Consider the following 57,671-nt stretch of genomic DNA (forward strand, 5'->3'; position numbering starts at 1 on the left):
TTAAAATAATTTCTAAAGTTAGTAGGTTTTTATAGCCCTCCTAATCTTAAAATATTTTCATAAAAAGCATCAGCATTCGGGTCTGATGGATCCATTTTTCCATAACCAATTTTGTAATGCTTTAAAGCTTTCTTATACATTTTTCCTGTTTCATAATATTTACCATGATAATAATTTCCTAAAGGAGAGGAAGGAAATAATTTTAAAATCATCATACCAAAATCAAGTAAACGATCTCCATTTTCTTTTTCAATGATAATATTTTCAATGGCATAAATATCTCTTTCTCTGATACCTAAATTGCTACCAAATAAAAACTCTATTTCTAAATATTTATTTTCTAGATAAGAAATTGCATCCAGGGGCGCTAATTCTTTAATGTTTTTTTCATATTCTTCTTTTGATATTCCTGAATAGACTTCGAAAACTTTTGTTAATGCTCGTGGTATTGCTTCACCTAATGCAGAAACTGAATTAGAGGTATTTATTACATCATTTATAACATTAAAATTTTTGATTTGTAAAAGGGATAAACCTTGTTGAACTTGATCTATTTTTTTCTGTTTAGTTGCAGGAAATGAATTGGAATTGCTGCTGTAGAAATAAAAAGTATTATCTTCTTTTCTAAATTTGAGTAGATTATAAGAAGCGAATTCTCTACCTATAAAATCAGAAAAGCTTGGGTTTATACAAATAAAAGAATTAATAAAAGCAGTGTTTTCTTGTAAAAAATGCGTAATTAAATTTGCAGAATATCCATGACCAACAAGACTTATAAACGGTGATGTTCTGAAATTACTTTCCATATAAAATAAAACTTCATCACGAACAAATTCGTAAAAATTATTTGCACTCAAAGTTAATTTTCCAGAATTAATATCAAAAGAAATATCCTTTCCTCTTGTTTCTTCCATAGAAAGGCCTACCACAATTTGTTTAGGTGCTTTGTCTTTTTTTGCAAATAAAATTGAATTACTTACATAAATATCGAATAAATCTTCTTCATCGAAAACAATGGCTAGAGGATAATTTTTAATACTATCTTTTTCATATCCTTCCGGAATAAAAATTCTGATATTTCTTGTTGCTTCTAAAATATCAGACTCTAAATTTTTTTGAATCGTTTTCTGAGAAAATCCCCAGAAACAAAAAAGAATAAATATTAATGTAAGTGATTTCTTAATCATAAGTTAGAATGTTTATTTTTGCAAGCAATTATCTTTTGTTCTGTGATAAGAACGCACAAAATACAAAAATATGATACAACCTGAATGGCAAACGGCCAAAGAATACGAAGATATTACCTATAAGAAATGCAATGGAGTTGCAAGAATAGCTTTTAATAGGCCAAATGTTAGAAATGCTTTTCGACCGAAAACTACAAAAGAATTGTATGATGCTTTTTATGACGCAGGCGAAGATATTAATATTGGCGTTGTTTTACTTTCCGCTGAAGGACCAAGTTCAAAGGATGGCGTATATTCTTTTTGTTCTGGTGGAGATCAAAAGGCACGAGGTCATCAAGGGTATGTTGGTGATGACGGATATCACCGTTTAAATATTTTGGAGGTACAACGTTTAATACGTTTTATGCCAAAAGCGGTAATCGCCGTAGTTCCTGGTTGGGCAGTTGGTGGTGGACATAGTTTGCATGTAGTTTGTGATTTAACTCTAGCAAGTAAAGAGCATGCTATTTTTAAGCAAACCGATGCAGATGTAACTTCTTTTGATGGTGGATATGGTTCTGCTTATTTGGCAAAAATGGTAGGACAGAAAAGAGCCAGAGAAATTTTCTTTTTAGGAAGAAATTATTCAGCGCAAGAGGCCTATGATATGGGAATGGTCAATGCTGTAATTCCTCATGACAAATTAGAAAGTACAGCCTATGAATGGGCGCAAGAAATTTTAGAGAAAAGTCCGACTTCTATAAAAATGTTAAAGTTCGCAATGAATTTAACGGATGATGGAATGGTTGGTCAGCAAGTTTTTGCTGGTGAAGCAACGCGTTTAGCGTATATGACAGATGAAGCAAAGGAAGGAAGGGATGCTTTTCTTGAAAAAAGAAAGCCGAATTTTCCTAAAAAATGGATACCATAGGTTTAATTCTATGCTGTTAGTATTCGTTTTGTTAGTCTAAGTGAAAATCAATAAAAAAATGAAATCACAAATAGTTACTTTTTTAATTAAATGTCCAGATCAAAAAGGATTGGTAGCAAAAATTACCAATTTTTTTTATGAAAAAGGATTCAATATTTTAAGTTGTCAGCAGTATGTAAATGCTATTGAAGATACATATTTTATGAGAGTTCGGTTGAATGCTGATGGAACCGATATATCTAAAGAAGAATTAGAAAATAGTTTCATAAAGCTAGCCGAACCTTTAAGTTTTAATTGGTCTGTAAATTATGGTGATAAAAAGCAAAATGTCGCAATTATGGTTTCTCATACGAGTCATAATTTATACGATTTGTTAGAGCGTTTTAAAGAAGGACGTTTAAATTGTAATGTAAAAATGATTATCAGTAATCATGAAAAGTTAAGAAATATTGCAGAAATGTTTAATGTTCCTTTCCATTATCTACCCATGACAAAAGAGACTAAATTACAACAAGAATCTCAAGTTATAGAATTATTAGATTCTAATGAAATTGATTTGGTAATTATGGCCAGATATATGCAGATTTTGTCATCAAATTTCATCAATCATTATCCAGAACGAATCATTAATATTCATCATTCTTTTTTACCTGCTTTTCAAGGAGCAAACCCTTACAAAAAGGCATATGATAGAGGAGTGAAATTAATTGGAGCAACCGCACATTATGCAACTGAAGATTTAGATGAAGGTCCAATTATTGAGCAAGATGTGAAGCCTGTAACACATGAAAGTACACCAACAACCTTAAAAAGAATTGGTGCAGATATAGAAAAATTAGTTTTAGCGAGGGCAGTAAAAAATCATTTAAATAATCAAATTATCGTTTCTGGCAATAGAGCTGTTGTTTTTCCGGAAGCAGGAGAATAAATAGCTGTCTTAATTTTTTCGGAGAGAAGATTACTTTAAAATGGGATCTTTTTTTGTTAAAAGAAAAGTATATGACTATAATTTGATCACAATTTAGATTTTTTAAAAGTTTAATTTAAAATAAGAGTTTTCCCTCTTTTTGGGAAATTAAAAGACGATTTTTTATGAAAATAATATGTATTGGGCGCAATTACGCAAAACATATCGAAGAATTAGCAAATGAAAGACCAGAGAATCCTGTAGTTTTTCTGAAGCCAGATTCTGCTATTTTACCTAGAAAGAATCCGTTTTTTATACCTCCTTTTTCTGATGATGTTCATTATGAAGTAGAGATTTTGATAAAAATTAATAAAGTAGGAAAGCATATCGATGCAAAATTTGCACATAAATATTATGATGAAATCGGACTTGGCATTGATTTCACGGCAAGAGATGTACAAGCAAAATGTAAAGAAAAAGGTTTGCCTTGGGAAAAAGCAAAAGCATTTGATGGAAGTGCCGTTATTGGTGAATTTTATCCGAAAGAACAATTTGATTTAGAGAATTTAAAATTTCAATTGTATAAGAATGATGAAATTGTTCAAGATGGAAATACTAGTGCGATGTTATGGAAAACTGATGAATTAATTTCTTATGTTTCTCAATATTTTACCTTGAAAAAAGGTGATGTTATTTTTACAGGAACTCCATCAGGAGTGGGTAAAGTGTTTGAGAACGATAATTTAAAAGGAGTGATAGCAGGAAAAGAGGCGTTTAAGATTAGAGTTAAATAATTCTAGGGTTTTTATTATTAATTTAATTGATATCTTTTTTTTCCTTTTTTTAGGTAAATACTTTGTTATTTAGTTGATTTCCAATTGCTTTGAAGCAGCTTGGATAAGTTTCTCATCATTGGGTTTTGCTCATTTATGGATTAAATTTTATTTGAATTAGAGAAAAAGTACGGAAAAAGAGATTAATAAAATAGAAGAATAGATGAACGCAGAAATTATAACAATTGGGGATGAGATTTTAATTGGCCAAATTGTCGATACAAATTCACAATGGATTGGTCAACAATTAAATAAAATCGGAGTTTCAGTATATCAAATAACTTCTATCCAAGATGATAAAGAACATATTCTAAATGCTTTAAAAGAAGCGCAAGAAAGAGTTGGTATTGTAATTATTACTGGAGGTTTAGGTCCAACAAAAGATGATATTACTAAAAAAACAATGGCAGAGTTCTTTAATGATGGTAAAGTTAAAGAATATCCAGAGGTTGTGGTACACATTCAAAAAATGTTTAAGAAGTATAACATACCCTATAAGAAAGTGCAGCAATATCAGGCGCAATTGCCTTCAAAAGCGACTTTATTAATGAATAATTTAGGCACGGCACCGGGTATGTGGTTTTATGAAAATAATACTGTTTTTGTATCACTTCCGGGTGTGCCTTATGAGATGAAAGGTTTGATTACGCATCAAGTTTTACCAAGAATTCAGAAAAAGTTCAAGCTACCTTTTATTATCCATAAGACAATTATGACATATGGTCAAGGAGAAAGTACGATTGCAGAAAGAATTGAAGATTTTGAAAATAATTTACCACCTGATATCAAGTTAGCATATTTACCCTCTTTTGGTAGAGTACGTTTAAGATTATCCGCCAAAGGCGAAAATAAAGAAGTTTTGGAAACAGCTCTAAATGCAAAGGTTAATGAGGTTTATCAATTAATTCCTGAAATTATAACAGGTTTAGACGATGATAGTTCTTTAGAAAAAAAAGTAGGCGAGTTGCTGAAGAAAAGTAACCAAACAATTGCTACTGCAGAAAGTTTAACGGGAGGTAAAATAGCAGCAACTTTAGTATCCGTTGCAGGGTCTTCTGCCTATTACAAAGGAAGTTTTGTAACGTATTCAGCAGAAACAAAAATTAAGCTGTTAGATGTCTCTGCAGAGACTATAAAAAAACATACAGTTGTTAGTGGGGAGGTAGCTTTAGAAATGGCAAGGGGCGTCAAAGAAAAATTACAAACAAATTACGCAATTGCCGTGACTGGTAATGCGGGTCCAACAACAGATCATAATGATAAAAGTGTAGGGTTGGTTTATATTGCTTTTGTGTCAGATGATAAAGAGATTGTGCAAGAATTTAATTTTGGTCAGCCAAGAGAAAAAGTAATCAATAGAACAGTAAGTAAAGCACTTGAAATTTTACAGAAAGAAATTCATTAAAAATTGTAAAATTATTTTGTTCAGAATTAGATTTATTTGTAGATTTGCACCTCGTTTAGAGATAACACTATAAATACTGTCGAAAAGATGTCTAGAGTTTGTGAATTAACAGGAAAAAAAGCAATGGTTGGGAACAATGTGTCTCACGCTTTAAATAGAACTAAGAGAAAGTTTGACGCTAATCTAATGACCAAGCGTTTTTACATTCCAGAAGAAGATAAATGGATTACTTTAAAAGTATCTGCATCAGCTTTAAAAAATATTAACAGAAAAGGTATTTCTGCAGTTATAAAAGAAGCGAGAGCTAACGGATTTTTAACTAAATAAGCTTAAGCGATTTAAAATTTTATACAGATGGCAAAAAAAGGAAATAGAGTTCAGGTAATTTTAGAATGTACAGAGCATAAAGCTTCAGGAGAAAGAGGTACTTCTAGATACATAACAACTAAGAATAAAAAGAACACTCCAGACAGAATGGAAATTAAAAAATTCAATTCTATCTTAAAGAAAATGACTGTTCACAAGGAAATTAAATAATTAAAATATCTAGAACTCAGAACAGAGCACATAGATTTAAAAAATATACACAATGGCAAAAAAAACAGTAGCATCGTTACAAACATCTTCAAAAAGATTAAGTAAAGCTATAAAAATGATTAAATCTCCAAAATCAGGAGCTTACACTTTTGTAGAATCAATCATGCAACCAGAAAAAGTAAATGACTTTTTAGCAAAAAAGTAATATTTACTGCATAAAATACTTAAAGCTACTTTCTAATTTAGAAAGTAGTTTTTTTTGTGCCTTATAATTCCGTATTTTTGGTTGTTACTTAGAAGGCTTGTTTCTTTATTAAACATTGTTAGGCGGAACTTGTTTTCATATTTCACCGTTTGATGCTAAAATAAGTTGAGCACAAAAAAAGTATATCGTTTCTATAGTGAACGCTGGCAGCTTTAATGACAATTTGACCAAACCAAACAAATGGCATGTTTTTTAGCATACTATTGCATAGAATAAAAATAAAAATGAGTTTTTTTAAAAAAATATTTTCAAAAGAAAAAAAAGAAACCTTAGACAAAGGATTAGAAAAGTCTAAAGAAAATTTCTTTGGTAAGTTAACAAAAGCGGTTGCAGGTAAATCTAAAGTAGATGATGATGTTTTAGATAACTTAGAAGAGATTCTTGTAGCATCTGATGTTGGTGTAGATACCACTCTTAAAATTATTAATAGAATAGAGGCAAGAGTTGCGAAAGATAAATATGTTGGTACAGATGAGCTCAATACAATTTTGCGCGAAGAAATAGCTGGGTTATTATCTAAAACAAATATTGGAAACGAAACTGAATTCACAATTCCAGAGCACAAAAAACCCTATGTGATAATGGTTGTTGGTGTAAATGGTGTTGGTAAAACAACCACTATTGGTAAGTTAGCCAGTCAGTTTAAGAAACAAGGTTTAAAAGTAGTTTTAGGAGCAGCAGATACTTTTAGAGCAGCGGCGATAGATCAATTACAAGTTTGGGCAGACAGAACAGATGTACCTATTGTACGCCAAGAAATGGGATCAGATCCAGCTTCTGTTGCTTTTGATACTTTAAAATCTGCAGTTACTCAAAATGCAGATGTTGTTATTATAGATACAGCAGGACGACTGCATAATAAAGTCAATTTAATGAACGAATTGACTAAAATTAAACGTGTAATGCAGAAAGTTGTAGAAGATGCGCCACATGAAGTTTTATTGGTTTTAGATGGTTCCACTGGTCAGAATGCTTTTGAGCAAGCAAAACAGTTTACATTAGCCACAGAGGTAACTTCTTTAGCAGTAACCAAATTAGATGGCACGGCAAAAGGTGGCGTCGTTATTGGTATTTCAGATCAATTTCAAATTCCTGTAAAATATATTGGAGTAGGAGAAGGAATGGATGATTTACAAGTGTTTAATAAATATGAGTTTGTTGATTCTTTTTTTAATTAAAAAAAAGTAGGAACAAATAATTAGGTATGTTCTTGAGTCGAATTTTTGTTAAACGTTAAGTTTAATTATTTAACTATTTTATTGTTTTATTCTGTAAATTAGACCACAAGTTAGGGTTTGGTTTTAAATATCTTGGTTTTGTTACTTCTTCCAACCATTTTTTTGTAATAAACTCACTTTCTTGAATTCGAGAGTCTACATGTTTAAATAAATCGTTATCTAGCCACATTGGCTGTATAGACCAGTTGACGTTAATGTAGGAGAATGCTTTTATTATATCTAGATTGTCGTTTAAGGTTTTAAGAAAAGGTATATACCATTCTTCCCATGCTTGTTTTGCTTGATTAGGATTTGTTAGAAAAGTATCTAAAAATTCCGGACCATCAAATAGAATAGGGGAGGCCTCTGCTATAAATACGGGTTTTTTGTGTTTTCTGGCAAATGCCAGCATTTCTTCGTCTGGGTTATTAAAATAGGAATAGCCACACCAATCAACTAAATGATCACCTGGATACCATTGTTCAAGAATTTCCTGTCCAGATTCTGTTCCTTTAGATTGCCAAACGAAAGCAACATTTTTCACTTTCATTTCTTCAAATTTAGAATGAATTCGTTTCCAAGAAGCTAAATATGCATCTTTATTATAGTCGTTCCAATCCCAACCATCAAATTCGTAACCAATTCTCAGAAAAACAGGTCTTTCTATTCCTTTAATCCATTCGCCAAGTTCTTTTATTAAATGATCATGTATTCCAATCGCTACCTTTTTTTCATGACCAACCAGAGATAATCCAATAGCAATCACACTATGCTTAAAATTGTTATCATCAATATAACTCTTTGCACAGCTATCTTCTGCGCCCCAATTGGCAATAGTTTTAATACCGTCATTACCTTTCTGTGTATATCCATAAGATTCTGTTCCTTTAGCAAAACTAGTATATAAAGTAATACCTGCAGGAACCTCAAAATGGTCACAATAGCCATCTGCGTAATTATCAAGACCTCCAATGGCCTTCATATCTTGACCAATGAAAAATAGACACTCTCCGTCTTTAGGCTCGAATTTAGCGATAACTGTTTTGTTTTTACTTGAGGTTTTTTTCATAATATTTTAACTCATGTGCAATTATAAATAAGCGCTAGGTTGCTCGAATTTTCTGTTTTTAAAAGACTTTATTACTTGTTTGATCTTATTTTATTGAATTCTGCAATCAAATAGCTAATTTAATTTTTTTAAGTCTAGAAAAAAATAAAATTTGGGCGTTAAAATAGGTAGTGTAAAAATTCATAATAAAAAATAAAATTTCAAAACCTTCAGATATGCATGATTTTTTAGAATATAGTTTTCAGTTTCATAAGGTTATTAATACTCGTTTTTCTTTTGCTCTTTTTTTAATATTTATTGGATTAGAAATTATCTACCAAATCATTATAAATTCTAATCGATAATTATTATTCAGGATTTGTTGTAATTTGGAAATACTAATATTGAACCTTTCTCAAAGTTCATAAATATTCAAGAGAGACTTCCACTGTGCGTTTCTTTTAATTCCTTCTTTTAATTGCTTTTTTTAGAAGTTGGCTATAGTTACAAGTGATTAACAAAAGTTAGAATGATGCCTAAAAACTATCAATAGAGAGAATGAGAGTATAACAAACGAGCATTTCTAGCTTCTTTTTAAATTTCATCGATTAAATTGAGTGCTCTCAACAAATGCTTAAAACTCATAGAAAATTCCTTCCTCAGGAATTAAAAATTTCTCATTTGAAATTTTATAGGTGCCCAATGCTATTTTTAGATCTTTCCCAGCTTCGCCTTGTCCTTCATCAGCCAAAGCAAATGTGCCAAAATGTGTGGCTACAGATTGTTTTGTCTTTAAGTCTATATGTATTTTTACGGCCTCATTCGGATTTGTATGAATTAGGGACATAAACCAATTGGGTTTATAAGCGCCAATTGGAATAATAGACAAGTCTAAACTCGGATTTTCATTTCCTATTTTCTTAAAAATATTTTCATCATACCCCGTATCCCCAGCAAAATAAATATTTTTAGATCCTTTAATTAAATACCCACACCAGAGTGTTTTATTTTGATCAAAAGCGCCTCTGCTAGAAAAATGCACTGCGGGTGTGCCTTTTATTTTTAGAGATTTAAATTCAATTTCTTCATCCCAATCAATTTCAATAACATTCTGAATGCCCAATCGTTTAAAAAAATGAGAGACTCCAAGCGGCACAATAAACTGAGGTGTATGTTCTTTTTGAAGGGCTAGAATGGTGTTTTTATCCAAATGATCATAATGATTATGGCTAATTAGCACAACATCTATGTTTGGTAAACTATTAAAAGTTACGCCAGGCGGTCTGTTTCTTTTAGGACCGGCCCATTGCACCGGACTGCATCTTTCAGACCAAATGGGGTCTGTTAGAATGTTTAGTGTATCTAACTGAATAAGAAAGGTACTGTGATTTATAAAAATTAATTTAATACTATCTGTATAATTATTCTCTATAGGGATGTCTCTAGAATACGTTTCGTATTCTTTAATCCATTTTGTAGGATTTCTAGTGCGCATAAATTTAAACAACTCTTTTGCACCATTTACTTGCCCTCCATTGATGTTTACAAACTTCTTGCCATTAAAATGATCTGAAACATCACCAGAATACCTCTTTTTAAAGATTCCGCAACTAACTAAAAGAACAATTATACTCAAGAAAAAAAGAAACCTGAACATACTTGAAATCGTTTTTTTTAATTTTTTTATTTTCATTCCTGTTTTTTAAGCGACAAACATCCAAGTTGATTTACAAATTTACAATAAAAAGTATTTTGTAAATTATTTTGCAGTCGCAATTTATTACTTTTATCTATTCATTGGATTAAAATCTGTCCTGCACTGCTAATAGTAATTTAGGAACCAGCGATTTTCGCTAAAAGTTAAAGTCTTTATTGTTAATGGATTCTTTATTTTCTCTTTATAATCATAGAAAAGCTTCATTATATTTTTCTTTATCAAAAAAAATCTCAAAACAAAATCCTATTATCAGTGCTAAAAAAACTAAAACAGCATCTCTTTCAGCGTCTTTCGATAAAATTTTATGGGTTATTCTATACACAAGCTTTTTTTTTAAGAAGTTGTATTTATTATCTTTTATAATATTTAAATTTATAATATTTTAATGAGATCTAAAAACCCCTTAAAAGTACTAATCTTAAGTATTTGCCATTTTTAAATAAATGTCGAAATTTTTACAATTGACTAAAAACAATCAATAGAAAGAATACCAATCATTTTAAAAGCACTATTTTTGCAACCATTTTAATAATTTATATTATTCGAATAATAATTTATAAAAATATACTGCCAAAAGCGATTTAGTGAAAGGCAAAAAGCTAAAATATGCGTACAAAAACCATCAAGAAAAATAAGATCAATGTTGTTACCTTAGGTTGCTCTAAAAATATTTACGATAGTGAAGTGTTAATGGGCCAGTTAAAAGCAAATGGTAAAAACGTTGTGCATGAAGATCCTGAAGATGATGGGAATATTGTAGTTATAAATACTTGTGGTTTTATAGGGAAAGCAAAAGAGGAATCTATTGATACTATTTTGCACTACGCAAACAGAAAGGAAGCAGGAGAAATTGATAAAGTTTTTGTTTCTGGATGTTTAAGTGAACGTTATAAACCAGATTTAGAAGACCAAATACCTAATGTAGATCAGTATTTCGGAACACATGATTTGCCAAATCTATTAAAAGTTTTAGAAGCAGATTATAAACACGAATTAATTGGAGAACGTTTAACAACAACCCCGAAACATTACGCATATTTAAAAATTGCAGAAGGTTGCGATAGACCTTGTTCGTTTTGTGCAATTCCTTTAATGAGAGGAAAACATGTATCTACGCCAATTGAAGATATTATTACTGAAGCAACAAAACTAGCAGAAAAAGGAATTAAAGAGGTAATGTTAATCGCACAAGATTTAACATATTATGGTTTAGATATTTACAAAAAAAGAGCATTAGCCCAATTATTAGAAGCTTTAGCAAAAGTAGACGGAATTGAGTGGATCCGTATGCATTATGCCTTTCCAACAGGGTTTCCTATGGATGTTTTAGACGTGATGAAACGTGAGCCAAAAGTTTGTAATTATTTAGATATTCCTCTACAGCACATTAATACAGAGTTGCTAAAATCTATGAAACGTGGAACAACGCACGAAAAAACAACTGCATTGATTCATAAATTTAGAGAAGCTGTGCCAGAAATGGCAATCAGAACTACTTTAATTGTTGGTTACCCTGGGGAAACAGAAGAAATGTTTCAAGAATTGAAAGACTGGGTTGAAGAAATGCGATTTGAACGTTTAGGTGCTTTTGAATATTCACATGAAGAAAATACGGGAGCATATGTTTTAGAAGATGATGTGCCTGCTGAAGTAAAGTTTAAAAGAGTAAATGAAATTATGGAAGTTCAATCTCAAATTTCTTGGGAATTGAATCAAGCTAAAATAGGAAAGACTTTTAAATGTTTGTTTGATAGAAAAGATGGCGAATATTTTTACGGAAGAACAGAATCTGATTCACCAGATGTAGATAATGATGTTTTGGTTGATGCTAAAGAGCATTACATAAAAATAGGGGAGTTTATAGATGTAAAAATTCATGAAGCTGGAGATTACGATTTGTATGGCACTCCGATGAAATAATAATAAGTTTTATAATTATAAAACACTTATTCTACAAAGAGAAACGAAATGTGAGTTGCTCATTCTTATCAATCATAATGATTTACCATTTCCGAGGTTAATCCTAAATAGTTATCAATTAATTGAATCAACTCTTTTGAGAGTTCTAATGTTTCATCTATAACTGCAACATTATTCATTAAAATTGAAATTTGTGTTCTAATAGCATTCATAAGAAGTAATTTAGATGCAGGTTTCTCTAGTAAATTATTGATGTATTTTGTGATATCTGAATCTTCTTCTAATATATATTGATTAGTAGTATTCATGTTTTTTTCATATGGTACTGCTTGAGAAAATTGATTATAAACATGATAAATTTCTGGGTAGAATACATTTATAATAGCAGTTTTTGTATTAGTATGATTTTCTTCAATATAAATGAAGTAATCAATAATATTTAGGCTTAATTCTTTTTCCTGAATTAAGTCAAATTTACCAGAAGAAACAAGCTCAGAATACGTGTTGTTTATATTTGGAAACGTAAAGGACCTCATTAAAAAATTTAGCTTTTTGTCTAAACTATCTACTTCTAAAAAAGTTTTGTTCGTTTTATATGCCTTCATAATTGATTGTCCAATTTCTATAGATTTAAGGCAATTATTTTTAATATATTTTATGCTACTTTTTTGATATTCTATATCCTCAACAATATTAATTAAGTACCAATTTTCTTTTTTCGTATTTTCTTTCTCTTGATTCCAATTATTAAATTGTAGTGCAAGCAAAATACCAACCATTACTAAAATAATTTCTCCAAAAGCATACATTAAATATTTTCTTAATCTATTCTTCGTAATGTGTTCTTGTCTAATTTTTCTGAATAAATGTATCATTAGTTCAATCTTAATTTTAAAGATACTAAAAAAACATAACGCATTAAAAACGAAAAGGATTTTGTGTTAGAAAAACACTATTAGGATATTAATCAATTAAAATCAAATGAAAAAAATTATATTTGTTGTGAAAAATAATGACAATGACATTAATAAAATCAATATCAGGAATTAGAGGAACAATTGGTGGTAAAACTGCGGATAATTTAACTCCTATAGATACTGTAAAATTTGCTTCAGCTTATGGAGCTTTTATAAAAAATAGAAATCCAAACAAAGAAAAAATCACTGTAGTAATTGGCAGAGATGCTCGTATTTCTGGTAAAATGGTTTCTAGTTTGGTGGCAAATACATTGGTAGGTATGGGCATTAACGTTATTGATTTAGGCTTATCTACAACACCAACAGTAGAGGTTGCCGTGCCTTTAGAAAAAGCAGATGGAGGTATTATTTTAACAGCTTCTCACAATCCAAAAGAATGGAATGCCTTAAAATTATTGAATGAGAAAGGTGAGTTTTTAAATGGTGCTGAAGGTGAAAAAATTTTAGAATTGGCAGAAAGTGAGGCCTTTACTTTTGCACAAGTTGATGACTTAGGAAATTATAAAAAAAATAAAAAATATTTAAAAAAGCATATTAAAGAAGTTTTAAAACTTGATTTAGTTGATGTAAAAGCTATTAAAAAAGCAAAATTTAAAGTTGTTGTTGATGGTGTGAATTCATCAGGAGGAATTTTTATACCCGCATTGCTAAAAAAATTAGGTGTAAAATGTGTTGAGTTATATTGTACACCAAACGGACAATTCCCTCACAATCCAGAACCTTTAAAAGAACATTTAACAGATATTTCGGAATTAGTAGTTAAAGAAAAAGCAGATTTCGGAATTGTCGTAGATCCAGATGTAGATAGATTAGCTTTGGTTTCTGAGGATGGTTCGATGTTTGGTGAAGAATATACTTTAGTTGCTTGTGCAGATTATGTTTTAGGACGTTTAGGTGGAGGAAATACAGTGTCCAATTTATCCTCTTCCAGAGCTTTAAGAGATGTTACTCAAAAACATGGAGGAACTTATACAGCAAGTGCTGTAGGTGAAGTAAATGTTGTTATTAAAATGAAGGAGACCAATACTGTAATTGGTGGCGAAGGAAATGGAGGGATCATTTATCCTGCTTCGCATTATGGACGTGATTCTTTAGTGGGAGTAGCTTTATTTTTATCACACTTAGCACATAAAAAAATATCTTGTAAAGAATTAAGAGATTCGTATCCTAGTTATTTTATGAGTAAAAATAAAATTCAATTAACACCAGAAATTAATGTTGATGAAATTTTAGAGACAATGGCTTCAACTTATAAAAACGAGGATGTTAATACCATTGATGGGGTAAAAATCGATTTTTCAGACGAATGGATTCATTTAAGAAAATCGAATACAGAGCCAATCATTAGAATTTATACAGAGGCAAAATCTCAAGATTCGGCAGATGCTTTAGCGGTTAGATTTATCAATGAAATTGAAGAAATTATTTAAAAATTAATTTTAAGTTTTGAAAACATATATTATAACTTTAGCAGTTCTTTTTTTAAGTATTTCTTCTTTATTAGGACAGCAAAATGATATAACACCTAAAAAAAAGAAAGTACTTAACAAAGGAAAGTTTTTTGTTTATTGGGGGTGGAATTGGGCAAGTTTTTCAAAGTCAGACATTCGATTTAAAGGCAATAATTATGATTTTACGTTACAAAGTGTGAAAGCGCACGATACACCATCAGCATTTACTTTCAAAAAGTATTTTGGAATATCAAACCTCACTAAACCACAAACAAACGCGAGAATAGGTTATTTTTTTAAAGAGAATTATACGATTTCAATAGGTGTAGATCATATGAAATATGTTGTTGATAATGATCAATTTGTCGATATAGATGGGAACATAAATATTGGAAATGTTAAATATGATGGAGTTTATACTGGTCAACAAATTCAATTAACAGAAGATTTTTTGAGATTAGAACATACAGATGGTTTAAATTATATTAACATGCAGTTATATCGTTTTGATGATATAAGTAGTTGGTTTGGTTTAGATTCTGACAGCTTTCAAATAAATGCAACGGAGGGTTTAGGTTTTGGTTTATTATTTCCAAAAACAGATACAACATTATTAGATATGGAAAGACATGATGATTATCATATTTCTGGATATGGATTGTCTGTAGGATTTGGATTAAATATAACCTTTTTGAAACACTTTTTTATTCAAGCAGATTTAAAAGGTGGATATATAAATATGTCAAATGTTAAAATTAGCACCAATCCTGCAGATAGCGCTTCTCAAGATTTTTTCTTCTTACAGAACAATATTTTAGTTGGTGGAAAATTTAGAATTTAATGAAAAATTTAGAGCAATATTTCGATCAATATCGTAAGAATATTATTGGTGTAAACCAAACATTTATGTCTCCATATGGATTGCAAAATCTTATCTATGCAGATTGGACTGCGAGTGGAAGATTGTATAGACCAATTGAGGAAAAAATATGTAATGAATTTGGACCTTTTGTAGCCAACACGCATACAGAAACTTCAACTTCTGGTGCAGCAATGACGCTCGCTTATCATGAAGCCAGAAATATTATAAAACGTCATGTAAATGCGAACTCTAATGATGTTTTGATAACAACCGGTTCTGGAATGACTGGTGTTGTGAATAAATTTCAACGAATATTAGGTTTAAAAGTTTCTGAAAGTTTAAAAGATTATACAACTGTACCAGAAGATTTAAAACCTATTGTTTTTATATCACATATGGAGCATCATTCTAATCAAACTTCTTGGTTAGAAACGATTGCAGATGTAGAAGTGGTTCCTTGTAATGAGGAAGGTTTACTGTGTCTAGATAGCTTTGAAAAATGCATCCAAACACATGAACATAGAAAAATTAAAATTGCTTCAATTACTTCCTGTTCTAATGTAACGGGTATAAAAACTCCCTTCCATAAAGTTGCTAAATTAATTCATCAATATAACGGATTGTGTTTTGTTGATTTTGCTTGCTGTGCGCCTTATGTAGGTATTAATATGCATCCAGAAATGGAGGATGAGCATTTAGATGCTATTTTCTTTTCACCTCATAAATTTTTAGGAGGCCCAGGAAGTGCTGGGGTATTAGTTTTTAATAAGAAATTATATAAAAATACAGTGCCAGATAATCCAGGAGGTGGCACTGTAAGTTATACAAATCCTTGGGGGCAACATGACTATTTTGACGATGTAGAAACAAGAGAGGATGGCGGAACACCAGCATTTTTGCAAACAATTAAGATTGCACTTTCAATTCAGTTGAAAGATAAAATGGGTGTTGAAAATATTCGAAGAAGAGAAGATGAAATTAATGAAACGATGTTTCATACTTTAGAAAGTTTATCTGGGGTGAAAATATTAGCTCCGAATCATAAAAAACGATTAAGTATTTTTTCATTCTATTTTGAAAAGTATCACTTTAACTTAGTCGTAAAATTATTGAATGATCGTTTTGGAATTCAGACTAGAGGTGGTTGTTCTTGTGCAGGAACGTATGGACATTTCTTATTAAATGTAGATCAAGTCACTTCAAATAGAATAAAGGATGAAATTTCACATGGTTGCAATACACAAAAACCAGGTTGGGTGCGTTTGTCTTTGCATCCAACAATAACAAATTCTGAACTAACTTTTATTTGTAAATCTCTGCAAGAATTATCATTAAATATAAAAGATTGGGCGAAGGATTATAGCTATGATTCTTTGAAGAATGATTATGTTCATAAATTTACAAAGCCCATAGAAAAAGAGTTAGTTACTTCTTGGTTTTCTGTTTAGAGGCTCTCATTTTTTGCCATTCATCAAAGCTGTTTCTGTGTTTAAACCTCTTATGAGACCATAAATAAAGTTCAGGTTGTTGTATGATGTTTCTTTCCGTTAAGCGCAAATATTTATCAGTTATTTGGTAATTATCAAACTCTTTCGGAGTCTCGGTTATTAATTGAAATTCGGTTTCATAATATCCTCTTTTTACTTTTCTAGTTACATAATTTATAACGACCAAATCAAACTTTTTAGCAAGCATTTCAGCTCCTGTATGGATAGGTACCTTGACACCAAAAAATGTGCTCCAATAAAACGTTTTATGAACTTGTGGAGATTGATCACTCAACAAAATATATAACCCCTGCGTTTTTTCTGCAAAATTCCGTTGCATTCCTTTTACGGTTTCACTTGTTTTATAACCTGATACACCAAATTTTTCTCTAGAGCTTCTTACTGCTTTTTCAAAGTAAGTATTACCCAATTTTGTGTATGCACCATTAACTTTTCCTTCTAAAACTAATGGTAAACTTATTGACCATTCCCAATTTGCTTGATGAGCAGCAACTAATGCAATACTTTTTCCTTGTTTTGTAAAGTCGTTTACCAATTCAGGATTTTTATAGGTATAACGTTTTAAAATTTCTTTTTCTGATATTGAGAAAGCTTTTACACTTTCCATAAATAAATCAGTAAAATGTTTAAAGAAATTTCTAGATATTTTTTTTCTTTCGGCTTCTGATTTCTCAGGAAAAGCTAATCTTAAGTTTTCTAAAACTACATTTTTCCGATACCTAAAAACGTAATAAATCAAAAAGAAAAAAATATCAGATTTTATATATAATATGCGCATTGGCAATCTCGAGAATAGCCAAATAAAAGGGTAAGTAAGTGCAAAAACTAGAAATTGCATAAGGTTAATTTTTATTGCAAATATCAGTATTTATATTTAATTAGAAATAGTTAAAACAAACAGATTTTATTATGTTTGTAGGATGTTACAAGGTTCGAACCCCATAGTTTTATTAATCATTATCGTCAACGTTTTATTTTCAATGAAAGGTTTTGATGATAATTCATTCTTAAATAAATATAAATTTCAAGTTGGTAGAGTTTTGGGGAATGAAAAAATTAGAATGTTAACTTCTGGATTTTTGCATGTAGATTGGATGCATCTTGGTTTTAACATGTATGCACTCTATGTTTTTGGGGGTTTTGTAGCAACTAATTCTGGGATAACTAGTTTTTTAATTATCTATTTTGGAAGTTTAATTGCTGGAAATTTATATACATTACAATACCATAAATATGAACATTATTATAGTGCCGTTGGTGCTTCTGGTGCTGTTTCAGGGATTGTATATTCATCTATATTAGTGTTTCCGGATATGCAATTATTATTGTTTTTTGCAATTCCTATTCCTGGATATATTTTTGGAGTTGGTTATTTGTTATATTCCATTTATGGAATGAAAAAACAGGTAGGAAATATTGGACATGCTGCTCATCTCGGAGGTGCTATGGGTGGTTTTATTTTAACTTTAATTCTGAAACCAGAACTGTTCTTTACAAATACGGTTTTTGTTATTTTCTTAGCAATTCCAATTATTTTATTATTACTATTTGGCGATAAGTTAAAGAGTTTGTAAAACAGAAAAACATTATATCCGATAATGTCTTTCCTATCAGCTAAATAGTAGGTTTATTTAGTTTGTGTTTGATACTGTTTATCAGCTCTTTTATTTCAAATATTAATAAATTTAGAGCAAAAAAAAACTCTATTATTTCTAATAAAGTCTTTTTGAGCGAAAGACCAGGTTCGAACTGGCGACATTCAGCTTGGAAGGCTGACGCTCTACCAACTGAGCTACTTTCGCGTGGTAAAGAGCTGCAAATATAAAATCATTTTTGAGTTCTACAATGTTTTTTTTGCAAATTATTAATAAAACTTTTTTATCTTTTCTACTCACTTTTAAAAAGTGAATTCCTTCTGTATCGTAACCTTAATCATATTAGAAGTTTATATAATTAATCAGAGATTAGCGCAAACTTATAAGAGTCATAAATTTTTAAATTTGCAACATTTTTAATATTACACCCTATTGGAAAGCCGGAAGTTATAGTATCTAGTAAGGTTTTTTATTAAAGTATTCTAGAAGGCACTATAAATTGACAGAAAAATAAAAGATTTCTGTAAAATAAAAAAGGACCCTCAAATATCGAGGGTCCCTGTTCTTTGTAAATGTGAAAAAGTTATTTTACATTCATTAATTCTACATCAAAAATTAAGGTTGCGTCTGGAGGAATTACTCCACCTGCACCTGCAGATCCATATGCTAAGTCAGAAGGGATTACAAAGCGAGCTTTATCACCAACTTGTAATAATTGAATTCCTTCATCCCAGCCAGCTATTACTTGTCCTACACCAACATTAAAATCAATTGGTTGTTTTCTTTTGTAAGAAGAATCGAAAACGGTACCGTCTAATAATTGACCTTTATAATGTACAGAAACTCCAGCTCCTTTGGTTGCTTGTTTTCCATCACCTTTTTGTAAAATTTGATAACGTAAACCACTTGCAGTTTCTGCGTAACCTTTAGCAACAGAATCTAATAATTCTTTTTGTTTTGCTTTTTCTTCTGCTTCTCTTTTCTCTCTAGAACCCTCAAAAGTTCTAAATGCTTCAACAGCATTGAAGTTTTCTGCTTCTGCACCAACTCTAATAATTTCGAGAGACATTACATCGCCTTGTTTTACTAAATCAACAACATCTTGTCCTTCGATTACAGAACCAAAAACTGTATGTTTATTGTCTAGCCAAGGAGTAGGAACGTGTGTAATATAAAATTGGCTTCCGTTTGTGCCAGGACCAGAATTGGCCATTGCAAGTTTTCCAGGAGCATCATGTTTTAAATCTGGATGGAATTCATCATCAAATTTATAACCAGGGTTTCCTGTTCCTGTTCCTTGAGGGCATCCTCCTTGAATCATAAAATCAGGAATTACTCTATGGAATTTTAATCCATCATAGTAGGGAGTTCCTTGTGGCGTGATAGTATTTTCTAAATTACCCTCGGCCAAAGCAACAAAGTTACCTACTGTTCCTGACGCTTTTTCATGTTCTAATTGTACTAAAATTTCACCTTTTGGAGTAGTGAATTTTGCATAGATTCCGTTGTTCATTCTTTCTTATTTAATCGATTTTATATTTTTAATATTCTGAAACAAGTTCAGACTAAATTATTTTTTTGCGTTTAACAATGATAAGCCATATGTTAAACCGATATTAATGTTTTTTGAATTAACATTACCAAAAGGAGCGAAAACTTGTCCTCCTGAAAAATGAAATGATAAATTATCATTCAGGTGATAGTTTATTCCTGTGGAAGGTTTAATAATTATTCCTTCACCTGTATCTACACCAGCCCCTCCTGCAACACCAGCTAAAGCTTCTGCAAAAAAAGAAAATCTATTATTTAAAAATTTATTAGATTTAATTCCGAAGCCAAATATGCCATGAGCATAACCACCAGATTTACCTTCATATGCAAAAGATGCTTCACCTAAAAAATAAATTATTTTGTTAATGTCATAAATTAATTTTATAGCAATTAGTTGGAGATTTATGGCTGGAGAATCTGTTTTAGCCATATTAAAATATGTTTGATTTTCAGCTTGAACTTTTATTCCTTGTGTTTTGATTACCTTAACTTTTTCATTAGAATAAGGGTCAGTAACACCACCACTTAATCCATAATGTTTAAAACTAAAACCAACTGTGTATGCTTCAAAAGTACCGCCAACAGCCCTATGATAACCACCGTGAAAACTAATTCCAAATTTTTTAGAAAATTTAATATCGAAACCAGCACTAGGATAAATTGTTAATCCATTTTCAGGATAAATTCTTCCACCTGCAGCTCCTATTCCCATTTTTGCAAAAAAGTTAATATATTTGGATTCCACAAAATTTTTACCTGCTCCAAAAAACACATCCATAAAACCAGCTCTTAATCCGCCATACATAGCATCTGCATGAGCATATAGAAAGGTGTTTTTATTGATGTATTTTTGATATTCGAAACCTAAAACGCTTAGGGTTTGTCTTAAAGGAATTGCTTCATTAAAATTATCAATTCCATCATTTCTCGACATTCCGATTGGAAAAAAATAATCAAAGGTTATTTGTTGGACATTTTTGACACCAGGATGTTGCCAAAATTTATCTTCATTCTCTTTGTTAACTGTATAGGTTTGCTGAGCACTTGCATATGAACTTGTTCTTACTGTGGTAGGAATCTCTATAAAGAAGGAAACATTATCTCCTTTTTGGATTCCTGTAAAAAAGTTTACATAACCATACTGAACTCCAAATGAAACACTTTTTGCATTGTATTTTAAACCGGCATTTGGGTACAAAAGCCCCCCTCCGTTTACTAAACTTCTAAATCCTCCACCACCACCAAAATGGAGATTTGCATCAAAATATAAATTTTTAAATATTGAAAAATTAATACCCAAATTAACACCTAATGTGAAGAGACCACCCTGATCTCCGTAGGCTGCTCCATGAAAGCCAGCGCCTGTGTATAGCCAGTCATTTAAAGGAAAATAATAATTTAATCCCCAAAATCCCATATTGGGGTCTAATGTGTAACCATTGCCATAAGTTATATTAGGTTGGTCTATTAAAATATAATTTAGTCTAATTCTATTATGAAGTTCTTTGCCTTTTAAATCATCTAATGTATAATCTTGTCCAAAACTAATTAGAGCCACAAAAACTAAAATTAAAAAAAGAATATTTTTCATGAACTTAATTTTTGAACTCGCTTGTAAAATGAAGTTTTACTGAAGGATATTTACTTTGCGTCATTTGAATTGTAAAAGCGGAATCAGCTAAAAAGACTAATTGACCTTGTTTATCCTTTGCTAAATAACGCTGTTTTACTCGTTTAAATTCTTTAAATTCTTCACTTTTTATATTTTCAGGTTCTACCCAACAAGCTTTGTGAACATTTAAATTTTCATAGGTACATTTTGCACCATATTCATGCTCTAATCGATATTGAATAACTTCATATTGCAAAGCACCAACTGTCCCAATTACTTTTCGTCCGTTCATTTCTAAAGTAAATAATTGAGCCACACCTTCGTCCATTAACTGATCTAAACCTTTATAAAGTTGTTTCGATTTCATTGGATCTGCGTTGTTTACATATCTAAAATGTTCTGGAGAAAAACTCGGAATTCCTTTAAAATTTAATTGTTCACCTTCTGTTAGAGTATCACCAATTTTAAAGTTTCCAGTATCGTGTATACCTACAATATCGCCAGGAAAAGATTCTTCTACAATTTCTTTTTTCTCAGCAAAAAATGCATTGGGACTAGAAAATTTTACTTTTTTACCATTCCTAACATGTAAATAAGGAGCATTTCTCTTAAAGGTGCCCGACACAATTTTTATAAAAGCTAATCTGTCTCTGTGTTTAGGGTCCATATTTGCATGTATTTTAAACACAAAACCAGTCATTTTTTCTTCTTTAGAATCTACTAAGCGTTCTTCCGCTTTTTTAGGCTGCGGAGAAGGTGCAATTTCAATAAATGCATCTAGTAATTCTTTCACCCCAAAGTTATTTAAAGCTGACCCAAAAAATACGGGTTGTAATTTTCCTTCTAAATATTCTTGCTGATTAAATGATGGATACACTTCATCGATTAATTCAATTTCTTCGCGTAAAGTTTCAGCTGCAGTTTCACCAACTATTTGATCTAATTCTGGGTTCGATAAATCATCAAATTGAACACCATCAGAAATAGTAGTTTTGTTATCACCAGAAAAAAGATTTAATTTCTTTTCCCAAATATTATAAATTCCTTTAAAATCATATCCCATTCCAATAGGAAAACTCATTGGAGTTACGCGTAAACCAAGTTTTTGTTCCACTTCGTCTAATAAATCAAAAGCATCTTTTCCTTCTCTATCTAGTTTATTTATAAAAACCAACATTGGTATGCTACGCATTCTACAAACTTCTACTAATTTTTCTGTTTGTGGCTCAACACCTTTTGCAACATCTATTACTACAATTACACTATCTACAGCGGTTAAGGTTCTAAAGGTGTCTTCAGCAAAATCTTTGTGCCCAGGAGTATCTAGTATGTTTATTTTTTTATCCTTATAAATAAATGCAAGTACAGAAGTAGCTACAGAAATTCCTCTCTGACGCTCAATCTCCATAAAATCGGAAGTTGCTCCTTTTTTTATTTTATTATTCTTTACTGCACCAGCTTCTTGTATAGCACCACCAAATAATAATAATTTTTCTGTTAAAGTAGTTTTACCAGCATCTGGGTGAGATATAATACCAAATGTTCTTCTACGTGCTATTTCTTTTAAAAAACTCATTTACAAAAATTGAGGTGCAAATATAGGTTTTATTCTATAATTTTTTTAGCTTATTACTTGATAATGAGAATAAGATTCATAAAAAAATGATCTATTAATTTATCTAATTTAGTCAAATACTTCAAGTAATATTTTTTAAAAAGTTTAAAATTTCACTAAAATAGAATTTTAGAAAATAGAATTTTAGATCGATTTTTTTGTGATAATCAGTTAATTACTTGTTCTTTTAGAATATATTAATTTAAAATTTCTATCCTCATATTTATATCTTCAATGGGCCATTCATCGACACCAACTTTTACTTTAGAGATTCTATCCATAACATCAAAACCAGAAATAACTTCGCCAAAAACAGTATGCTCATTGTCTAAATGATGAGCACCACTTCTTTTATGAACTATATAAAATTCAAAAGGGCTTGATAGCTTATTTGGGTTGTTTTCCCACTGTCTAGCAGCGGCTAATGCGCCATATTTGTGTTTTCTATGATTTCTGAATTCGGGTTGCATTAAATAATTCCCATATTTTCTTCGCTGTTTTTGAGTATACATATTATCAGAATTTCCACCCTGAATAACAAAATTTTTTGCTACCCTGTAAATAACCGTAGTGTTAAAATATTTAATTTTTGTAAGAAAAATGAAATTAGCTCTATGTATTGGAACATCTTTGTATAATAATAGTTTTATATTTCCGAATTTTGTTTTTATAAGTACTTTAGTTTCTTGATTTTGTTTTCCATATTCTAATAAAAAAGCTTCAGTATTGAATCTATTTAAACTATCCCAAGGTTTCGTAATTATATTTTCTTGTTTCTTTTTAAGGTCTTTTATCTGTTTAACTTCAAGAGTTTTTTCTTTTTTATTTTTCTCTTGATTGCATTGATAAAAGGGAATAATGATTAAGAAGAATACTATTTTATAGAAACTTTTCACTTTTGATATTGATTATTATAAAAATCAAATATAAATCATCAAAATAAAACAATAGATAAATCTGATGGTTTTATTACATTTTTAAGTTTTAAAACTATTTGATTGCATTATATTTGTAATCATGGAGGAACAAGTGATTTTAGTTGATAAAAACGACAATCAATTAGGTTTAATGCCTAAAATGGAAGCGCATGAAAAAGCTGTTTTGCATAGAGCTTTTTCAGTATTTATTTTTAATAAGAAAGGAGAATTAATGCTGCAACAAAGAGCTGCGCATAAATATCATTCACCGTTATTATGGACAAATACATGTTGCTCACATCAACGAAATGGTGAAACCAATTTAGAAGCAGGTAAAAGAAGATTACAAGAAGAAATGGGTTTTGTAACAAGTTTAAGTGAAGTTTTTTCATTTATATACAAAGCTCCTTTTGATAACGGTTTAACGGAGCATGAATTAGATCATGTGTTAATCGGTTATTTCGATAATAGACCAATAATCAATAAGGATGAAGCAGAAGATTACAAATGGATGTTGTTAGAGGATGTGAAATCTGACATAGAAAAAAAACCTTCAATTTATACTGAGTGGTTTAAAATAATTTTTAAAGAATCTTTTTCGAAGATTTCAAGTTATAACCTTGGAGATACTAGTTTTTAATTTAAAACAAAAAAATATATGCCTAAAGTAACTGTTCATAGAAAAGCACATTTTAATGCAGCGCACAGATTGTATAGAAAAGATTGGTCGGATGCTAAAAACTTTGAAATTTTTAACAAGTGCAGTAATCCTAACTTTCATGGTCATAATTATGAGCTCATAGTTTCTTTAACAGGAGAGATTGATAAAGAAACAGGATATGTGTATGATTTAGGAATTCTTAAAAATTTAATAAAGTCTGAGATAGAGGAGTGTTTTGATCATAAAAATTTAAATGTTGAAGTTGAAGAATTTCAAGATTTGAATCCTACAGCAGAAAATATTTGCGTAGTTACCTATCAGAAATTAAGAAAACACCTCCCTAATAATTTAGATTTAAAAATTACTTTATATGAAACGCCTAGAAACTTTGTTAGTTATACTGGAGAATAATTTAGGCTTATTTTTATGATTTTTGAATCGTTCTAATGAATATTGAAAGTAACTATAGTTATAGTAAGTAAACCCTTGGAAATTTAATTTATCTTTTAAATTTATTCCTTCTTTTTGTAAATCTTTAAAGAAAATTTCTTCAGCCGTTTGGAATTATTGTGTACTAAACCATTTTCCCAAAAATTTCATTTCCGAAGAATATAAAATAGAAACTTTAATTTTAGAATCAATACCTGCTAATAAGTTTAGTCTATTTTTTACATAATGAAAACTTTCTTGAGGTGTTCTCACATAGGCATGTATTAATAACCTATCGACATGATTACTTATATTTTGTACTTCTTTTTCTGTGAATTTCCCAATATAAGCCTCTATTTGTATTGGGTGATCGATTTCATTTGCGAGTTTTCTCATTATTTTTAAAGACTCAATATAGAATCTAAAAGAATTTTCACGATTACATTTTTGATAGCTATCTTTTAGATAACTTTTACAATAATAACCTTTGTTTGAAGAAGACTCCTCGTCCCAGTATTCATATTCTAAATTATAAATATCAATTTTTTCTTTAGAATTTTTCCTTGAGATATTATAGGGGTGAATAACATTAGTAAAAAAATCGCCACTTTCACCAGATGCACTTATTTTTTGAATTCCATATTCAACTTTTGCTTTAACAATAAAACTAGCTAGAACTCCATTTTTTGTCTCATCCCCTAATGGAAATCTTTTATTTATTTTATGTAAATCATAAAGAATTAAGGTATTGATTTCGTGATTTTTTACAAATTCTAATAATTCAGTTTCTAAATGATAAGATCCTAAAATATTATTAAAATTGTTGACATATAGTTCTCTTTCGGTGCTTAATGTGTAGGAAATGTTTAGCAAACAAATTGCTATTAGAACATATTTAATAAGTTTCATAATGTGGGGGGATATATATGTAGGGATATATATCTTCTCAAAGGTAATAGAGTACTTTATATAAAAACATGATATATATCATGTTTTTATATAAAGTACTCTATTACTAGGGTTTTATGATTTAAGAGTTCTTAAAAATTTAATAAATTCTGAGATAGAGGAGTGTTTTTATTATAAAAATTTAAATATTAAAGACTAAGAATTTAGAGGTTTGAATTCTACTGCAGAAAATATTTGTGTAGTTATCTATCAGAAATTAAGAAAACACTTCTCTAATAATTTAGATTTAAAAATAACTTTGAGTGAAACTCTGAAAACTTTATGAGCTACTGTGGAGAATAGTTTATTTTAGGCCTATTTCTCTGGTTTTTAAATCGCTTTAAAGAATATTGAAAGTAACTATAGTTATAGTAAGTAAACCCCTTAAAGTTTAATTTCTGCTCTAATTCTATTTCTTCTTTTTCTAATTCTTTAAAGAAAATTTCTTCAGCTGTTTTAAATGATTGTGTTTTAAACCATTTCCCCATAAAGTTCATTTCCGAAGAATATAAAATAGAAACTTTAATTTTAGAATCAATACCTGCTAATAAGTCTAGTCTATTTTTTACGTAATGAAAACTTTCTTGAGGTGTTTTAACATAGGCATGTATTAATAATCTATCTACATGGTCACTAACATTTTGCACTTCTTTTTCTGTGAATTTACCAATATAAGCCTCTACTTTCACTGGGTGGGCAATTTCATCGGCAAGTCTTCTCATAGTTATTAAGGATTCCACATAGAATTTAAAAGAATTTTCACGATTACATTTTTCATAGCTATCTTTTAAATAATTTTTACAATAATAACCATTGTTTGAAGAAGACTCCTCATCCCAGTATTCATATTCTAAATTGTAAATATCAAATTTTTCACTAGTTTTTGTTCTGGAAGTATTGTACGCGTGAATAGCATTTATAAAAAAATCGCTACTCTCGCCAGATGCACTTATTTTTTGAATTCCATACTCAACTTTTGCTTTAACAATAAAACTAGCTAGAACTCCATTTTTTGTTTCATCGCCTAATGGAAATCTTTTATTAATTTTATGCAAATCATAAAGAATTAAGGTATTGATTTCATGATTTTTTGCAAATTCTAATAATTCAGTTTCTAAATGATAGGTTCCTAAAATATTACTAAAATTGTCTACATATAATTCTCTTTCAGTGCTGAATGTGAAATAAATATTTAACAAACAGATTAAGATTATAAATTTCTTTAAAGTTTTCATAAATTTTGTGGAGGTTAAAAAAAGTGCTTAAATATACTCAATAATTATTAATTTATTTACAAATATGATAAAGTATCAAAATATCTTAAGTCTTAATGCTTAGTTTTATAGTAAAATTTAATCCTTTAGTTGTTCTAATGAATTTCGCTAAATTTTTTTTTAGTGTCTAGGCGAGAGGAGAACTTTTAATTTTTATTTTAATAGTAATAACTCATAAATCTTTGTCAATCTGTTTAGGTATGATAGCAAAACTATCTAAAATTGTGTTTGTAAAAAAGGAAGAAAATTGACTAGAAAGATCAATTCCGTTCATCATAAACTTGTTTCTAGCTTTTGAAATAAATTTAGCTAAAATGATTTTTTTTGAGAAAAGTGGAATGAAATAGGTAATTATCTATTTAACTAGAAGTACTTTTAATGTAAATCATTAAATTTGTCGGTAAAATAAATAACCGTGAAAATTAATCAACTCATAAAATTTCAACCCATATTAAAAGATAAAATTTGGGGAGGAGAAAAATTAGCAACTTTATTAAATAAGCAGTCAACAAGAGCAGATATTGGTGAGAGTTGGGAAATATCTGATGTGGAAGGAGATACTTCAATAGTTGTGAATGGTGAACTAAAAGGTCAAGATTTAAAACAGTTAATTTCTAAATTTAAAGCAGACTTAGTTGGAGGGAGAATTTATGATCATTTTGGAGAAAAATTCCCGCTTTTAATTAAGTTTATAGATGCAAAAGAAGCTTTAAGTATTCAATTACATCCTCACGACGATTTGGCAAAAAAACGTCACAACTCTTTTGGAAAAACAGAAATGTGGTATGTGATGCAAGCAGATGAAAAAGCTAATTTAATTGTAGGTTTTCAAAAAGAAGTTACTTCAAAAGAATATTTAGAACATTTAGAAAATAAAAAGTTACTTCATATTTTAAATGTTGATGAAGTTGAAAATGGTGATGTTTATTTTATTCCAACTGGAAGAGTGCATGCTATTGGTGCAGGAGTTTTGCTTGCAGAAATTCAGCAGACATCTGATATAACGTATAGAATTTATGACTGGGACAGACCCAACTCGGATGGGACTTTTAGAGATTTGCATACGGAAGAGGCTATAGATGCTATTGATTATTCTGCTCAAGATTCTTATAAAACAGTTTATTCTAAAGAACAAAATATATCTTCTGAAATTGTTTCGTGCCCTTATTTTACGACTAATGTTTTGCCAATAAACGGAGAAGTTTTTATCAACCACGAAGAAAAAGATAGCTTTGTAATTTATATGTGTGTAGCAGGCAGTGTTGAATTTAAGTATGAAGATCAGATAGAGAATTTAGAAATGGGAGAAACTATTTTAATTCCTAATTGTGTTAAAAATATTGTAATTTCATCCGAAGAAAAATCAGAACTTTTAGAAGTTTATATCAAATAGATTTATGAAAATTATTGCAATGATTCCTGCACGTTATAGCGCGTCTCGTTTTCCAGGAAAGTTAATGAAAGACTTAGGTGGAAAGCCAGTTATTTTAAGAACTTACGAAGCAGCGTTAAATACAAATTTATTTACTGATGTTTTTATAGTAACAGATTCTGATATTATTTTTGAAACCATAGAGAATGTGGGTGGAAAAGCAATTATGAGTAAAACTGTGCATGAATGTGGTTCTGATAGAATTGCAGAGGCTGTAGAAAATATTGAAGCAGATATTGTAATTAATGTTCAAGGAGACGAACCTTTTATCGATGCAATTTCTTTATCAAAATTGATTGCTGTTTTTAAACAAGACACTAAAAAAGAAATAGATTTAGCATCTTTAAAAGTCCAAATAACAAAAAAAGAAGATATAGAAAACCCTAATAATGTTAAGGTAATTACAGATATAAATAATTTAGCAATTTATTTTTCTCGAAGTATAATTCCTTACCATAGGGATAAAGACATATCAGTAAAATATTATAAGCATAAAGGAGTGTATGCTTTTAGAAAGCAAGCGTTAATCGACTTTTACAATACACCCATGACTCCTTTGGAAGCAGCTGAGAAAATTGAGGCTATTAGGTATCAGGAGATCGGTAAAAAAATTAAAATGGTGGAAACGGATGTTGAAGCTGTCGGTATAGATACTCCAGACGATTTAGAGAAGGCAATTGAATTTTTGAAATCAAAAAAATGAGGAAAATAAGTAACAAAATAAAGGTAATAGCTTTTGACGCAGATGATACTTTATGGGTAAATGAAACTTATTTTAGAGATGCAGAACACCAGTTTGCAAAGTTATTGTCAAAGTATGAAACCGAAAATAAAATTGACCAGGAGCTTTTTAGAATAGAAATAAAGAATCTAGGGCAGTATGGTTACGGTATTAAAGGTTTTATTTTATCGATGGTAGAATGCGCCTTAGAACTTTCTAATTATCAAGTTAAACAGAAAACAATTGAAGCTATTTTAACCATTGGGAAAGAAATGTTGGCAAAGCCTATAGAATTATTAGACGGAGTAGAAGAGGTGTTACACTCTTTACAAGGCAAATACAAGCTAATAGTTGCCACAAAGGGAGATTTGTTAGATCAAGAACGAAAGCTAGAAAAATCAAATTTATTAAAATATTTTCATCATATAGAGGTAATGAGTGATAAAAAAGAGAAAGATTATCAAAAATTAATTCAACATTTAGATATTCATGCATCAGAATTATTAATGATTGGGAATTCTTTGAAATCTGATGTGTTGCCGCTTGTAGCAATAGGTGCATCGGCATTTCATATTCCATTTCATACAACTTGGGCACACGAAGAGGTGTCTAAAGTTAGCCAATCTAAATTTAAATATGAAACAGTTTCAAATATTAAACAAGTATTGTCTTATTTGTAATAAATACACTACTTTTGCAACTTTAAAATAAATAAATTATGTCAAGTATAAAAAACTTAAAAAAAGATATTAATTACGTTTTAGGTGATGTTATAGAATATGCAATAGATGTTGCAGCTTTAAAAAACGAGCAGAAAAAAGGTGATGAAATTATTGATGAAGCTATTGGAACTTTCGATGCTTTAATTGCAGAGGTGAATGCAAAAAAAATTGAAAACAAAAAAGCTCATTTTAAATCTATAAATGCAGATTTAGAAGCAAAAGCAAAAGGTTTAGTTGAAAAGATTAATAGTTTATAATCTTAACAGTTTTAAACAAGATTTTATATCCAACATCAGTCAATGATGTTGGTTTTTTTATTTATATTCAAATTGCATACTAAAATTGATTATTTTACGTTCTTATTGTTAGATAATTTAATTTTTCTTAAAAATATGGCTAGAGCAATGTTTGAGTATACCAAAATAGTATTGCAAAAAGTGAGCTTTAATTCTGAATTGTTCTGCATAGAGTTAGAAAAGGCTTTAAAAAGGTTATTGCCTTTCGAAGTAGAAGAGTTAACAATTTGGATAAAACAGTACACTGCTAACAAACCAGAACTATATGTTTGTTTGAACTTAATAGAATAAAAAAGGGAGCTAATAAGCTCCCTTTTTTATTCTATTAAGTTTTTTTAATTTCCTTTTTTATGTCTATATCTATTCAGTAATTTTCTTCCAAACTCCATTTCAGCAAGTTCTAGCTGAATTATTTTTTTATAGGAAAGAATCTTTTTTATTTTAGTTATAAAATTTTCATGAAGTTCATAGATTTTCTTTTCAGTAGTCAATTTTAATGAAATTAGTCTTTCTGCATCATTTTCAGAAACGGCATTTATATTCTCATTTTCTTTGATAGCCTTTTTTATTTCTGACCGAAGTTTAAATTTTAATTCATGCTTCTTTTTATCATGAATATTGTAAACGGGCCAAAATTTTTGAGCTTCATCAGGAGTTAATTTTAACCGGTCTGTTAAATATGAAATTTTAAGCATCTTAATTTTATCTCTACTTCCTTTTCTAATTTGGGCAGAAAGAGAAAGAATACAAAAAAGGCTAATACATATAAAAGTGATTATATTTTTCATAAGCTATGTTTTTAATCTGAATAATGTTTAATTAATTTCATTTAATAAATCTTTATAATCAATGGAATTATTTAAGTAATCTTCAATAGTTTCATCTTTAATTGTTAAAAAGTAAAAATCATTTTCGTCTAAAAGATCATCTTCTAAAACTAAAGCAACCTCGCTGGTAGTGATAGTGTTAGAATCAAGCCAAAATTCAAAATCATCATTAGAAAGAGAATCTAAAGTAAGTGCTTTGTTTGTTTTAAAAACAAAAGAATTCAATCCAATAAATAAAATAATTGATGCTGCTGCTGCTATTGAACTAATTCTTAAAATTCGTTCTTTAAAAGAAATAACTTTTGTTTCTTTTTTTTCAGGTGAAACACTGGCTAAAATGGTATCTTCTAAATTATTGAAATAAGTTGCGGGTACCTCAAAATTATGTTCTTTTGAAAAGTTTTTTTCTAATAATTTTATAGCAATAGTTTCTTCTAAATTATTGAAATAGTCTGAAGGAACGGAGAATCCAGTTTTCTTTCCGTTTTTTTTAAGGATATATTCAACACTATTTTTAATTTCTTTACTCATTGTTATTTAGACCTTTAATTTAAAAAAAGGTTTAATTAGCTCTTGTTTGTATATATTTTTCAATTTTTTTTACTGCATGGAAGTAAGAGGCTTTTAAGGCCCCAACAGAAGTTTCTAAAATTTCTGATATTTCAGTATATTTTAATTCATCAAAATATTTCATATTGAAAACTAACTTTTGTTTTTCAGGCAAAGTTGCTATCGCTTTTTGTAGAATAAGTTGAATTTCATCACCAGTAAAAAGGTTATCATTCGTTAAAGTAGAGACTAATTCTTGTTGATAATCAGAAATATCTTCTTTACGTTCTTTTGCTCTTTTATTGATAAAAGTAATAGATTCGTTCGTTGCAATTCTGTATATCCAAGAATACAATTTACTTTGTTGGTTAAAAGTATCAATATTTCTGAAAATCTTAATAAAAGTGTTTTGTAAAACATCATCAGCGTCATCATGAGAAATCACAATTTTACGGATATGCCAATAAAGGCGTTTTTTGTAGAGGTAAATTAATTCTCTGAACGCTTTTTCTTTAGTTTTAACATTTTTTAATTCCGCTATTAAAAGAGTTTCTTTTGTCAACTAGATCGTTTGAAACTATAAGACCTTCAAATTTTAAAAAGGTTTAATTCTTATTTTTTTATTCGAGATCTCGAATATCCAAAAAGCCTTTTCTGCTTTATGGTTTCTGCAATTCCTTCAGGTAACATTTCTTCCCAACCATTTTCTCCGTTAATTATCATTTTTAAAACAGTTCGTGAAAAAATATCTAAAATGGTTTTATCAAAATCATCAATATTTACAAGTTTACCATTGTTTTTAAAGAATTTATATAATTCTTTCATTCTTGGATGAACTTTTAAGCTTTCACTGTTTATGTAATCTCCTGAAACAGTATCATGATAAGGATACATATATACTTTTAAATCTCTATTAAACAATTTTCCAAAAGCTTCTAGGATTCCTCCACTCAAATTTCTATAGTATTTTTCATCAAAAATTTGAATAAGATTCTGAGTTCCCATGGTTAAACCCATTCTTTCTTTAGTAAATTCGCTAAAATATTCTACTAATTTAAAATATTGTTGAAAGCTAGTTATCATAACATTTTGTCCCAAAGAGCATAATAATTCAGCTCTATCTAAAAAATCACGCTCGTTAATTTTACCTTCCGAGGTTAGGTTACTTAATGTAATTTCAAAAATAACTTGGGTTTTGCTTTCATCAACTTTTTTTTCTGCTAAAAATAGTTTTTTAGATTTTTCATACATATCCATGTTAACCTTTGTAACAGGTCTAAAACTACCACGTAAAGCCAAAATATTTTTCTTATATAGCACTTGAGCAGGTAATAAGTTGTTTCCATCTGGCCCAAACATTACCGCATTAGTCATGCCATTTTTAAGCAACTGTAAACTCATTAAACGGTTGTCTACATACATAAATCGTGGTCCAGAGAAATTAATCATATCAATTTCTAACTGATCATTACTCAAATTATCATAAAAAGACTTTACTAAATCTTTAGGGTTATCATTTAAATAAAAAGCACCAAAAATTAGGTTTACACCTAAGGCTCCTAATGTTTCTTGTTGCAATCTTGCATCAGTTTCTTTAAAACGCAAGTGTAAAATAATTTCATTATAGCCCTCTAAAGGGTCTAATTGAAAACGAATACCAACCCAACCATGACCTTTAAATTTTTTAGCAAAATCTATTGTAGTTACTGTATTTGCATAACTAAAAAATAATTTATCAGGATGTTTTTGTCGACTTAAACGGTCTTCCATTAAATCAATTTCATGACCTAGCATTCTTTCCAAACGGGGTTGCGTTACATATCGTTTGTCTTCTTCCATACCGTAAATAGCATCAGAAAAATCTTTATCATATGCACTCATGGCTTTCGCAATAGTTCCTGAAGCAGCACCAGATCTAAAGAAATTACGAGCAGTTTCTTGACCTGCTCCAATTTCTGCAAAAGTTCCGTAGATATCTGTGTTTAAGTTTATTCTTAAAGCTTTACTTTTAATAGTTGGTACACTGCTAATTTCTTGATCACCTCTTAAAGATATTGCCATAAATGGATGTTTTTAGTCTTAACAAATGTAATAAATAAGAGCACTATCAAACAATTTTTATCTTACTTTTGTTTTAATGGAAAATGATAAAAAACTCTTAAAGATAACTTTTTTAGGAACTGGAACATCACAAGGAATTCCAATGATAGCCAGTAATCATCCTGTTTGTTTGTCAGAAGATCCAAAAGATACTCGTTTGCGTTCTTCAATTTTAATTTCTTGGGATAAATTTTCTTATGTAATTGATTGTGGCCCAGATTTTAGGCAACAAATGTTACGTGAAAAAATACAATTAATTCATGGTGTATTTTTTACTCATGAACATGCAGACCATACGGCAGGCTTGGATGATTTGCGTCCTTTTTGTTATAAAATAGGAGATATGCCTATTTATTTAGATGAAAGAACATTGGAAAGTCTAGAGTTGCGTTTCCAATATATTTTTAGCAAAGAAAACAGATACCCAGGAGCCCCAAGTGTAACCTCTAATATAGTTGCGAATGCGCCTTTTTTTGTTGACGATTTAAAGATAACACCAATTGAGGTAATGCATGGTACTTTGCCTGTAACCGCCTACAGGTTTTTAGATTTTGCATACTTAACAGATATGAAATCAATAACAAAACAGGAAAAGGAAAAATTAAAAAATTTAGATGTTTTAGTGATAAATGCTCTAAGAATCGAGGAACATCCAACGCATCTTAATTTACAAGAAGCTTTCGAATTTATTAATGAAATTCAACCGAAAAGGACATATTTTACGCACATCAGTCATAAGCTAGGTTTTCATTCTGAGGTTTCCAAGAATTTACCGAAAAATGTTTTTTTGGCTTATGATGGCTTAAAAATTAGTGTATAGATTTTTCTAAGATATTTTTTAATGTATATTTTTTTGATATCAAAGGTTTAGAAGCTTTCGTTTCAAAAAAAAAAAAATAGTAATTAAGTATTCAATTCTAAAATTTATGGAAAAAAATATTGAACAAGTCAACGGGGTAGAAGTTAAGAAAGAACAACAGCAAAAAGTTGATAATAGAATTGCAGCAGTTAGAGATCTTATATTCGGTGAAAACATTCAACAATATGATACTGAGTTTGCAGATGTTTACGACAAGTTAAAAGCACTAGAGGATAAAGCTAATAAGAATTTAGCAGCATCAGTAACCATTCTTGAAAATAAATTAGCAGATTTTGAAAGCTTAGTGGATCATAAATTTCAGGATTTGAATGATGATTTAGACAAAAAAATCGCAGATTTAGAGGATGAAAAAGCGGACAGAAGAAAATTAGGACGAGCTCTAGGGAAAATCGCACAGATGCTTCAAGAATAGATGAAAAAAACGACTATAGATAATATAGACAATCGTTTTGAGTTGCTTAAGGAACTTCTTCTAGCTGATGATAGAAAAGACTTTAATGTTTTAAAAGAAGAATTTGTTGAACGTGAAAAGTTTAGAGTCAAAGTAGATCCTGTAATTGATGAAAAAATAGAAGATTTAAAAGAAAATTTTCCTGAATATTTTGGAGAAACTATTACAGAAACTATTAAAGTTCAAATTAAAGAATCTCAAGATGAAGTTGTAGAGGCGTTGTATCCGATTAGGGGTAAATTGGTCAAGAAATTTATTATTGCAGAGATTGCAAAACTTTCGGAAAGTATAAACGATACAATTAATAATAAGTTTTCGGTTAAACAAATTATAAAACGCCTATTCAAGGGGAATACAACCGATGCAGAAGATGTTTTGCAACAGGTTTTTGAACCAATTATAGAAGAAGTTTTTATTATTGAAAAAGATTCTGGTCTGCTCGTAGGAAACTATTCTAGAGGAAACATAGCAGATAAAGATATGGTTTCTGGCATGCTTACAGCCATTAAATCTTTTGTTGAAGATGCCTTTTCTAAAGAAGGACAAGATTTAGAGGATATTAAATTTGAAACCTTTCAATTATCCATTCAAAACTTTAAATCAATCTATATAGCTACTGCAACATCAGGAGTTATAAATAATGAGTTTAAAAATGAGTTATTGGATACTATTAATAATTTTGCTGAAATTATTTTACGAGACAGAAGTTATCTGTCCAATGAAGAGAAACTTAATAAAATAATCAAAAAAACATTTATCAAATCACTATGATTTGATACGTCTTCTATAAATGATTGCAAAAAAAGTATTGTTGGTTGGTAATTTTGGAGTTGGAAAAACTTCATTAATTAGAAGATACGTGCTCAACGAATTTTCTGAGGATTATATTAGTACAATTGGTGCTCGCGTTAGTACCAAAATTGTAAAAGTTAACAATCAAGAAATCAAGTTTTTAATTTGGGATGTTGCTGGGGTAAATGATAATGATATAATACCAAAAGCCTATTTTTTAGGCTCAAGCGCGGCTATGTATGTCTTTGATTTATCTCGATTAGAAACCTATAGTAATATAAAGAATCAAGTAGAAACTGTAAAACAACTTTCTGGCTTGAAAAACATAACAGTTGTTGGAAATAAAAAAGATTTGTTAGCATCTGGGGAAATTGAAAAGATAAAAAAAACAATTTCAATTTCTATAGATTTAATTACAAGTGCAAAAGATGATGAAAACGTAGAAGATGCATTTATAAAACTTGCAGAACAATCCCTAAATTAAATAATTTGATATCCTCAAAAATTGATTTTTTTTTTATCGAACTGACAGTAGATTCTAAAGGAGTTGTTCGTGCTTTAGTTGCAGGAAAGTTTGCACATTCAGAGTTTGTATTAAATCAATCTATATTTACAGCTTGCCCTTTTTTAGAGGGCACATTAGAAGGACTTGTAATTGATGAGCCATGCGTAATGGAAGGAATGGTAATCGTTTCTAATGGGGAAGAGTATAATGTGGATGTAGAGCTTTTTAATTTAGGTAGTGAGGTTTCTATTTTGATACATGATAGAACGAATGTATACAAATATGTAGAAAAACTTAATCAAAATAGAAACGATCTTTTTTTCTTAAAAAGACAACTTAATGAAAAAAATATTGAGCTAGAAAGATTAAGGAAAATTTCCGATCAAGCAAATGAAGAAAAATCACGTTTTTTAGCCATGATGAGTCATGAAATTAAAAATCCTTTAAACGTAATTCTTGGTTATACAGAGTTAGTAAATAAAGAAAACATCTCTAAAACGGTAAAAAAATATTTAAAGTATTTAACGATCTCTGGGAAAAACTTAAAAGTTATAGTGGATGATATTTTGGATTTATCAAGATTTGAAGCTGGTAAATTACAATTAAGTAAATCAGCCGTTAATTTAAATCATGTTGTAAATCAACTTATTAATGATTACGAGTATAGTCATGGAGATATAGATGTTAAATTGTTTTTTTTATGTTCTCCAAAGCTACCAAAATTTGTGATTGGAGATGATGTTAGGATATATCAAATTCTAACAAATTTAATTAACAACTCCATAAAATTCACTCAAAAAGGTTCTATTTCATTAAATGTAGATTTAACTTCTTTAGATGAAAATGATGTGATAATTTCCTTCAAAGTAACTGATACAGGAAGAGGAATGTCTGAAAAACAAATAACGACGGTTTTTGAAGAATATCAGTAAAATGAATTAGATGATAATCGAATTCATAAAGGAGTAGGTTTAGGATTAGCAATAGTAAAACGTTTGGTTTCTGCAATGAATGGAACCATTAGGGTAACTAGTAAAATTAATGTAGGAACAACTTTTTACATAGATATTCCTTTTCATATTGATGCATCGGTTATTGTTGAAGAGAATTCTAACGAACAGATTGTTGAAAATAATTATCTAAAAAACAGTAAAATTTTAGTTGCTGATGATAATTTTTTAAATAGAGAGATTGTAACTCATATCTTAACAAAATAGAAAGCTAATTTTACGATAGTGAAAGATGGGTTAGAAGCACTTAATTTAATGCAAAAAGAAACTTTTGATATGGTTCTTTTAGATATTAACATGCCAAATCTCTCTGGAGAAAGTTTGATGAGACAGAAAGAAGCATATAGAAAATCGAATTTAGAAACACCTATTTTAGCGCTAACAGCAAACCATACTGAAGAAGAAGTAGAAGGTTATTTAAAAATAGGATTCATAGATGTGATTCCTAAACCATTTACCAGTAAACAATTTGTCCAGATGTTGAATAAAAATCTTAAAGTCAAGTTTGGGTAACTAATTTTTTATAGAACCGGTTATATAAAGATCAGTCTTTCATTATAGAAATTTATTCAAAACGAGTCTAGTTTCTTGGGAGCTATTGCTGATATTTATTCCTAATCATTTAATCGATAGCCTCTCTTTTTAGCTCTACAATAATTTCATTTTTACGGTTAAAAATTTCATAAGGAGGATTGTATCCTAAAAAGAAAAATCGGTTTGTATAAGGTATTTCTTTGGCCTCCAGGGCTGATTTTAATTTTTGTTTATACTTTTCTATTTTTTCATCATTAGCCCAACCGCTAAAAGCAATGGCAGCGACCGTTTTTTTGGGCTCTTCCTGAAATTTTATCTCTGATTGGTCAGGTTTGGGAAGCGTTTCTTTTTTAAATTTCTTAGGAACCATAAACATCATAGTCATGGAGTCTTCCAAGGACATGGCAACCGGAGAAGTCATGGCTATTTTTTCGTTTTTTTCGTTACCCCCAAAAATATACCCTGCTAAAATGGAGAACCCTTTACTCGATTCGTCTCTGTATTTATTACCTGAAAGTTTTACGTAAGTAAATAAGCTTGCTTCATAGTTTCGTATTTCGAAGGCATCATATTTTTTAGTAACGTCATAAGAATAGGTTTCAATATTTTTTTGTCCATTAATAGCAAAGAGTTGGACGATGATAAATATGAGTAAAATTACTCCGAATATGGTTAGTAATATTTTCATTGTATAAAATTATATATAACTCTATTTTAGTTCTTAATGAACTGTAAATTTAGAGTAGGTTAATATTCTTCTTAAAGGCTTATCTCATTCCTTGTTTGGTCAAATTCAGAGTCTCAAGCTAATTTCTTGTTTTTAAATGTAAAAGTATCAATGAATACCTGTTTTTTATAAACGCTCTTCAATCCAAGATTTAAAGCTATAAAAGTTTTGTGGCGCAACTCCATGACCAACAGGGTATTCAGAATAGATGTTTTTTAAGCCTAAATTGTCTAAAAAAGGTTTGCTTTTTCTTGCCCAATCAACAGGTAAAACTTGATCTACAGTTCCGTGAGAGCAATAATAATTAGTTTTTATTTCTTTCGAAATAGAGGATGGCAATAACTCCATATTTACATAACCACTTAAAGCGATAATGTTTTGTACTTTATTTGGATAGAAAAAACTTAAGGAATAGCTTAAAATTGCTCCTTGACTAAAACCTAATAAGAAAGTTTTATCCGTATTCGTTTTGTATTTTTGTTTTATTTCGTCTATCAGAACAGCAATTTTATCTAAAGAAGTTTTGGCTTGTTTTAAATCAGAAAATTTACCATTTACATCATCAAAATTAATGGCATACCAAGCATAACTTCCCGCACCTAAATTATAAGGTGCTCGCACACTCACAATTAATAATTCATCAGGTAATTCTTCAGCAAAAGAAAATAAATCTTGCTCGTTGCTTCCATAACCATGCAATAAAATTAACAAAGGAGGATTTTGAATTTCAGTTTTTGGCTCTCTGACTATATATTGTAAGCTCATAAATAATAAATAATTTTATGTAAAAAGTTTAAATGTTTTTAAACCAGTTTTGAAATTGTTCTCCAATTACAGGCACCATTTTTTCTTCACCTTTAATGGCTCCAATTAGACCAATTACCCATAAAATAAAAAGAATAAAGCCAACAAAGGCTCCTGCAGTTGCTCCTAAAAATTCATAAATTACCCACCCATTTAAAACAGAGGCAATACTTAAACCAATCATTTGTCTGATATGAAAGCTAGTAAAAGAATTCTTTTTACTGGTATTCATAATAAAAGCAATAATTAGTCCTACAACCCAAAAATAACTTATAATTGCGGCTGTTTTTCCTTCGTTTACTATATGATTTTCCATGCCTATTTAATTTATAATAAGTTGATTGTTTGAGAAGATTCCATAAACTTTTCCTTTTAGCTTTTTATTGATAAAAGCACTATTCTTTGAATTTGATAAAATATCTGCTTTAGTAAAAATAGTTTCTACTTCAGGATTGAAAATTGAGATGTCTGCTATATTTCCTTCTTGGATAGAATGATTTCTAATGCCGAATATCTTTTTAGGTTTTGTTGTAAAGCAGCTTATAAAATCTTCTAATTCTAAAACTGAATTTACTGCTCCAAATGCAGATTCTAGTCCAATTAGACCATCTTTAGCCTCACTAAATTCTACTTTTTTATGCTCAATATCTATCGGGTTATGATCTGAAGTTATTATATCAATATCGCCAGATTTAACACCTTTTTGTAGTGATTTAATATCTTCTTTGGTTCTTAATGGTGGGTTTGTTTTAAAGTTGCTGTCAAAGCCATGTAATTCATTATCTGTTAGCACTAAATGATGAGCCGCAACGCTACAGGTTACTTGCAGGCCTTCCTTTTTTGCTTTCTTAATCAAGGCAACAGATTTAGCCGTTGAAATTGTTGGAATATGTAATTTTCCTCCTGTATATTCCAATAAAAATAAATCTCTCGCAATTTGAAGATGTTCTGCTAAAGCAGGAATTCCTTTTAGCCCTAATTTTGTACTATTAATACCTTCATTCGCTATTCCGTCTCCAGCAATCGCATTGTTTTTTGGAAAACTCAACACCAATCCATCAAAATTTTGCACATATAATAGTGCAATTTTCATGAGATTATCATTTTCAATGGGTTTGTTGTAATCTCCAAAAGCGATAGCTCCAGATTGTTGCATGTCATATAATTCAGCTATTTCTATACCTTTGCTTTCTTTTGTTAAAGCACCAATTGGATATAAGTTTGTAGCGGTATTAAAAGCCTTATGAATTAAATATTCAACATCAGACTTAGAGTCAATAACAGGGTTTGTATTCGCATTTAAAGCAATTGAAGTAAATCCACTTTTGGCGGCAACTTGCAAACCATTTTTTATAGTTTCTCTTTCTTCGAAACCAGGTTCTCCAAAAGAAACACTGGTATCAAACCAGCCACAAGATATATGTAAATTTTCTAACGCTAAAACCGTATAATGGTCTTTTTTTGGAATAGAATCTGCAATTTTTTCAAGCTTTCCTTCACTGATTAAAATATCCTTTTTTTGATTATGGTAAGGACTGTTAGCATCTATAATAGTTGCATTTTTAATAAGTGTAATCATGGTTTATAGAATTTTAAAATCAAAATTTCTAAAAGCAAAGATACAATTGCCAAGGCTAAAAACCATTTCCAAAGCCAATGAACTTCATTTTTTTCATTTAAATCTTTAAAAACATTAGCAATAGAAGCAGAAATATGAATGTTCCTGTTTTTTTCTTTTAATGAATTTAAATCCATAAAATTGAGTATACTTTCTTCTTTTGGTGTATTATAAGCTAAAATTTGTAAAGTATCTTTTTTCCTTTGAATATAATAAAAGCCTGCATTATTAGGTTGCTCTTTTGTTGTTATATTTACTTTGTTTTGAAATGTTTGTTGTTCTGGAATAAATGATGATTTTGAATTTGAGATATTTAAAACCTCATCTTTTTTTAATGATATTTCTATGTCCAAATAATTTTTATCTCCTAAATAATAATATAATTTTGAATGTTGAAAGCTTAATTTTCCAAAATTGTAAAAAACAGGTACAATTAAAGGTGAATTAAGGAAGTTACTATTATTTTTGTTCAGTGCACTTGAAAACAAGTAAATTCTGCTGTTAGCGTCTTTAATTTGACTTATAAAGGTTGAGTTGTTCTCGAAGGAAACAATTTTACTGCTATTTTTTGATGAAATAGGGTAATGGCTTTGTGTGGTTGGATATTGAAAATTACGAACTTTTTTAGAAAATACGTTTTTAAATAAAGGATGATTGAAATTAATATTTGTAATTTTTAACGTGTCAGAAATTTTAGGATTAATTTTTGAGCTAGCAATTTTTCCTAAAAAAATATTATAAGATTTAATTTCTGATTTAATATTTGGAATAATGATAAGATTGCCTCCTTTATTACAATAGTCTATAATGCTTTTTGATAAAATGTCTGAAATTTTTTCTAACTCATATAAAATGATTAATTGCTGTTTTTGAATGGAGTTATAATTAATATTTTGTAATGAAGATTGAGTGAAGTTAAATTCGTCTTTTGCGTAAATTTTTTTTAAAAAATTAGCTTCGTTACCAATGCTTAAAATGTTTATTTTGTTAGTGGAATTTAAATTGAAATAAAAGGTGTTGTCAAAAGTGAAAGTATCGTTAAAAGTGGTCTCAATTTTTCCCGAAAAATTAGATTGGTTTTGAATTGTAAAAGAGATGATTTTTGTATCATTTTTTTTAATAGAGTAGGACTGTTTGCTAATTAATATGTTGCTATTAAAAATAGCAATTGGAATATTTTTTTTAGCTTCTCCTTGATTTTTAACAACCACATTTACAATGAAATTATTTTTGTTGGTACTGTCGATAAAGACACTGTCTATAGAAACATTGTTTTTCTGAGCGCTTTGTAATTTTATAGCCGAAAATGATGGCGTTACATTTGTAAACTTTTTTTTGTAATTAGTCTGAAAATCAGATATTAATATATTTTTATATAAAGTGTTGGTTTTATTTTTTTGAATACTCTTTATTTTTAAGAAAATACTCACGAAATCTAATTTTGTTGATACATTTTTTACTTTAAGTAGTTCTTTTTTTAATGTTGAATACGTAATATCTTTGTATAAACGGTCATTAGTTTGTAAAGAATAGGTGTCTTTTTTTGAAGCATTTTCGATAATTTCTTGAGCTGATATTTGTAATAAATTACCTTTATCTCCTATTGAATTAGTGCTTAACGAGTTGTCTAAATAAATAAAAGTATGTTGATTTTTATTTACATGTTTGTTACTAAAATAGGGTTGTGAAAATGCAAAAAGTATCGCTGTAAATAATAGCATTCTAACACATAAAATTAGCCATTTTTTTAAGCGAGAACTTTTACGCGTTTCTCGAACTAATTTTTGTAAAAAAGCAACGTTTGTAAATGGTGTTTTTACAAACTTTTGCAACTGAAAAAGATGTACTAAAATGGGGATAATTAGTAGTGCTAAAAAGTAAAGAATTTCTGGATTTTTAAATTGCATCAAAAAATAAATTAATATTTAGCGGGTCCAATATTTCTTGAACTTTTTTTAATAAAAATACGTAAATCTTCGTTCGATTTTTCTAAATCTTCTTTCCGCAAATACATCATATGTCCACTTCTGTATCCTTTAAAACTCATTCTATTTTTCATTTTTCCACTAGGATCAATTTTTCCCATGGTATATTTTGCAACAGAGTATGTAGTTGCACCGTCATAATACCCAGATTGAACTAAAACTTGTAAGTATGGATTTTGAGCCATGGCTTTCCGTAAGTTTTCACGAGCATTTTCATTTTCAAAATCCCAGGGACGAACAGGGCCGAACATATTATATTTTACATCTGTTTTAAATTTTAAAATATTTTGTGTATAGTAGTTTATTGCAGGTGTAAAAGAATGCAACCAGGACGTTAATTCTGGACTATAATCAGGACTTGTTCCAATTTCTTGTCTATCAACTCCCAGATATCTGCTATCTAATCTTCCAATAGTTTTTCCATTCTTATCGCGTAAAAGTTCTTTCCAGAAGAAGCTCGGTATCATTTCTAAATTCTGCTGTAAAAGCACCTCTTTTTTAATTCCTGTAAATCGAGCCATTTTCTCAGCAACACGATTTCTTTCTGCGTTAGAAATGTTCCCTCCTTTTGATATTGCTGGAAGAAGTTCATTATAAGAAAAAAGTTCTGCCATTGGTAAAATTTCTTCTAAATCTTTTTGCTGTAGATCTTCAGGTAGCATTTTATGATACCAAGCAGTTGCTGTAAAGTATGGTAAATTCATAGAAATATCTTCTGAGGCACCAGATCTAATGATTTTATAATCCGCAGGAGAAACCATGATTACTCCGTTTAAATACATCCATTGTCTGCTCTGTAATTCGTTTGCTAGCTGCATAACACGAGTTCCTCCATAGCTTTCTCCAATAATATATTTAGGTGATAACCAACGATTATTTCGTGTCATGAAGGTTGTTAACCAATCTGCTAAATATTTTGCATCAGCATTCACACCAAAAAAGTATTTTTTATCTATTTTTTCTCCTTTTGCAATCACAGGTCGTGAATAACCGGTATTAACAGGGTTTATAAATACAATATCTGCTTCGTCTAAAACAGAATATGGGTTGTCCTTTATCCCATAAGGCTGTATTGGATTTCCTTCATCATCAATTTTTAAAATTTTAGGACCAGTATATGCAATATGCATCCAAACGGATGCAGATCCTGGACCTCCATTAAAAGACATTATAATCGGCCTTTTAGATTTATCTTTAATGTCAGTTCTTGAATAATAAGTATAATATAGAGAAGCAACAATTTTTCCATTACTATTCCAAACTGGTTGCATGCCTGTTATAGCTTTATAGGGAACTTTTTTACCTTTAATTGTAACTGAATTTAAAGTAACAATTGTTGTATCTAACGGAATTCTGTTATCTTGAGCATTGAAAGAAAAGCTAAGAAAAAAAAGAATAAAATAGGTATATATTTTCATTTTGTAAAAATTTTAGATAGACCAATTTATTACAAATAAAGCAATATTTAAAACAGTTGTTAATTTCTTATTAAAACTTTTCAAAAACCCCCAATCCAAATAAAGCAAAATCATACTTCACTGGATCATACTTGTCTAATTTTCGTAAGTTTTTGTCAAGTTCAGATAGTGCTTTCCAATCATTTTGTTTTCTTAAAAGCAGCTTTAATTTTCTTGCAACATTGCCAGAATGGACATCTAAAGGACAAGATAAATTCGCTGGTTTGTGCGTCTTCCAAATACCAAAATCTACACCTGCCTTATCCTCTCTAACCATCCATCTTAAAAACATGTTTATACGTTTTGCTGCAGAGTTTTTTAAAGGATCAGAAACATGTTTCTGTGTTCTTTGTTGATGGTCAATTTCAAAAAATACCCTTTTAAACTGATTGATTGCTGTTTGATAATTTGTTGATTTATCTTTAATCAAAAGTACGTTTTCCAATCCATCATGATTTTTGTAAATATGTTGCAGTGATTTTATGAATTGTTGAAAATCAATATAGTTAAATGTTCTGTGAACAAAGTTATGGAGTCTATCTAAATCTTTTTCTTGATGATTTAAAACAAAATCATAAGGAGAGTTGCCTAATAATTCCATCATTTTAAAGGCGTTTTTAATAATCATCTTTCTGTTTCCCCACGAAATGGTAGCTGTTAAAAAAGCAGCAATTTCAATATCTTCTTTTTTAGAAAATTGATGTGGAATTTGTATCGGGTCAGACTCAATAAATTTTGGGTTATTGTACAGAATAACTTTTTCATCTAAAAATTCTTTGAGTTCTTTTAGTGTCATCAAAAATTAAACAATTTTACCGTCTATCATGGTTAGTTTTCTATCTGTCATTTCTGCAAGTTCTTCATTATGAGTTACTAAAATGAAGGTTTGTCCAAATTTATCACGAAGTTTAAAAAATAGTTCATGCAAATTTTTAGCGGATTCACTATCTAAATTTCCACTAGGTTCATCAGCTAATATAACCGATGGATTGTTAATGAGTGCCCTTGCAACGGCAACTCTTTGTTGCTCACCTCCAGAAAGTTCATTTGGTTTATGATCAATTCTATGAGAAAGGCCTAAAAATTCTAACAATTCTTTTGCTCTTATTTCCGTTTCTTTTTTATTCTTTTTACCAATATAGGCAGGAATACAAACATTTTCTAAAGCGGTAAATTCTGGTAACAATTGATGAAATTGAAAAATAAAACCAATATGATTGTTTCTGAATTCTGATAATTCTTTATCCGAAATATTTTTTAGTGAAATATTATTTATAGATAATTCATAATCTTTTTCTTTTAAAGGTTTGTCTAACGTACCCAATATTTGCAATAAAGTTGTTTTTCCTGCTCCAGACGGACCAACAATAGCAACTATTTCTCCTCTTTTAATATGTAAATCAAGGCCTTTTAAAACTTGAATATCTCCAAAGTATTTATGGATGTTTTTACCTACAATCATAATTTTTATATCGAAATACGAATGTATAAAAAAACGGATATACTTTGCGAAGTAGATCCATTTTTATTGAAGATAGTGGACACTTATGAGTTAAAATACAGCTTTTAGTTTGTTATAATCTATAAAATAAACAAATCTTATAAAAACCGTGTGTCTTTGCAATTGTTCAAACAAATTGCCGAGGTTTTCAAAGAAATCTAAATTAGAATCTATATCGGAATTAAAAATTAAATCTAAATCTGATAAATTTTTGTGAGGGCTGTAACGTTCTCCAGCCTCCACTTCCATAAGTGGTTTGTTGATTATTACTTAATAGAATTTCGAAATCGTTTGGATTATGATTTAAAGTTTTACAGCTATTAACTGGTAATTAAATCTCGGAATAAATTTGAGTTTTCAAAACGGAAGTATTAGAAAATAATTAAAAAAATAGACGAAGACAACTGCGAGAAAAATGTAGTAATCTGTATATTATTTACATCAGATAATTTTATCAAAAAATTTGTAAACTTTCTTTTTTGAATTTGTATTTTTGTGCTCAGTTTAAACAAGAAACAAATGAACCTACACGAATATCAAGGAAAAGAAATATTAAATAGTTTTGGAGTTAGAATTCAAAGAGGAATTGTTGCTAGCACTCCTGCTGAAGCAGTTGCTGCAGCAAAAAAACTGACAGAAGACACAGGAACTGGTTGGCATGTTATAAAAGCTCAGGTTCATGCTGGTGGTAGAGGAAAAGGTGGTGGAGTAAAGTTGGCAAAAAACTTAGACCAAGTACTAAGTATTTCTGATGATATTTTGGGAATGATGTTGATTACCCCTCAAACTTCAGCTGAAGGAAAGTTGGTAAATCAAGTTTTAATTTGTGAAGACGTGTACTACCCTGGAGATGCAGAGCCAGATGAATATTATATGTCTGTACTTTTAAACAGAGCTACTGGTAAAAATATGATTATGTATTCTACAGAAGGTGGAATGGATATAGAAACTGTTGCAGAAGAAACGCCACATTTAATTTTTACAGAAGAAATAGATCCTTTATTAGGAATTATGCCATTTCAAGCACGTAAAGTTGCTTTTAATTTAGGACTTTCTGGAATGGCTTTTAAGGAAATGACAAAATTTGTGACAGCTTTATACACAGCGTATATTAAGTCTGACTCAGCTATGTTTGAAATAAACCCTGTTTTAAAAACTTCAGATTCTAAAATAATGGCTGTAGATGCTAAAGTTTCTTTGGATGAAAATGCATTATACCGTCATAAAGATTATGCAGCGATGCGTGATTTACGCGAGGAAAACCCAATTGAAGTAGAAGCAAAAGCTGCTGGTTTAAACTATGTAGATTTAGATGGAAATGTAGGTTGTATGGTAAATGGAGCTGGTTTGGCAATGGGAACCATGGATTTAATTAAGGAATCTGGTGGTGAACCTGCTAACTTTTTAGATGTTGGTGGTACTGCTGATGCGCAAAGAGTTGAAACTGCTTTTGGTATTATTTTAAAAGACCCTGCTGTAAAAGCAATTTTAGTAAATATATTTGGTGGAATTGTTCGTTGTGATAGAGTTGCACAAGGTGTTGTAGATGCATACAAAAGTATGGGAGACAAAATTAATGTGCCAATCATTTGCAGATTACAAGGTACAAATGCTAAAGAGGCAAAAGAATTAATTGACAATTCTGGAATGGAAATTATTTCGGCTACAGAATTTCAAGAAGCTGCAGACAAAGTGCAAGAAGTTTTAGAAGCTTCATAAAAGTTTCTTTTTATAATATATTTAAAGCTTCACAATTTTGTGAGGCTTTTTATTTTTAAATTGATTGAAGGTAAAAAGTTTAATATTGATATTTTTGATTTATATTGTGAAGCTCAAATAATGCATAAATCATGAAAAAAATTTTATTTTTATTGCTGTTTCCATTACAATTAATCGCGCAGGAAGTACCAAATTCAGTATTATTTTGGAATACTTTACAAGAACATTGTGGCAAGGCATATGAAGGAAAAATACTTGCAGGAGCTAAAGAAGGAGATGGTTTTACAGGAGAAAAATTAGTGATGCATGTTCGTTCTTGTCAAGAAAGAACTATCAGAATTCCTTTTTTTGTTGGTGATGATAAATCTAGAACCTGGGTTTTTACAATTAGTGAGGATAACTTAATTACTTTAAAACACGATCATAGACATAAAGATGGTTCTGAAGATAAGATAACACAATATGGTGGTTCTAATCCAAATACTGGTTTAGCAGATATTCAATTTTTTCCAGCAGATCAGGAAACATCTAGCTTAATTTCTTATGCTTCTAATAATGTTTGGTGGGTTACTCTAGATGAAACAAGTTTTACTTATAATTTAAGAAGAATAGGAACGGATAGGTTCTTTTCTGTAAAATTCGATTTAACAAAAGAAATTGAAACGCCCAGTGCTCCTTGGGGTGAAAAAAAGTACTAGTTATGTAGTACTTTTCTTCTATTATGAAAAAGCTAAATATGATGTTTTGCATTATTTCTGAATAAACTCTTTTTTATATTTCATATTTCAATAGCCGCAAAGCATTTATAACAACAAATAGGGTAGAACCTTCATGACCAACCACGGCCGGTCCGATTGCTATTGTTCCCATGATTGTCAAAGGAACTAAAAGAGCGACCATGCTTAAACTGATAATTAAGTTTTGCTTTATGATTAGTTTTGCTTTTCTACTAAGACCAATAGCAAATGGAAGATTATCTAGCTTATCGGCCATCAAAGCAATATCTGCTGTTTCTAAAGCAACATCTGAACCTGCAGCTCCCATAGCAATACCTACTGTACTTTTTGCCATGGCTGGAGCATCATTAACTCCATCTCCCACCATTGCGACACTACCTTCTCGCTTTTTTAGTTGTTCTATTGCTTTAACTTTATCTTCTGGGAGTAGATCACCCATTGGGTCGGTTATTCCTATATTTTTAGCGATTGCATCCGCTACTTTTTGATTATCTCCTGTGAGCATAATCATTCGTTTAATTCCCATTTTTTTTAAAGTGGATAGGGTTGTAATGGCTTCAGGACGCGCAATATCCATTACTGAAATAATGCCTAGGTAGGTGTCATCTTGATGAATAATCATAGAGGTATGTCCACCTGATTCGAGTTCCGACATTTTTAGGTTCATCTCTTGAGGGATTTTTTTCCCAGTTAACTCTTCAAAAAGTCTTCGATTCCCAATATGCACCAAACAGCCATTCCAATTTGCCTGAATGCCTCTTGCAATTAATGCTTTTAAATTTTCTGCCGCAGGAATATCGATATTTCCTAATTCTTTTTTTCCTCCCTCAACGATAGCCGTAGCCAAAGGATGGTCACTTAATGTCTCCACTGCAATGGCGACTTTTAATAAATGTGTTTTACTAATAGTTCCAAATGGAATCGCATGTGTTAGGGTAGGCCTGCCTTCTGTTAGCGTTCCAGTTTTGTCAAAAGCAATTGCACTTAATCTTCCTAACTCTTCTAGAGGTCTACCACCTTTAATTAATACCCCATGATGAGCAGCTTTTGCAATTCCTGCCAATACAGCACTTGGAGTCGAAATGGCTAATGCGCAAGGGGAAGCAGCAATTAATACAGACATGGCTCTGTAAAAACTCTGTTGAAAGGTTTCATCAATAACTAGGAAAGTGAATAATAAAAATATTACTAAAACTAAAACGGAAGGAACATAGTATTTTTCAAACTTATCGGTGAGGTGTTGTGTTGGTGACTTTTGTGTTTCGGCTTCTTTTACTAAAGTAATTAATCGAGAAAGGGTGCTATCCTTTGCTTGCTTCAAGACTTTAATTTCTAGTGCTCCGCTGCCATTCATTGTACCTGCAAAAACTCTGTGTTCTGGTAGTATTTTTTTTATATCTTCTTCATTTTTCCAATTGAGACAAGAGTATTTATCGACTGGCATACTTTCACCTGTTATAGATGCCTGATTGACGGGGCTTGATCCTTCTGCAACAACACCGTCCGCTCCGATTTTAGAATTAGGTTTGACAACAATAACATCGCCTATATTCAGATGCTCAACAGGCACTTCAATCAATCTACCATTGTATTTGACTAAAGCGACATTAGGAACTAAATCAGAAAGTGCTGTAATAGATTTTCTCGCTCGTTTCATGGCATAATGCTCCAAGGCATGGCCCAAACTAAATAAAAAAAGTAATAAAGCACTTTCACCCCACTTACCTAAAATTGAAGCCCCTATTGCCGCGAAAACCATTAGAAAATCTATTTGAAACTTTCTTCTCAGTAAACCTTTACCCGCAGTAATAAAGGTAAAAAAACCTCCGAAGACAGCTCCAATAATAAAAAGGGTGGTAGCCATATTATCAGAGATAGAGGTAAAAGAAAAAATAACCCCTAGAACCCAGCAGATTCCGCTTATAATTGAGAAATAAAGTTCCGTATTTTCTCCTAGAATATGGAGATAAGTGTTTGCACTATCTTTTTTGTACGGTTGCTCATTATCAGTTTTGACACTGACAATATTTAAACCTAGTTTTTTAACTGATTTAATAATGTCAGATTGACTTGTTTGATGAGCATTCCACTCCACTTGTATCACTCCTAAAGCTGAAATAGAAACATTATAAATTCCTCTTTTTTTTCTTAAAACTTGCTCAATACTGCTATATTCTTGTGCATGCTGATTTTTCTCTACTTCAATATTGAGTTTATACATGTTTAATTTATAGGTACTTTGAATATTTTCGAATTCCTTTTTTGGGCACAGGAGAAAGTTATCACTTATATAGCAGTATTTCAATGACTTTTATCAGTCGTTACTGAAATAAGTTCAATAGATCTAATAAAGCAATATTTTTGATCTTTTAGAAATAAAAAAAAATAGTTATAATTGCTCTCTCAAAACGGCAATTTCATCACGCAATTTTGCAGCCACAATAAAGTCTAATTCTTTCGCTGCAGCTTCCATATGCTTGCGTTTCTGTCTAATACGTTTCTCTATTTCTTCTTTTGGTAAGTACTGTAAATCTTGTTCAGCAGCAACTTGTTTTGCATTATCATAATGATAACTAGAAACTGCAGATTTAGATAAGGTGTCATCAATTTTTTTGTTAATCTGAGTAGGAGTGATGTTGTGTTTAGAATTATATGCTATTTGCTTTTCTCTTCTCCTGTCTGTTTCATCGATAGTTTTTTGCATGCTATTGGTCATTTTATCAGCATATAAAATTGCTAAACCATTGATGTTTCTCGCTGCTCTACCCACTGTTTGTGTTATAGATCTATGACTTCTTAGAAAACCTTCTTTATCAGCATCTAAAATAGCAACCAAAGATACTTCTGGTAAGTCTAAACCTTCTCTTAAAAGATTTACGCCAATTAAAACATCAAATAAACCTTTACGTAAATCTTGCATGATTTCCACACGCTCTAAAGTATCTACATCAGAATGAATGTATCTACATCGAATATCAACTCTAGCAAGATATTTTGTTAGTTCTTCTGCCATTCTTTTAGTTAAGGTTGTAACCAAAGTCCGTTCGTCTTTCTCAACACGAATCTGAATTTCTTCAATTAAATCATCGATTTGATTTAAACTTGGGCGAATTTCTATAATTGGATCTAATAAACCCGTTGGTCTAATTATTTGTTCTACAAATACGCCCTCTGTTTTCTGCAGTTCGTAATCTGCAGGAGTTGCGCTTACAAAAATGGTTTGATTTTGTATCGCTTCAAATTCATCAAATTTCAAAGGACGATTGTCCATAGCTGCAGGTAATCTAAATCCATATTCGACCAAGTTTTCTTTTCTACTTCTATCGCCTCCATACATGGCATGAGTTTGTGGAATAGTTACATGGCTTTCATCAATTACCATTAAGTAATCATCAGGAAAATAGTCTAACAAACAGAAAGGTCTTGTTCCAGGTTTACGACCATCTAAATAACGTGAGTAGTTTTCAATTCCTGAACAATATCCAAGTTCACGAATCATTTCAAGATCAAATTCTGTGCGTTCTTTTAGACGTTTTGCTTCTAAATGTTTGCCTATTTCCTTAAAATAATCAACTTGTTTCATCATATCTTCTTGGATTTGATGAATGGCATTTTGTAAAACATCAGGAGAAGTTACAAAGAGGTTTGCAGGATAAATAGTGAGTTCTTGAAAGCTTTCAATTATTGCGTTGCTCTCTAAATCAAAAGATTCTATTTCTTCAATTTCATCTCCAAAAAAGTGTATCCTATATCCATTATCACCATAAGAAGGATATATAGTTACCACATCACCTTTAACTTTAAAAGTTCCACTTTTAATGTCTACTTCTGTTCTAGAATATAAACTTTGAACAAGTTGGTGTAAAAATTTTGTACGTTCTATTTGCTGACCAACTTCAACAGGAATTACGTTTTTCTTAAATTCTGTAGGATTTCCAATTCCGTATAAACAAGAAACTGAGGCCACAACTAAAACATCTCGTCTACCAGAAAGTAGGGAAGAGGTGGTGCTTAAACGCAAACGCTCTATATCCTCATTAATAGATAAATCTTTTTCAATGTAGGTTCCTGTTACAGGAATGTATGCCTCTGGCTGATAATAGTCGTAATAAGAAACAAAATATTCTACAGCATTTTCAGGAAAAAATTGTTTAAACTCCGAATATAATTGAGCTGCTAATGTTTTATTATGAGCTAAAACTAACGTTGGTTTTTTGACTTCCTTTACAACATTAGCCACGGTAAAAGTTTTACCTGAACCAGTTACTCCTAATAAGGTTTGAAATTTTTCACCTCCAAGTATATTTTGTGCAAGTTCTTTAATCGCTTGGGGTTGATCTCCTGTTGGAGAAAATTCTGATATCAATTTAAATTCCATATGGTAAAAATACGGATACTTTGTAAAAAAGTATCCGTATTTATTTAAGATTTAAAAAGCAATATTTATTTTCTAATCAATGAAAAATTTCCTTTTTTGTTGATAGTTGGTTTTGTTTTATCTGCAGGGATTAAGGTAACGCTAAACCAATAATCATCAGAAGAAAGTGTTTTTCCGTTATATGTGCCGTCCCAACCTTGTTCATCAATTTGCAGTTGTGCAACTAGTTTTCCATACCTATTAAAAATATTAATACTACTATTAGGATAAAAAGTTTTATTAGCCCCTTTAACCAACCAATAATCGTTCTCTCCGTCAGAATTTGGTGTAAAGAATTTAGGAAATTGAATTACGGAAACTAATAACTTTGTGTCTGGAGAACAACCGTTTTTGTCATTGACAATAATTTCATAAATACCCCCTTCTAAGTTTTGGAAAATCGGTTCCTCTTGATATCCAGCAAAAGGAGTTCTCATATTGTCATCAGTATTTAGAATTGCAAACTGATAATCTCCCGGACCTAAATTGTTATTGATGGTGTCAATAGAGATTGATAAATTATTTTGACTACCAATATTATTAGATTCATCAACAATAGTAACAAAATTCATTTCTAAGGTTGCGATACTAGATTCGCTTATTGTAATAGTTTCCTCTCTTGTGCACAATGTTCCATTGGTTGAGGTTGCTGCTACTGTATAAGTTCCGCCAACTGTAACATTAACATTATCAGCTGTGCTTATTGTATCTCCATCTATATTTTTCCAAACATATGAATAGACATTCATTGCATTTTCTACCGCAATATTTAAAGGTAAATTATTTAAGCATAAAATTTGTGGAGTTGTTGCGGTGAAATCTGGTAAAGGATTAATAATAACATCAAAAGATGCATCATCATTTATGCACAAGGTTGCTTTATTTTGGATACGTACAAAAATCGTTTCTGTTGCATTTAAGTTCGTGTAAGGAGAATCTATAGCGCTATTGCCAGTTGAAGCGTCTGCAGGGTTGGCATGGAAGGTAACGATAAAATCATCCGGATCTTGAGAAGTTCCTAATATCTCTGTAATTTTCCCATCTAAATCAATAGTTTGAATAATTCCATTTGCATCATCACCATCCTCATTATTATCACATTCAGAAAGGTTAGAAATAATTTCACTGATTGGCTCTGGGTTTACAACGACAGTAAGTGTTGATTGATCAAAAACACATCCAGTATTATTGTTTACAATTCTGATTAATAAACTTTCCTCACTAATTTTTGAAGTTGCATTAATTGTTACTCTTGTAGGGTCAGAATCATAGCTATTTTTGTCTATTCCTGTTGACGATAAATCTTCTAAATCAGTCTGGTTTTTATGATAGGTGATTGTAAAATCATTAGGATTTTTAGTTCCTAAAATATCGACATCTCTGATTGAGATATTAATATTTTGGGCTAGACCATTTCTAACATCACCATCTTTTATTCCAAGATCACAGACGGCTAAAACAGGAATTGGATTAGTGATTATTGGTAAAGGATTGATAATGATGTCAAAACTAGTATGAGGATTTGCACAGCCTGATACTATATTTTGCATGTTTATAAAAATTGTTTGAGTCACAATATCACTCTCAGAGAACCCAGTAGGAACATCATTTGTAAATTGGGTAGGAGTATCTATGTAATCAGTACTATTTGTATCTCCAGAAAAAGCAGCAAGTGCAGTTTTATAAAAAGTTACCTCAAAGTCATTTTTATTTTGACCAGTTCCAAGAAAAAGTTCGTCAATTTTTTGATTTAAATCAATATTTCGGTTGCTTCCATTTGTATAATTTCCATCAATTTCACCAGTGTCACATTCTAAGATTGGGGAAAGAGTGCTATTACTTGCAATTGGAGTTGTATTTATTTGTAAATAAAATTCGCCTAAACCTTCACAATTATTGTTTATGGTACTTAATATTTTATAATAAATAGGAAACTGAATACCGCTAGCAATAGTAGTGATGTCAATTTTAGTGATATCATTTCTGTAATTAGTGATATCGATTTCATTTAAAGTGTTATTTCTATCATCAGCATTTTCATAGAAAAAAACTTCTGTGTTTATGGGAGGATCAATTCCAGTAATAATGGCATTTCTATCCAAATAAAAGTTCGTTATTTTGTCTGTATCAGAATTAGCAGCAGAATCATTTCCATCAGCATCTAAAAAATCGTCGCAGACAGAAGGTTGAATTTCATTGTAAGGATTATCTGGAGTTTTCCCCACATTTATTTTTAACTCTACGAGATTTCTAGGACAACCAAATTGTGACGTAACTCTGACAAAAACAGATTGTAAAGTATTTACTTGAACGGGGTATGAAGTTGTATTTGTAATTTGAGAAGTTGCAGTAGCATCTTCAAAATATTCAAAAGTAGCATTTGTCGTTTCAGAAATATTTATTTCAGCGTTGGTTAAATTCACTGTTGGATTATTGTCATTAGCACTTATACATTGCTCTAATTCAGGGTTGTTTTTTAAAACCGGCAAAGGATCTACAATTAAATCTAAAGTTTTGTTGGCATCGTAACAAGCTGTATTATCTTTGTTTTCAACTCGAATAAAAATTTGTTGAGAGTCGGTTACAGAATAAAAATTATTTTTATCGATTATAGTAGCAATATCATTTGTTTCTGCACCATTTTGAGTTGAATGATAACTAACAGGATATTGAATTCCATCTAAAGTTCCAAGAATTTCTGAATCTTTAGTGTTTAAAATAAATGTATTTATGATTCCATCTGTATCAAGACCACTTTCTAAGTTATCACAGATTCTATAAGGTTCTGGTTGAATAGCAACAGGTAAATCGGTAATGGCTAACGTAAATTCTGTAATAGCAAAACAAGCTTTAGGTGCATTTTTGTTTTGCACTCTGGCATAAATTATTTGTGAACTAAATGCCGTTGTGTTTGTGTATGGATTTGGTAAAGCATTATCTCCAGAATTTGCATCATCACTGTCTGAAAAATATAAAACATCAAATTTAGAGCTCTCTAATCCTGTTAAGATTTTATCTTTTAATTCACCGGCACTATCATCTTGTAAATCAAAAGAATTAAACCCATCTCTATCTGTGTCACAAAAAATAATATCATTTGGTTTTGTTGCAGTTGCTGCTTCAAAAACATCTACGGTAAAAGTCCCATTATATTCAGTATTGTTTCCACAATCGTCTTCTAAAGTTATTTTTAAGGCATAAACTCCTTTATCATTTTCAGTAATATTAGACAGTATTAATTTGTAATCTGGTCCAGAAGAAGGGATTTCTATAGTACTAGTTCCATTATCAAAAGTCCAAGTATATTTTATATTTTGTCCTGTAACATCAGCTGGAACTATGGTTTTATTCTGCCCTTCACAAAATTGTAAATCTTGATTATTTATGACATTATTTGTATCCTCATCTTTTATTTCAATGGGTAATAATAAAGAAGATATAAATGGAGGTAGACCTTGGGTAGAAAATTTACCTTTTAGGTCTATTGCATTTTTTTTAAATATAATATCAGCAGCATTGGCTGTAGGGTTTTCTATGACATCGAGAAAAGGAGCAAAACCATTGAAGTAAGCTTCAGGGATGGTGGCATAAATTTTTCCATCAGGGCCGAGTTGTAATGCCCCTCTAAAGCCACCCTCTGGATATTCAGCACTACCGCCAATTTGTTGATGAATTATTGCTTTAGAATTAGGAATGTTTGTTTCAGTTAAATCAAATTGAAAAAGTTTGTATGTTACAGCTGGTCTAAATAAAGTTCCTCTAAAACTAGATACTGTAGAAATATATAGTTTTTTAGAATCTATAGAAAATTCTATGCCATAGGCTTCACCATCATTGATTCCATTAATGACAAAAGTTTCATTATTAGTTACTTCTCCGGTTTGGTTATTGAAATCATATAAAATAGCAGAGTTTTGCCCATCGTCAGATTGATTGGCGATGGCTAATTTAGTGCCATCTGGTGATAACTTTAAATAACCCCTTCTTTGGGATGAGGTAGTAACGGAAGATATTACTGGGGTTGTTTGTAATCCACTTGCATCAATGAAGTAAGAATAAAATTGATTATTAACAACGGATACTACCCAATAAGTGCTGCAATCCTGTCCTTTTACGGCAGCAACTTTTTCTTCCCAATCATTAAATTTTCCGTCAGATAAATCTGTAGGTCCTTCTGTTATTTCTCCTATACCATTAGATAGATCTATGGTATAGACATTTAAACCTTTTCCATCTTCGGTAATATTTCCTACATTACTTGGACCGTCGTCTACTGTAAATAAATAATAAATTGATGTTGATTCTGGTTTTGGGATGATCATACCAGACTGTGTACTAGAAGGGTCTCCCTTTAAATCATTGGCTAAAGAACCGTCGGTATATTTCATTACCTCGTGGTTTTTATCGTAGACTGTTATTCCATCAGAATAAAATAATAAATTACCTTCTTTATCAGAAAATGTAGAGCAGCCTTCAAGCGTATTAATTTTCCCATCAGTAAGGGCTGTTGGAGGATTTGTACTAAAATCTAGACCTGCATT

Annotated in this window: 54 protein-coding genes, 1 tRNA gene and 1 pseudogene (1 of these 56 cut by a window edge); 28 read left to right on the plus strand and 28 right to left on the minus strand. The window is 30.3% G+C overall.

Annotation, left to right across the window (positions count from 1 at the left end; genetic code table 11):
* Nucleotides 1–29: 29 nt before the first annotated feature.
* Nucleotides 30–1,187: an alpha/beta hydrolase-fold protein gene (locus BLT88_RS06020; RefSeq protein ID WP_091953654.1), complete on the minus strand. Its 1,158-nt coding sequence runs from the start codon at nt 1,185–1,187 to the stop codon at nt 30–32.
* Nucleotides 1,188–1,257: 70 nt separating this feature from the next.
* On the opposite strand from BLT88_RS06020, the gene BLT88_RS06025 reads away from it, so the two are divergent.
* The 8 genes from BLT88_RS06025 to ftsY all read left to right on the plus strand — a co-directional run bounded on the left by BLT88_RS06025 (nt 1,258) and on the right by ftsY (nt 7,222).
* Nucleotides 1,258–2,097 carry a 1,4-dihydroxy-2-naphthoyl-CoA synthase gene (locus BLT88_RS06025; protein ID WP_091953656.1) on the plus strand — a complete coding sequence of 280 codons (840 nt, stop codon included), beginning with the start codon at nt 1,258–1,260 and terminating at the stop codon, nt 2,095–2,097.
* Between the two features lie 58 nt (nt 2,098–2,155).
* Complete coding sequence (purU, locus tag BLT88_RS06030) at nt 2,156–3,025, plus strand: formyltetrahydrofolate deformylase (protein ID WP_091953657.1); 870 nt, start codon at nt 2,156–2,158, stop codon at nt 3,023–3,025.
* A gap of 164 nt (nt 3,026–3,189) precedes the next feature.
* Nucleotides 3,190–3,798, plus strand: coding sequence for a fumarylacetoacetate hydrolase family protein (locus BLT88_RS06035; protein WP_091953659.1), 609 nt, complete (start codon nt 3,190–3,192; stop codon nt 3,796–3,798).
* 202 nt (nt 3,799–4,000) lie between these two features.
* Nucleotides 4,001–5,242: a competence/damage-inducible protein A gene (locus BLT88_RS06040; RefSeq protein ID WP_091953660.1), complete on the plus strand. Its 1,242-nt coding sequence runs from the start codon at nt 4,001–4,003 to the stop codon at nt 5,240–5,242.
* An 87-nt stretch (nt 5,243–5,329) separates the two neighbouring features.
* Entirely contained in the window at nt 5,330–5,569 is a 240-nt protein-coding gene (gene rpmB, locus BLT88_RS06045) for a 50S ribosomal protein L28 (RefSeq protein ID WP_036785598.1), read from the plus strand.
* A 27-nt stretch (nt 5,570–5,596) separates the two neighbouring features.
* The gene (rpmG, locus tag BLT88_RS06050) at nt 5,597–5,779 is read left to right on the plus strand and encodes a 50S ribosomal protein L33 (RefSeq protein ID WP_036785601.1); all 183 of its coding nucleotides are present in this window, start codon (nt 5,597–5,599) and stop codon (nt 5,777–5,779) included.
* A 52-nt stretch (nt 5,780–5,831) separates the two neighbouring features.
* The gene (locus tag BLT88_RS06055; RefSeq protein WP_081958155.1) at nt 5,832–5,984 is read left to right on the plus strand and encodes a DUF4295 domain-containing protein; all 153 of its coding nucleotides are present in this window, start codon (nt 5,832–5,834) and stop codon (nt 5,982–5,984) included.
* A gap of 284 nt (nt 5,985–6,268) precedes the next feature.
* Entirely contained in the window at nt 6,269–7,222 is a 954-nt protein-coding gene (gene ftsY / locus BLT88_RS06060; protein ID WP_091953662.1) for a signal recognition particle-docking protein FtsY, read from the plus strand.
* Between the two features lie 73 nt (nt 7,223–7,295).
* On the opposite strand, the gene BLT88_RS06065 is transcribed toward ftsY, so the two are convergent.
* Complete coding sequence (locus BLT88_RS06065; RefSeq protein ID WP_091953663.1) at nt 7,296–8,330, minus strand: glycosyl hydrolase; 1,035 nt, start codon at nt 8,328–8,330, stop codon at nt 7,296–7,298.
* Between the two features lie 613 nt (nt 8,331–8,943).
* On the minus strand, nt 8,944–10,002 hold the full coding sequence (locus BLT88_RS06070) for an MBL fold metallo-hydrolase (RefSeq protein ID WP_197675656.1): 1,059 nt from the start codon (nt 10,000–10,002) through the stop codon (nt 8,944–8,946).
* A gap of 630 nt (nt 10,003–10,632) precedes the next feature.
* On the opposite strand from BLT88_RS06070, the gene rimO reads away from it, so the two are divergent.
* A complete protein-coding gene (gene rimO / locus BLT88_RS06080; protein WP_036785610.1) occupies nt 10,633–11,946 on the plus strand; it encodes a 30S ribosomal protein S12 methylthiotransferase RimO in 1,314 nt (437 codons plus the stop codon).
* A 68-nt stretch (nt 11,947–12,014) separates the two neighbouring features.
* On the opposite strand, the gene BLT88_RS06085 is transcribed toward rimO, so the two are convergent.
* Entirely contained in the window at nt 12,015–12,821 is an 807-nt protein-coding gene (locus BLT88_RS06085) for a DUF6090 family protein (protein WP_091953666.1), read from the minus strand.
* 143 nt (nt 12,822–12,964) lie between these two features.
* Here BLT88_RS06085 and glmM point away from each other — a divergent pair, with 143 nt between their 5' ends.
* From glmM to BLT88_RS06100, 3 genes are read left to right on the plus strand one after another with little or no spacing between them, the layout of a single operon-like run.
* A complete protein-coding gene (glmM, locus tag BLT88_RS06090) occupies nt 12,965–14,353 on the plus strand; it encodes a phosphoglucosamine mutase (protein WP_091953668.1) in 1,389 nt (462 codons plus the stop codon).
* A 16-nt stretch (nt 14,354–14,369) separates the two neighbouring features.
* Nucleotides 14,370–15,215: a hypothetical protein gene (locus BLT88_RS06095; protein WP_231960102.1), complete on the plus strand. Its 846-nt coding sequence runs from the start codon at nt 14,370–14,372 to the stop codon at nt 15,213–15,215.
* Entirely contained in the window at nt 15,215–16,684 is a 1,470-nt protein-coding gene (locus BLT88_RS06100) for an aminotransferase class V-fold PLP-dependent enzyme (RefSeq protein ID WP_091953669.1), read from the plus strand. Before BLT88_RS06095 ends, BLT88_RS06100 begins: the two co-directional genes overlap by 1 nt.
* On the opposite strand, the gene BLT88_RS06105 is transcribed toward BLT88_RS06100, so the two are convergent.
* On the minus strand, nt 16,662–17,582 hold the full coding sequence (locus BLT88_RS06105; RefSeq protein WP_091953671.1) for a lysophospholipid acyltransferase family protein: 921 nt from the start codon (nt 17,580–17,582) through the stop codon (nt 16,662–16,664). The two genes, BLT88_RS06100 and BLT88_RS06105, sit on opposite strands and share 23 nt — an antisense overlap.
* Before the next feature lie 142 nt (nt 17,583–17,724).
* Between BLT88_RS06105 and BLT88_RS06110 the strand changes: the two genes are divergently transcribed.
* The gene (locus BLT88_RS06110) at nt 17,725–18,318 is read left to right on the plus strand and encodes a rhomboid family intramembrane serine protease (protein WP_231960103.1); all 594 of its coding nucleotides are present in this window, start codon (nt 17,725–17,727) and stop codon (nt 18,316–18,318) included.
* Nucleotides 18,319–18,473: 155 nt separating this feature from the next.
* On the opposite strand, the gene BLT88_RS06115 is transcribed toward BLT88_RS06110, so the two are convergent.
* From BLT88_RS06115 to BLT88_RS06135, 5 genes are all read right to left on the minus strand, one after another.
* Nucleotides 18,474–18,546, minus strand: a tRNA-Gly gene (locus BLT88_RS06115).
* Nucleotides 18,547–18,922: 376 nt separating this feature from the next.
* Nucleotides 18,923–19,852, minus strand: a complete 930-nt coding sequence (locus tag BLT88_RS06120; RefSeq protein WP_091953674.1) for a peptidylprolyl isomerase — start codon at nt 19,850–19,852, stop codon at nt 18,923–18,925.
* A gap of 57 nt (nt 19,853–19,909) precedes the next feature.
* A complete protein-coding gene (locus BLT88_RS06125; RefSeq protein WP_091953675.1) occupies nt 19,910–21,481 on the minus strand; it encodes a hypothetical protein in 1,572 nt (523 codons plus the stop codon).
* A gap of 4 nt (nt 21,482–21,485) precedes the next feature.
* Nucleotides 21,486–23,078 (minus strand): peptide chain release factor 3, encoded by a 1,593-nt coding sequence (locus tag BLT88_RS06130; protein ID WP_091953677.1) that lies wholly within the window; start codon nt 23,076–23,078, stop codon nt 21,486–21,488.
* 236 nt (nt 23,079–23,314) lie between these two features.
* Nucleotides 23,315–24,013 (minus strand): peptidylprolyl isomerase, encoded by a 699-nt coding sequence (locus BLT88_RS06135; protein WP_172824264.1) that lies wholly within the window; start codon nt 24,011–24,013, stop codon nt 23,315–23,317.
* Nucleotides 24,014–24,134: 121 nt separating this feature from the next.
* Here BLT88_RS06135 and idi point away from each other — a divergent pair, with 121 nt between their 5' ends.
* Complete coding sequence (idi, locus tag BLT88_RS06140) at nt 24,135–24,674, plus strand: isopentenyl-diphosphate Delta-isomerase (RefSeq protein ID WP_091953680.1); 540 nt, start codon at nt 24,135–24,137, stop codon at nt 24,672–24,674.
* Nucleotides 24,675–24,692: 18 nt separating this feature from the next.
* The gene (locus tag BLT88_RS06145; protein ID WP_036785641.1) at nt 24,693–25,106 is read left to right on the plus strand and encodes a 6-carboxytetrahydropterin synthase; all 414 of its coding nucleotides are present in this window, start codon (nt 24,693–24,695) and stop codon (nt 25,104–25,106) included.
* Between the two features lie 153 nt (nt 25,107–25,259).
* On the opposite strand, the gene BLT88_RS06150 is transcribed toward BLT88_RS06145, so the two are convergent.
* Nucleotides 25,260–26,033, minus strand: coding sequence for a hypothetical protein (locus BLT88_RS06150; protein WP_157691149.1), 774 nt, complete (start codon nt 26,031–26,033; stop codon nt 25,260–25,262).
* Between the two features lie 326 nt (nt 26,034–26,359).
* Entirely contained in the window at nt 26,360–27,307 is a 948-nt protein-coding gene (locus BLT88_RS06155) for a hypothetical protein (protein ID WP_091953684.1), read from the minus strand.
* A gap of 454 nt (nt 27,308–27,761) precedes the next feature.
* Between BLT88_RS06155 and BLT88_RS06160 the strand changes: the two genes are divergently transcribed.
* The 5 genes from BLT88_RS06160 to BLT88_RS06180 all read left to right on the plus strand — a co-directional run bounded on the left by BLT88_RS06160 (nt 27,762) and on the right by BLT88_RS06180 (nt 30,808).
* On the plus strand, nt 27,762–28,739 hold the full coding sequence (locus BLT88_RS06160) for a type I phosphomannose isomerase catalytic subunit (protein ID WP_091953685.1): 978 nt from the start codon (nt 27,762–27,764) through the stop codon (nt 28,737–28,739).
* A 4-nt stretch (nt 28,740–28,743) separates the two neighbouring features.
* A complete protein-coding gene (kdsB, locus tag BLT88_RS06165) occupies nt 28,744–29,481 on the plus strand; it encodes a 3-deoxy-manno-octulosonate cytidylyltransferase (RefSeq protein ID WP_091953687.1) in 738 nt (245 codons plus the stop codon).
* On the plus strand, nt 29,478–30,179 hold the full coding sequence (locus BLT88_RS06170) for an HAD family hydrolase (protein ID WP_091953688.1): 702 nt from the start codon (nt 29,478–29,480) through the stop codon (nt 30,177–30,179). The genes kdsB and BLT88_RS06170 overlap by 4 nt, the downstream gene beginning before the upstream one ends.
* A gap of 38 nt (nt 30,180–30,217) precedes the next feature.
* Complete coding sequence (locus tag BLT88_RS06175; RefSeq protein ID WP_036785660.1) at nt 30,218–30,478, plus strand: hypothetical protein; 261 nt, start codon at nt 30,218–30,220, stop codon at nt 30,476–30,478.
* Nucleotides 30,479–30,613: 135 nt separating this feature from the next.
* A complete protein-coding gene (locus tag BLT88_RS06180; RefSeq protein WP_036788142.1) occupies nt 30,614–30,808 on the plus strand; it encodes a hypothetical protein in 195 nt (64 codons plus the stop codon).
* Between the two features lie 44 nt (nt 30,809–30,852).
* Here the strand turns inward: BLT88_RS06180 and BLT88_RS06185 are convergent, their stop codons facing one another.
* Genes BLT88_RS06185 through BLT88_RS06200 form a run of 4 tightly spaced genes read right to left on the minus strand, consistent with a single transcriptional unit; the run spans nt 30,853 to nt 33,954 of the window.
* Entirely contained in the window at nt 30,853–31,305 is a 453-nt protein-coding gene (locus BLT88_RS06185; RefSeq protein WP_091953690.1) for a hypothetical protein, read from the minus strand.
* Between the two features lie 27 nt (nt 31,306–31,332).
* The gene (locus BLT88_RS06190; RefSeq protein WP_091953692.1) at nt 31,333–31,875 is read right to left on the minus strand and encodes a hypothetical protein; all 543 of its coding nucleotides are present in this window, start codon (nt 31,873–31,875) and stop codon (nt 31,333–31,335) included.
* A 31-nt stretch (nt 31,876–31,906) separates the two neighbouring features.
* Nucleotides 31,907–32,455, minus strand: a complete 549-nt coding sequence (locus BLT88_RS06195; RefSeq protein ID WP_091953693.1) for an RNA polymerase sigma factor — start codon at nt 32,453–32,455, stop codon at nt 31,907–31,909.
* A gap of 50 nt (nt 32,456–32,505) precedes the next feature.
* Nucleotides 32,506–33,954, minus strand: coding sequence for a nicotinate-nucleotide adenylyltransferase (locus BLT88_RS06200; RefSeq protein ID WP_091953694.1), 1,449 nt, complete (start codon nt 33,952–33,954; stop codon nt 32,506–32,508).
* Nucleotides 33,955–34,030: 76 nt separating this feature from the next.
* Between BLT88_RS06200 and BLT88_RS06205 the strand changes: the two genes are divergently transcribed.
* From BLT88_RS06205 to BLT88_RS06235, 6 genes and pseudogenes are all read left to right on the plus strand, one after another.
* The gene (locus BLT88_RS06205; RefSeq protein ID WP_091953696.1) at nt 34,031–34,813 is read left to right on the plus strand and encodes an MBL fold metallo-hydrolase; all 783 of its coding nucleotides are present in this window, start codon (nt 34,031–34,033) and stop codon (nt 34,811–34,813) included.
* A 106-nt stretch (nt 34,814–34,919) separates the two neighbouring features.
* Nucleotides 34,920–35,285 carry a hypothetical protein gene (locus BLT88_RS06210; RefSeq protein WP_091953698.1) on the plus strand — a complete coding sequence of 122 codons (366 nt, stop codon included), beginning with the start codon at nt 34,920–34,922 and terminating at the stop codon, nt 35,283–35,285.
* Nucleotides 35,286–36,095: a hypothetical protein gene (locus BLT88_RS06215; protein ID WP_091953700.1), complete on the plus strand. Its 810-nt coding sequence runs from the start codon at nt 35,286–35,288 to the stop codon at nt 36,093–36,095.
* 19 nt (nt 36,096–36,114) lie between these two features.
* A complete protein-coding gene (locus BLT88_RS06220; RefSeq protein ID WP_091953701.1) occupies nt 36,115–36,600 on the plus strand; it encodes a Rab family GTPase in 486 nt (161 codons plus the stop codon).
* 197 nt (nt 36,601–36,797) lie between these two features.
* Nucleotides 36,798–37,838: pseudogene (locus BLT88_RS14345) on the plus strand (sensor histidine kinase).
* A gap of 18 nt (nt 37,839–37,856) precedes the next feature.
* A complete protein-coding gene (locus BLT88_RS06235; protein ID WP_091953706.1) occupies nt 37,857–38,144 on the plus strand; it encodes a response regulator in 288 nt (95 codons plus the stop codon).
* Between the two features lie 109 nt (nt 38,145–38,253).
* Here BLT88_RS06235 and BLT88_RS06240 read toward each other — a convergent pair whose 3' ends face one another.
* From BLT88_RS06240 to BLT88_RS14350, 9 genes are all read right to left on the minus strand, one after another.
* Entirely contained in the window at nt 38,254–38,853 is a 600-nt protein-coding gene (locus BLT88_RS06240) for a heme-binding protein (RefSeq protein WP_091953707.1), read from the minus strand.
* 165 nt (nt 38,854–39,018) lie between these two features.
* Complete coding sequence (locus tag BLT88_RS06245) at nt 39,019–39,657, minus strand: alpha/beta hydrolase (protein WP_091953709.1); 639 nt, start codon at nt 39,655–39,657, stop codon at nt 39,019–39,021.
* Nucleotides 39,658–39,685: 28 nt separating this feature from the next.
* Nucleotides 39,686–40,012 (minus strand): DUF4870 domain-containing protein, encoded by a 327-nt coding sequence (locus tag BLT88_RS06250; RefSeq protein ID WP_091953710.1) that lies wholly within the window; start codon nt 40,010–40,012, stop codon nt 39,686–39,688.
* Nucleotides 40,013–40,018: 6 nt separating this feature from the next.
* Nucleotides 40,019–41,275 carry a dihydroorotase family protein gene (locus BLT88_RS06255; protein ID WP_091953712.1) on the minus strand — a complete coding sequence of 419 codons (1,257 nt, stop codon included), beginning with the start codon at nt 41,273–41,275 and terminating at the stop codon, nt 40,019–40,021.
* On the minus strand, nt 41,272–43,221 hold the full coding sequence (locus tag BLT88_RS06260) for a BatA domain-containing protein (protein WP_091953714.1): 1,950 nt from the start codon (nt 43,219–43,221) through the stop codon (nt 41,272–41,274). The genes BLT88_RS06255 and BLT88_RS06260 overlap by 4 nt, the downstream gene beginning before the upstream one ends.
* 11 nt (nt 43,222–43,232) lie before the next feature.
* The gene (locus tag BLT88_RS06265) at nt 43,233–44,717 is read right to left on the minus strand and encodes a S10 family peptidase (RefSeq protein WP_091953716.1); all 1,485 of its coding nucleotides are present in this window, start codon (nt 44,715–44,717) and stop codon (nt 43,233–43,235) included.
* A gap of 70 nt (nt 44,718–44,787) precedes the next feature.
* On the minus strand, nt 44,788–45,552 hold the full coding sequence (locus BLT88_RS06270) for a TIGR02757 family protein (RefSeq protein ID WP_091953717.1): 765 nt from the start codon (nt 45,550–45,552) through the stop codon (nt 44,788–44,790).
* Nucleotides 45,553–45,558: 6 nt separating this feature from the next.
* Nucleotides 45,559–46,218, minus strand: a complete 660-nt coding sequence (locus BLT88_RS06275; RefSeq protein WP_091953719.1) for an ABC transporter ATP-binding protein — start codon at nt 46,216–46,218, stop codon at nt 45,559–45,561.
* Nucleotides 46,219–46,308: 90 nt separating this feature from the next.
* A complete protein-coding gene (locus tag BLT88_RS14350; protein WP_091953720.1) occupies nt 46,309–46,506 on the minus strand; it encodes a DUF5916 domain-containing protein in 198 nt (65 codons plus the stop codon).
* A gap of 270 nt (nt 46,507–46,776) precedes the next feature.
* Here BLT88_RS14350 and sucC point away from each other — a divergent pair, with 270 nt between their 5' ends.
* Nucleotides 46,777–47,976: an ADP-forming succinate--CoA ligase subunit beta gene (sucC, locus tag BLT88_RS06285; protein WP_091953722.1), complete on the plus strand. Its 1,200-nt coding sequence runs from the start codon at nt 46,777–46,779 to the stop codon at nt 47,974–47,976.
* Between the two features lie 131 nt (nt 47,977–48,107).
* A complete protein-coding gene (locus BLT88_RS06290) occupies nt 48,108–48,674 on the plus strand; it encodes a hypothetical protein (protein ID WP_091953723.1) in 567 nt (188 codons plus the stop codon).
* Between the two features lie 73 nt (nt 48,675–48,747).
* Here BLT88_RS06290 and BLT88_RS06295 read toward each other — a convergent pair whose 3' ends face one another.
* The 3 genes from BLT88_RS06295 to BLT88_RS06305 all read right to left on the minus strand — a co-directional run.
* Nucleotides 48,748–50,934: a heavy metal translocating P-type ATPase gene (locus BLT88_RS06295; RefSeq protein ID WP_091953725.1), complete on the minus strand. Its 2,187-nt coding sequence runs from the start codon at nt 50,932–50,934 to the stop codon at nt 48,748–48,750.
* 168 nt (nt 50,935–51,102) lie between these two features.
* Nucleotides 51,103–53,091 carry an excinuclease ABC subunit UvrB gene (gene uvrB / locus BLT88_RS06300; protein ID WP_091953726.1) on the minus strand — a complete coding sequence of 663 codons (1,989 nt, stop codon included), beginning with the start codon at nt 53,089–53,091 and terminating at the stop codon, nt 51,103–51,105.
* 65 nt (nt 53,092–53,156) lie between these two features.
* Nucleotides 53,157–57,671 carry the 3' portion of a T9SS type B sorting domain-containing protein gene (locus tag BLT88_RS06305; RefSeq protein ID WP_157691151.1) on the minus strand. 87 nt of this gene lie beyond the right edge of the window, so the window shows 4,515 of its 4,602 coding nt (coding positions 88–4,602); the start codon falls outside the window, past its right edge; it ends in the stop codon at nt 53,157–53,159.

Source organism: Polaribacter sp. Hel1_33_78, from assembly GCF_900106075.1.
In the GTDB taxonomy this organism is placed as follows: Bacteria; Bacteroidota; Bacteroidia; order Flavobacteriales; family Flavobacteriaceae; genus Polaribacter.

Bases quoted from the DNA above. Each gene is read 5' to 3' on its own strand.
- BLT88_RS06040 (WP_091953660.1), top strand. From the start codon at position 4,001: ATGAACGCAGAAATTATAACAATTGGGGATGAGATTTTAATTGGCCAA.
- BLT88_RS06210 (WP_091953698.1), top strand. From the start codon at position 34,920: ATGGAAAAAAATATTGAACAAGTCAACGGGGTAGAAGTTAAGAAAGAA.
- ftsY (WP_091953662.1), top strand. From the start codon at position 6,269: ATGAGTTTTTTTAAAAAAATATTTTCAAAAGAAAAAAAAGAAACCTTA.
- BLT88_RS06125 (WP_091953675.1), bottom strand. From the start codon at position 21,481: ATGAAAAATATTCTTTTTTTAATTTTAGTTTTTGTGGCTCTAATTAGT.
- purU (WP_091953657.1), top strand. From the start codon at position 2,156: ATGAAATCACAAATAGTTACTTTTTTAATTAAATGTCCAGATCAAAAA.
- BLT88_RS06105 (WP_091953671.1), bottom strand. From the start codon at position 17,582: ATGCAATTTCTAGTTTTTGCACTTACTTACCCTTTTATTTGGCTATTC.
- BLT88_RS06220 (WP_091953701.1), top strand. From the start codon at position 36,115: ATGATTGCAAAAAAAGTATTGTTGGTTGGTAATTTTGGAGTTGGAAAA.
- BLT88_RS06170 (WP_091953688.1), top strand. From the start codon at position 29,478: ATGAGGAAAATAAGTAACAAAATAAAGGTAATAGCTTTTGACGCAGAT.
- BLT88_RS06150 (WP_157691149.1), bottom strand. From the start codon at position 26,033: ATGAAACTTATTAAATATGTTCTAATAGCAATTTGTTTGCTAAACATT.
- BLT88_RS06265 (WP_091953716.1), bottom strand. From the start codon at position 44,717: ATGAAAATATATACCTATTTTATTCTTTTTTTTCTTAGCTTTTCTTTC.
- BLT88_RS06290 (WP_091953723.1), top strand. From the start codon at position 48,108: ATGAAAAAAATTTTATTTTTATTGCTGTTTCCATTACAATTAATCGCG.
- BLT88_RS06130 (WP_091953677.1), bottom strand. From the start codon at position 23,078: ATGAGTTTTTTAAAAGAAATAGCACGTAGAAGAACATTTGGTATTATA.
- BLT88_RS06020 (WP_091953654.1), bottom strand. From the start codon at position 1,187: ATGATTAAGAAATCACTTACATTAATATTTATTCTTTTTTGTTTCTGG.
- BLT88_RS06245 (WP_091953709.1), bottom strand. From the start codon at position 39,657: ATGAGCTTACAATATATAGTCAGAGAGCCAAAAACTGAAATTCAAAAT.
- BLT88_RS06055 (WP_081958155.1), top strand. From the start codon at position 5,832: ATGGCAAAAAAAACAGTAGCATCGTTACAAACATCTTCAAAAAGATTA.
- BLT88_RS06035 (WP_091953659.1), top strand. From the start codon at position 3,190: ATGAAAATAATATGTATTGGGCGCAATTACGCAAAACATATCGAAGAA.
- rpmG (WP_036785601.1), top strand. From the start codon at position 5,597: ATGGCAAAAAAAGGAAATAGAGTTCAGGTAATTTTAGAATGTACAGAG.
- kdsB (WP_091953687.1), top strand. From the start codon at position 28,744: ATGAAAATTATTGCAATGATTCCTGCACGTTATAGCGCGTCTCGTTTT.
- idi (WP_091953680.1), top strand. From the start codon at position 24,135: ATGGAGGAACAAGTGATTTTAGTTGATAAAAACGACAATCAATTAGGT.
- BLT88_RS06250 (WP_091953710.1), bottom strand. From the start codon at position 40,012: ATGGAAAATCATATAGTAAACGAAGGAAAAACAGCCGCAATTATAAGT.
- BLT88_RS06145 (WP_036785641.1), top strand. From the start codon at position 24,693: ATGCCTAAAGTAACTGTTCATAGAAAAGCACATTTTAATGCAGCGCAC.
- uvrB (WP_091953726.1), bottom strand. From the start codon at position 53,091: ATGGAATTTAAATTGATATCAGAATTTTCTCCAACAGGAGATCAACCC.
- BLT88_RS06120 (WP_091953674.1), bottom strand. From the start codon at position 19,852: ATGAACAACGGAATCTATGCAAAATTCACTACTCCAAAAGGTGAAATT.
- BLT88_RS06215 (WP_091953700.1), top strand. From the start codon at position 35,286: ATGAAAAAAACGACTATAGATAATATAGACAATCGTTTTGAGTTGCTT.
- BLT88_RS06200 (WP_091953694.1), bottom strand. From the start codon at position 33,954: ATGGCAATATCTTTAAGAGGTGATCAAGAAATTAGCAGTGTACCAACT.
- BLT88_RS06185 (WP_091953690.1), bottom strand. From the start codon at position 31,305: ATGAAAAATATAATCACTTTTATATGTATTAGCCTTTTTTGTATTCTT.
- BLT88_RS06155 (WP_091953684.1), bottom strand. From the start codon at position 27,307: ATGAAAACTTTAAAGAAATTTATAATCTTAATCTGTTTGTTAAATATT.
- BLT88_RS06175 (WP_036785660.1), top strand. From the start codon at position 30,218: ATGTCAAGTATAAAAAACTTAAAAAAAGATATTAATTACGTTTTAGGT.
- BLT88_RS06100 (WP_091953669.1), top strand. From the start codon at position 15,215: ATGAAAAATTTAGAGCAATATTTCGATCAATATCGTAAGAATATTATT.
- BLT88_RS06025 (WP_091953656.1), top strand. From the start codon at position 1,258: ATGATACAACCTGAATGGCAAACGGCCAAAGAATACGAAGATATTACC.
- BLT88_RS06240 (WP_091953707.1), bottom strand. From the start codon at position 38,853: ATGAAAATATTACTAACCATATTCGGAGTAATTTTACTCATATTTATC.
- rimO (WP_036785610.1), top strand. From the start codon at position 10,633: ATGCGTACAAAAACCATCAAGAAAAATAAGATCAATGTTGTTACCTTA.
- BLT88_RS06180 (WP_036788142.1), top strand. From the start codon at position 30,614: ATGGCTAGAGCAATGTTTGAGTATACCAAAATAGTATTGCAAAAAGTG.
- BLT88_RS06255 (WP_091953712.1), bottom strand. From the start codon at position 41,275: ATGATTACACTTATTAAAAATGCAACTATTATAGATGCTAACAGTCCT.
- BLT88_RS06260 (WP_091953714.1), bottom strand. From the start codon at position 43,221: ATGCAATTTAAAAATCCAGAAATTCTTTACTTTTTAGCACTACTAATT.
- sucC (WP_091953722.1), top strand. From the start codon at position 46,777: ATGAACCTACACGAATATCAAGGAAAAGAAATATTAAATAGTTTTGGA.
- BLT88_RS14350 (WP_091953720.1), bottom strand. From the start codon at position 46,506: ATGGAAGTGGAGGCTGGAGAACGTTACAGCCCTCACAAAAATTTATCA.
- glmM (WP_091953668.1), top strand. From the start codon at position 12,965: ATGACATTAATAAAATCAATATCAGGAATTAGAGGAACAATTGGTGGT.
- BLT88_RS06070 (WP_197675656.1), bottom strand. From the start codon at position 10,002: ATGAAAATAAAAAAATTAAAAAAAACGATTTCAAGTATGTTCAGGTTT.
- BLT88_RS06295 (WP_091953725.1), bottom strand. From the start codon at position 50,934: ATGTATAAACTCAATATTGAAGTAGAGAAAAATCAGCATGCACAAGAA.
- BLT88_RS06205 (WP_091953696.1), top strand. From the start codon at position 34,031: ATGGAAAATGATAAAAAACTCTTAAAGATAACTTTTTTAGGAACTGGA.
- BLT88_RS06065 (WP_091953663.1), bottom strand. From the start codon at position 8,330: ATGAAAAAAACCTCAAGTAAAAACAAAACAGTTATCGCTAAATTCGAG.
- BLT88_RS06085 (WP_091953666.1), bottom strand. From the start codon at position 12,821: ATGATACATTTATTCAGAAAAATTAGACAAGAACACATTACGAAGAAT.
- rpmB (WP_036785598.1), top strand. From the start codon at position 5,330: ATGTCTAGAGTTTGTGAATTAACAGGAAAAAAAGCAATGGTTGGGAAC.
- BLT88_RS06110 (WP_231960103.1), top strand. From the start codon at position 17,725: ATGAAAGGTTTTGATGATAATTCATTCTTAAATAAATATAAATTTCAA.
- BLT88_RS06190 (WP_091953692.1), bottom strand. From the start codon at position 31,875: ATGAGTAAAGAAATTAAAAATAGTGTTGAATATATCCTTAAAAAAAAC.
- BLT88_RS06270 (WP_091953717.1), bottom strand. From the start codon at position 45,552: ATGACACTAAAAGAACTCAAAGAATTTTTAGATGAAAAAGTTATTCTG.
- BLT88_RS06275 (WP_091953719.1), bottom strand. From the start codon at position 46,218: ATGATTGTAGGTAAAAACATCCATAAATACTTTGGAGATATTCAAGTT.